The sequence below is a fragment of the Pararhizobium polonicum genome, assembly GCF_001687365.1.
Classification (GTDB): domain Bacteria; phylum Pseudomonadota; class Alphaproteobacteria; order Rhizobiales; family Rhizobiaceae; genus Pararhizobium; species Pararhizobium polonicum.
Window position 1 is genome coordinate 112,093 of the sequence record NZ_LGLV01000019.1, and the last position, 57,671, is coordinate 169,763.

53 protein-coding genes and 1 pseudogene (2 of these 54 only partly in view) are annotated in these 57,671 nt (G+C 61.1%); 8 read left to right on the forward strand and 46 right to left on the reverse strand.

The window, feature by feature from the left end:
* Positions 1-468: the 5' portion of a Crp/Fnr family transcriptional regulator gene (locus tag ADU59_RS26325; RefSeq protein WP_068958209.1), read on the reverse strand. The gene continues 288 nt to the left of window position 1, outside the view; the window shows 468 of its 756 coding nt (coding positions 1-468); it begins with the start codon at positions 466-468; the stop codon falls past the left edge of the window.
* 178 nt (positions 469-646) lie between these two features.
* Here ADU59_RS26325 and ADU59_RS26330 point away from each other — a divergent pair.
* Positions 647-1,483 (forward strand): annotated as a pseudogene (locus ADU59_RS26330) (SDR family NAD(P)-dependent oxidoreductase); the annotation flags it as partial.
* A 146-nt stretch (positions 1,484-1,629) separates the two neighbouring features.
* A complete protein-coding gene (locus tag ADU59_RS26335; RefSeq protein ID WP_068958329.1) occupies positions 1,630-3,186 on the forward strand; it encodes a VOC family protein in 1,557 nt (518 codons plus the stop codon).
* 4 nt (positions 3,187-3,190) lie between these two features.
* Here the strand turns inward: ADU59_RS26335 and ADU59_RS26340 are convergent, their stop codons facing one another.
* The 11 genes from ADU59_RS26340 to speB form a co-directional block, all read right to left on the reverse strand.
* On the reverse strand, positions 3,191-3,748 hold the full coding sequence (locus ADU59_RS26340) for an NADPH-dependent FMN reductase (RefSeq protein WP_068958211.1): 558 nt from the start codon (positions 3,746-3,748) through the stop codon (positions 3,191-3,193).
* Between the two features lie 99 nt (positions 3,749-3,847).
* A complete protein-coding gene (locus ADU59_RS26345; RefSeq protein WP_068958331.1) occupies positions 3,848-4,801 on the reverse strand; it encodes a ring-cleaving dioxygenase in 954 nt (317 codons plus the stop codon).
* A 152-nt stretch (positions 4,802-4,953) separates the two neighbouring features.
* On the reverse strand, positions 4,954-5,736 hold the full coding sequence (locus tag ADU59_RS26350) for a carbon-nitrogen hydrolase family protein (RefSeq protein ID WP_068958213.1): 783 nt from the start codon (positions 5,734-5,736) through the stop codon (positions 4,954-4,956).
* A complete protein-coding gene (locus ADU59_RS26355) occupies positions 5,733-6,533 on the reverse strand; it encodes an ABC transporter permease (RefSeq protein ID WP_068958215.1) in 801 nt (266 codons plus the stop codon). The genes ADU59_RS26350 and ADU59_RS26355 overlap by 4 nt, the downstream gene beginning before the upstream one ends.
* On the reverse strand, positions 6,530-7,384 hold the full coding sequence (locus ADU59_RS26360) for an ABC transporter permease (RefSeq protein ID WP_068958217.1): 855 nt from the start codon (positions 7,382-7,384) through the stop codon (positions 6,530-6,532). Before ADU59_RS26360 ends, ADU59_RS26355 begins: the two co-directional genes overlap by 4 nt.
* On the reverse strand, positions 7,381-8,418 hold the full coding sequence (locus ADU59_RS26365) for an ABC transporter ATP-binding protein (protein WP_068958219.1): 1,038 nt from the start codon (positions 8,416-8,418) through the stop codon (positions 7,381-7,383). The genes ADU59_RS26360 and ADU59_RS26365 overlap by 4 nt, the downstream gene beginning before the upstream one ends.
* A 208-nt stretch (positions 8,419-8,626) precedes the next feature.
* On the reverse strand, positions 8,627-9,715 hold the full coding sequence (locus ADU59_RS26370; RefSeq protein WP_068958221.1) for an ABC transporter substrate-binding protein: 1,089 nt from the start codon (positions 9,713-9,715) through the stop codon (positions 8,627-8,629).
* Positions 9,716-9,806: 91 nt separating this feature from the next.
* Positions 9,807-10,454, reverse strand: a complete 648-nt coding sequence (locus ADU59_RS26375) for an amino acid ABC transporter permease (RefSeq protein ID WP_068958223.1) — start codon at positions 10,452-10,454, stop codon at positions 9,807-9,809.
* Entirely contained in the window at positions 10,451-11,119 is a 669-nt protein-coding gene (locus ADU59_RS26380) for an amino acid ABC transporter permease (RefSeq protein WP_068958225.1), read from the reverse strand. The genes ADU59_RS26375 and ADU59_RS26380 overlap by 4 nt, the downstream gene beginning before the upstream one ends.
* 4 nt (positions 11,120-11,123) lie before the next feature.
* Positions 11,124-11,930 (reverse strand): transporter substrate-binding domain-containing protein, encoded by an 807-nt coding sequence (locus ADU59_RS26385; protein WP_068958227.1) that lies wholly within the window; start codon positions 11,928-11,930, stop codon positions 11,124-11,126.
* 171 nt (positions 11,931-12,101) lie between these two features.
* Complete coding sequence (speB, locus tag ADU59_RS26390; protein WP_068958229.1) at positions 12,102-13,163, reverse strand: agmatinase; 1,062 nt, start codon at positions 13,161-13,163, stop codon at positions 12,102-12,104.
* Positions 13,164-13,417: 254 nt separating this feature from the next.
* Between speB and ADU59_RS26395 the strand changes: the two genes are divergently transcribed.
* Together ADU59_RS26395 and ADU59_RS26400 are read left to right on the forward strand one after the other, a co-directional pair.
* Positions 13,418-14,464 carry a LysR substrate-binding domain-containing protein gene (locus ADU59_RS26395; protein ID WP_068958231.1) on the forward strand — a complete coding sequence of 349 codons (1,047 nt, stop codon included), beginning with the start codon at positions 13,418-13,420 and terminating at the stop codon, positions 14,462-14,464.
* A 17-nt stretch (positions 14,465-14,481) separates the two neighbouring features.
* A complete protein-coding gene (locus tag ADU59_RS26400; RefSeq protein ID WP_068958233.1) occupies positions 14,482-15,660 on the forward strand; it encodes an aminotransferase in 1,179 nt (392 codons plus the stop codon).
* Here ADU59_RS26400 and ADU59_RS26405 read toward each other — a convergent pair whose 3' ends face one another.
* The 7 genes from ADU59_RS26405 to ADU59_RS26435 all read right to left on the reverse strand — a co-directional run bounded on the left by ADU59_RS26405 (position 15,661) and on the right by ADU59_RS26435 (position 22,927).
* On the reverse strand, positions 15,661-16,569 hold the full coding sequence (locus tag ADU59_RS26405; protein ID WP_068958234.1) for a DMT family transporter: 909 nt from the start codon (positions 16,567-16,569) through the stop codon (positions 15,661-15,663). It lies immediately after the preceding gene.
* Positions 16,570-16,746: 177 nt separating this feature from the next.
* Positions 16,747-18,180: an aldehyde dehydrogenase family protein gene (locus tag ADU59_RS26410; RefSeq protein WP_068958237.1), complete on the reverse strand. Its 1,434-nt coding sequence runs from the start codon at positions 18,178-18,180 to the stop codon at positions 16,747-16,749.
* 17 nt (positions 18,181-18,197) lie between these two features.
* Positions 18,198-18,932, reverse strand: a complete 735-nt coding sequence (locus ADU59_RS26415; protein WP_068958239.1) for an MBL fold metallo-hydrolase — start codon at positions 18,930-18,932, stop codon at positions 18,198-18,200.
* Positions 18,933-18,934: 2 nt separating this feature from the next.
* Positions 18,935-20,029: an ABC transporter ATP-binding protein gene (locus ADU59_RS31495; RefSeq protein ID WP_068958241.1), complete on the reverse strand. Its 1,095-nt coding sequence runs from the start codon at positions 20,027-20,029 to the stop codon at positions 18,935-18,937.
* Positions 20,026-20,814, reverse strand: a complete 789-nt coding sequence (locus ADU59_RS26425; protein ID WP_068958243.1) for an ABC transporter permease — start codon at positions 20,812-20,814, stop codon at positions 20,026-20,028. Before ADU59_RS26425 ends, ADU59_RS31495 begins: the two co-directional genes overlap by 4 nt.
* Before the next feature lies 1 nt (position 20,815).
* Positions 20,816-21,679 (reverse strand): ABC transporter permease, encoded by an 864-nt coding sequence (locus tag ADU59_RS26430; protein ID WP_068958245.1) that lies wholly within the window; start codon positions 21,677-21,679, stop codon positions 20,816-20,818.
* Positions 21,680-21,832: 153 nt separating this feature from the next.
* On the reverse strand, positions 21,833-22,927 hold the full coding sequence (locus ADU59_RS26435) for an ABC transporter substrate-binding protein (protein WP_068958247.1): 1,095 nt from the start codon (positions 22,925-22,927) through the stop codon (positions 21,833-21,835).
* A gap of 115 nt (positions 22,928-23,042) precedes the next feature.
* Here ADU59_RS26435 and ADU59_RS26440 point away from each other — a divergent pair, with 115 nt between their 5' ends.
* Positions 23,043-23,669, forward strand: a complete 627-nt coding sequence (locus tag ADU59_RS26440; protein ID WP_068958250.1) for a TetR/AcrR family transcriptional regulator — start codon at positions 23,043-23,045, stop codon at positions 23,667-23,669.
* A gap of 17 nt (positions 23,670-23,686) precedes the next feature.
* Entirely contained in the window at positions 23,687-24,079 is a 393-nt protein-coding gene (locus ADU59_RS26445) for a YybH family protein (protein WP_068958252.1), read from the forward strand.
* A gap of 80 nt (positions 24,080-24,159) precedes the next feature.
* Here ADU59_RS26445 and ADU59_RS30445 read toward each other — a convergent pair whose 3' ends face one another.
* The 17 genes from ADU59_RS30445 to ADU59_RS26525 all read right to left on the reverse strand — a co-directional run bounded on the left by ADU59_RS30445 (position 24,160) and on the right by ADU59_RS26525 (position 42,645).
* Positions 24,160-24,441: a hypothetical protein gene (locus ADU59_RS30445; protein WP_139093228.1), complete on the reverse strand. Its 282-nt coding sequence runs from the start codon at positions 24,439-24,441 to the stop codon at positions 24,160-24,162.
* Between the two features lie 36 nt (positions 24,442-24,477).
* A complete protein-coding gene (locus ADU59_RS26450; RefSeq protein WP_068958254.1) occupies positions 24,478-25,395 on the reverse strand; it encodes a transglutaminase-like domain-containing protein in 918 nt (305 codons plus the stop codon).
* Positions 25,396-25,738: 343 nt separating this feature from the next.
* Entirely contained in the window at positions 25,739-26,449 is a 711-nt protein-coding gene (locus ADU59_RS26455) for a GntR family transcriptional regulator (RefSeq protein WP_068958256.1), read from the reverse strand.
* 185 nt (positions 26,450-26,634) lie between these two features.
* Positions 26,635-27,969, reverse strand: coding sequence for an extracellular solute-binding protein (locus ADU59_RS26460; RefSeq protein WP_068958259.1), 1,335 nt, complete (start codon positions 27,967-27,969; stop codon positions 26,635-26,637).
* A 122-nt stretch (positions 27,970-28,091) separates the two neighbouring features.
* On the reverse strand, positions 28,092-28,943 hold the full coding sequence (locus ADU59_RS26465; RefSeq protein ID WP_068958261.1) for a carbohydrate ABC transporter permease: 852 nt from the start codon (positions 28,941-28,943) through the stop codon (positions 28,092-28,094).
* Complete coding sequence (locus ADU59_RS26470) at positions 28,943-29,884, reverse strand: carbohydrate ABC transporter permease (protein ID WP_068958263.1); 942 nt, start codon at positions 29,882-29,884, stop codon at positions 28,943-28,945. The genes ADU59_RS26465 and ADU59_RS26470 overlap by 1 nt, the downstream gene beginning before the upstream one ends.
* The gene (locus tag ADU59_RS26475; protein WP_068958333.1) at positions 29,877-30,980 is read right to left on the reverse strand and encodes an ABC transporter ATP-binding protein; all 1,104 of its coding nucleotides are present in this window, start codon (positions 30,978-30,980) and stop codon (positions 29,877-29,879) included. Before ADU59_RS26475 ends, ADU59_RS26470 begins: the two co-directional genes overlap by 8 nt.
* Before the next feature lie 213 nt (positions 30,981-31,193).
* Positions 31,194-32,705 (reverse strand): arabinosylfuranosidase ArfA, encoded by a 1,512-nt coding sequence (gene arfA / locus ADU59_RS26480; protein ID WP_068958264.1) that lies wholly within the window; start codon positions 32,703-32,705, stop codon positions 31,194-31,196.
* Between the two features lie 115 nt (positions 32,706-32,820).
* On the reverse strand, positions 32,821-33,747 hold the full coding sequence (locus tag ADU59_RS26485; RefSeq protein WP_068958266.1) for an ArsR/SmtB family transcription factor: 927 nt from the start codon (positions 33,745-33,747) through the stop codon (positions 32,821-32,823).
* A 211-nt stretch (positions 33,748-33,958) separates the two neighbouring features.
* Positions 33,959-34,273, reverse strand: a complete 315-nt coding sequence (locus ADU59_RS26490; protein WP_068958268.1) for a Dabb family protein — start codon at positions 34,271-34,273, stop codon at positions 33,959-33,961.
* Between the two features lie 10 nt (positions 34,274-34,283).
* The gene (locus ADU59_RS26495) at positions 34,284-35,939 is read right to left on the reverse strand and encodes a GMC family oxidoreductase (protein WP_068958270.1); all 1,656 of its coding nucleotides are present in this window, start codon (positions 35,937-35,939) and stop codon (positions 34,284-34,286) included.
* A 174-nt stretch (positions 35,940-36,113) separates the two neighbouring features.
* Positions 36,114-36,887 (reverse strand): 3-ketoacyl-ACP reductase, encoded by a 774-nt coding sequence (locus tag ADU59_RS26500; protein WP_068958272.1) that lies wholly within the window; start codon positions 36,885-36,887, stop codon positions 36,114-36,116.
* Positions 36,884-38,380: a GMC oxidoreductase gene (locus ADU59_RS26505; protein WP_068958335.1), complete on the reverse strand. Its 1,497-nt coding sequence runs from the start codon at positions 38,378-38,380 to the stop codon at positions 36,884-36,886. Before ADU59_RS26505 ends, ADU59_RS26500 begins: the two co-directional genes overlap by 4 nt.
* Before the next feature lie 11 nt (positions 38,381-38,391).
* Positions 38,392-39,504: an ABC transporter ATP-binding protein gene (locus ADU59_RS26510; protein ID WP_068958274.1), complete on the reverse strand. Its 1,113-nt coding sequence runs from the start codon at positions 39,502-39,504 to the stop codon at positions 38,392-38,394.
* A 4-nt stretch (positions 39,505-39,508) separates the two neighbouring features.
* Positions 39,509-40,390: a carbohydrate ABC transporter permease gene (locus ADU59_RS26515; RefSeq protein ID WP_068958276.1), complete on the reverse strand. Its 882-nt coding sequence runs from the start codon at positions 40,388-40,390 to the stop codon at positions 39,509-39,511.
* On the reverse strand, positions 40,387-41,268 hold the full coding sequence (locus ADU59_RS26520; RefSeq protein WP_068958337.1) for a carbohydrate ABC transporter permease: 882 nt from the start codon (positions 41,266-41,268) through the stop codon (positions 40,387-40,389). Before ADU59_RS26520 ends, ADU59_RS26515 begins: the two co-directional genes overlap by 4 nt.
* A gap of 120 nt (positions 41,269-41,388) precedes the next feature.
* Complete coding sequence (locus ADU59_RS26525; RefSeq protein WP_068958278.1) at positions 41,389-42,645, reverse strand: ABC transporter substrate-binding protein; 1,257 nt, start codon at positions 42,643-42,645, stop codon at positions 41,389-41,391.
* A gap of 367 nt (positions 42,646-43,012) precedes the next feature.
* Here ADU59_RS26525 and ADU59_RS26530 point away from each other — a divergent pair, with 367 nt between their 5' ends.
* Positions 43,013-44,017 carry a LacI family transcriptional regulator gene (locus ADU59_RS26530; protein ID WP_068958339.1) on the forward strand — a complete coding sequence of 335 codons (1,005 nt, stop codon included), beginning with the start codon at positions 43,013-43,015 and terminating at the stop codon, positions 44,015-44,017.
* Between the two features lie 286 nt (positions 44,018-44,303).
* On the opposite strand, the gene ADU59_RS26535 is transcribed toward ADU59_RS26530, so the two are convergent.
* From ADU59_RS26535 to ADU59_RS26555, 5 genes are read right to left on the reverse strand one after another with little or no spacing between them, the layout of a single operon-like run.
* Positions 44,304-45,815 carry an aldehyde dehydrogenase family protein gene (locus ADU59_RS26535; protein ID WP_068958280.1) on the reverse strand — a complete coding sequence of 504 codons (1,512 nt, stop codon included), beginning with the start codon at positions 45,813-45,815 and terminating at the stop codon, positions 44,304-44,306.
* A complete protein-coding gene (locus tag ADU59_RS26540) occupies positions 45,815-46,594 on the reverse strand; it encodes an enoyl-CoA hydratase/isomerase family protein (protein ID WP_068958282.1) in 780 nt (259 codons plus the stop codon). Before ADU59_RS26540 ends, ADU59_RS26535 begins: the two co-directional genes overlap by 1 nt.
* A complete protein-coding gene (locus ADU59_RS26545) occupies positions 46,587-48,200 on the reverse strand; it encodes an acyl CoA:acetate/3-ketoacid CoA transferase (RefSeq protein WP_068958283.1) in 1,614 nt (537 codons plus the stop codon). The genes ADU59_RS26540 and ADU59_RS26545 overlap by 8 nt, the downstream gene beginning before the upstream one ends.
* A gap of 10 nt (positions 48,201-48,210) precedes the next feature.
* Positions 48,211-49,212 (reverse strand): Gfo/Idh/MocA family protein, encoded by a 1,002-nt coding sequence (locus ADU59_RS26550; RefSeq protein WP_068958285.1) that lies wholly within the window; start codon positions 49,210-49,212, stop codon positions 48,211-48,213.
* Positions 49,209-50,258 (reverse strand): LacI family DNA-binding transcriptional regulator, encoded by a 1,050-nt coding sequence (locus ADU59_RS26555; protein WP_068958287.1) that lies wholly within the window; start codon positions 50,256-50,258, stop codon positions 49,209-49,211. Before ADU59_RS26555 ends, ADU59_RS26550 begins: the two co-directional genes overlap by 4 nt.
* Before the next feature lie 332 nt (positions 50,259-50,590).
* Here ADU59_RS26555 and ADU59_RS26560 point away from each other — a divergent pair, with 332 nt between their 5' ends.
* Complete coding sequence (locus ADU59_RS26560; RefSeq protein WP_068958289.1) at positions 50,591-51,754, forward strand: dihydrodipicolinate synthase family protein; 1,164 nt, start codon at positions 50,591-50,593, stop codon at positions 51,752-51,754.
* Here the strand turns inward: ADU59_RS26560 and ADU59_RS26565 are convergent.
* The 5 genes from ADU59_RS26565 to ADU59_RS26585 all read right to left on the reverse strand — a co-directional run.
* On the reverse strand, positions 51,751-52,845 hold the full coding sequence (locus tag ADU59_RS26565) for a protein-glutamate methylesterase/protein-glutamine glutaminase (protein WP_068958290.1): 1,095 nt from the start codon (positions 52,843-52,845) through the stop codon (positions 51,751-51,753). The two genes, ADU59_RS26560 and ADU59_RS26565, sit on opposite strands and share 4 nt — an antisense overlap.
* A 52-nt stretch (positions 52,846-52,897) precedes the next feature.
* Entirely contained in the window at positions 52,898-53,758 is an 861-nt protein-coding gene (locus tag ADU59_RS26570) for a CheR family methyltransferase (RefSeq protein WP_425332060.1), read from the reverse strand.
* Positions 53,759-53,762: 4 nt separating this feature from the next.
* Entirely contained in the window at positions 53,763-54,263 is a 501-nt protein-coding gene (locus ADU59_RS26575; protein WP_193427105.1) for a chemotaxis protein CheW, read from the reverse strand.
* Positions 54,260-56,074: a methyl-accepting chemotaxis protein gene (locus ADU59_RS26580; protein WP_068958291.1), complete on the reverse strand. Its 1,815-nt coding sequence runs from the start codon at positions 56,072-56,074 to the stop codon at positions 54,260-54,262. Before ADU59_RS26580 ends, ADU59_RS26575 begins: the two co-directional genes overlap by 4 nt.
* Positions 56,075-56,280: 206 nt before the next feature.
* Positions 56,281-57,671, reverse strand: partial view of a HAMP domain-containing methyl-accepting chemotaxis protein gene (locus tag ADU59_RS26585; RefSeq protein WP_068958292.1) — the 3' portion only. The gene runs 532 nt beyond the window's last position; the window shows 1,391 of its 1,923 coding nt (coding positions 533-1,923); the start codon falls outside the window, past its right edge; it ends in the stop codon at positions 56,281-56,283.

Consider the following 57,671-nt stretch of genomic DNA (forward strand, 5'->3'; position numbering starts at 1 on the left):
TCCGATGCTCAGGAGGTTTTCATCGAGGATGCGCTCTTCCTGCGCGGCGATCCAGGTGAGGTCGTAGGCAAGGTCGGGATAGTTACGATAGAGCACGCCGAGTTTGTCGCGCTCGAAGACGCACAGCGTTATGGGCGAAAGCGCCTCGACCGAATGCTGCATCTCGCCCATGAGGCTGCCCTGCAGCCCGATAAGGTCCCCTGGCATCATGTAATTGAGGATCTGGCGGCGGCCATCGTCCAGCATCTTGTAGCGAAAGCCCCAGCCCGAAAGAACCGTGAAGAGGTGCGCGCTATTCGACCCTTCCACCAGGATCGTGGTTCCCGCATCGACCGCCAGTTCGCCCGTCTTGAAATTTGAAACGAACTCCAGTTCATCCGGCTTGAACTCGCGGAAATGCGGCAGCGCCCGCAGGGGACATTGTTCGCACGGCGTCTGTCGGTTGTTCCGGGTTTTTGGCGCGGCCATTTGGTACCTTTGTCGGATGAGAGTTTTGGGCGGGAAATCAGGACTTTGATTTCCCTTGAAAATTAGGGCCTCATGTTCTTCCGGCAAGGGGGCTTGGCAAAGCACCGGTGGACTTCTCCCGGCTAGGCGCCTAGTTTTCCGTTGAAGATCATGCCCTTGAGAACGAGACGGAACAGCGATGAATCACCCAGCCTTTGCCAGCAACCATGTCGCGGTCGTAACCGGAGCAGCGTCCGGGATAGGACTTGCCGCCGCCAAACGGTTCGCGGGCCTCGGCATGAACGTCGTGCTCGCCGATCTGCCGGGTGAGCAGCTGGACAAGGCCGCGCGCGAGACGGCGGCCGTCTCCCCGCACGGCCCCGGCAGCGTTGTTGCCGTGCCTACGGATGTTGCCAGCACCGATGCCCTCAAGGCACTGGAAAAAGCCGCGGTCGATCGTTTCGGCCGGGTGCACGTGCTGATGAACAATGCCGGCATCCAGCCCGGAAGCTCTATATTCGGCGCGCAGGATGCCTGGGAAAAGGTATTCGCGGTCAATCTTTGGGGCGTCATCAACGGATCGCGCATCTTTGCACCCGCCATGATCGCCCACGGTCAGACCGGTCTCATCATCAACACCGGCTCCAAGCAGGGCATCACCACGCCGCCGGGCGATCCCGCCTACAATGTCACGAAAACCGGCGTCAAAGCCTTTACCGAAGCGCTGCAGCACGAACTGCGCAATACGCCCGGCTGCGCCATATCCGCCCATCTGCTGATTCCCGGCTTCGTCTATACCGGGCTGACCGCGAACGGCCGCACGGAAAAGCCGGAAAGCGCATGGACGCCGCAGGAGACGGTCGATTTCATGATGCTGAGCCTTGAAGGCGGCGACTTCTACATTCTCTGCCCCGACAATGACGTCGAGCGCGCCACCGACGAGAAGCGCATTCTCTGGGCCGCCGGCGACATCATCGAAAACCGCCCGCCGCTGTCGCGCTGGCATCCCGATTACGCCGATGCCTTCAAGCTTTTCTGGCAAAGCAACGCCCGGAGATCGGCTGAACGCGGTAGCAAGTGCCCCTTCGCGCGTTCATGCGGTGGACGATGTGTTCACACAGAAGCGCTGGCGTAGCGCTCTGTTTGCTGCTTCTCTGCATTCCAATCAACGGGTTTCATGACATGACCAGCGGCATCCACCACATCACCCTGATCACCCGCAAGGTGCAGCCCAATGTCGATTTTTACACCGGCTTCCTCGGCCTGCGCCTCGTCAAGCGCACGGCCGGTTTCGAGGACGCCGCGCAGCTTCATCTGCTCTACGGTGACGAGACCGGATCGCCGGGATCGCTGGTGACTTTTCTCGTCTGGCAGGACGGTGCGCCCGGCCGCGTCGGCCATGGTCAGCCGAGCGAAATCGCCTTTGCCATCGCACCGGAAAGCATCGGCTTCTGGCTCACACGCGCCCTGCGCTACAGTGTAACGGCAACCGGCCCCACACATGAATTCGGCGAGCCCGTCATCCGGTTGAAGGATCCGGATGGCGTCATCGTCAAGCTTGTCGGCACGGAAGCCGTGGCCGGCCCTGCCGTTCATGTCACGTCCGATATCCCGCAGGCAGACGCAATCCGCAGGCTACGCGGCGCAACGATCCTGACGGCCACGCCAGACGGCACCGCGGCCTTCGTGACCCGGCATTTCGGCTATACGGAAACGGAGAGGACGGAGGCGATCCGCCGGCTGACCTCGGCCTCCGGCGACGTCATCGACGTGCGCGATGCCGCCGGATTCTGGACGGCGGCCCCAGGCACCGGGACGATCGACCACATCGCGTTTCGCGCAACCGATATGTCAGCGGTAAACAATGCCCGAATGCAGCTGGAGGCGGAAGACGCCGGCGAGATTTCCGCCCATGACCGGAAATATTTCTACTCCCTCTATGTCCGCGAACCGGGCGGCACGCTGTTTGAGCTGGCCACCGATGCGCCGGGCATGACGGTGGACGAAAGCCAGGAGACGCTCGGAACGAAACTCTTCGTCCCCGAGCATTTCGGCGGCGATCTGGAAGCCAACCTCGTCATGTTGCCGCAATTTGCGCTTCCCGGCGAGGAGCGTTTTACCGAGCGCGACCTGCCCTTCATTCACCGCCTGCATCAGCCGGAACACCCGGATGGCCGCACCATCGTCCTCTTGCACGGCAGCGGCGCCAACGAAACCAGCCTTTTGCCACTCGGCCGCCAGATCGCCCCGCATTCGCTGCTCCTCAGCCTTCGCGGCCGCAGCACCGAGGAAGGGTTCCCGCGCTTCTTCCGCCGGATCACCCCGTTTACCTTCGACCAGAAGGATATCGCCTCCGAAGCCGAAGCCTTCGTCGCGATGATCGAAGGCGCCATTTCCGCCTATGGCATCGACCGCGAAAAGATGGTTTTCGTCGGCTATTCGAACGGCGCCAATATGCTGGTCGCCACCATGCTGCTGCACCCGGGGCTGATCAAGAATGCCGCGCTGCTACGCATGATGAACCCATTGGACACCGTCCCGCAAACCGATCTGACCGGCACCAATGTGCTGATGGTGACGGGCAAGACGGACCCCTATGCCCACTATGCACCGCCGCTCGAAACCCTTTTCCGCAAGGCGGGGGCGACGCTCGATACCGTCACATTGAAAGCCGGGCACGAGATCGGCGCCATGGATGCTCAGGCCGTCCGGGAATGGCTGAAGGCGAAGACGCCCTGAAACGCTAAGCCGTTTTCGCGGCAACGTAAGCCGCAAAAGTCTCGACGAAGACCTTCAGCCGCGCTTTGGCGTCCTCGTCGATCAGGGTTCCGTCCTTGTCGAACAGCGAGCCCGCCTTCGGCAGCATCAGCCGCTTGCCCGACCAGAGGTCGGCGCCGAGCGTGCGAAACACCGAAAGCCAGGCGTCCTGGCTGAGCAATGTCCCGAATGGCCCCGGCGACGTGCCGGCAAGCGCAAAGGAGCGCCCGGCAAAGACATTCGGTGCGCCGGTCATCGACGAACTCACCCAATCGATGGCATTCTTGAAAACGCCCGGCATGGAATTGTTGTATTCCGGCGTGAACAGGATGACGCCATCGGCAGCGGCGATCTGGTCTTTCAGCACCTGCACCGCCTCCGGCACGCCTTCCCTTTCGACATCAGCATTGTAAAGCGGAATGCCTTCGATGGTTCCGATCGTAAAGCTCACGCCCTGCGGCGCCATCGGGAGCGCCGCGTGCAGCAGGGCCTTGTTGAACGACGCCTTTCTCAGGCTTCCGGAAATGCCGATCAGTTTTGTCATACGGGCGGTCCTTTCTTGCATGACCGGGAGCATCCTGTGAAATATGAAAAAGTACAGACAAAAAAGCCGGAAGTCCTGCTCCCGGCTTTTCGTTTCAGGTCAGACCAGCGGCTTCAGCCGTGCCTCGATCTGAACGCGCTTGTGCTCGAGGAACGGCGGCAGCGACAGCCCTTCGCCGAGTGTTTCCAGTGGCTCGTCGACGGCAAAGCCGGGACCATCGGTGGCGATCTCGAACAGGATGCCGTTCGGTTCGCGGAAATAGAGCGAACGGAAATAAAATCGCTCGACCTCGCCGCTCGACGGCAGCCGGAAGCTCTGCAGACGCTCGGTCCATGCGTGCAACGCTGCCTCGTCCGGCGCGCGGAACGCGACATGATGCACGGCACCGGCCCCCTGGCGGGCGGCAGGAAGGCCGGGCTGGACCGCGACGTGCAACTCAGCCGCAGGACCGCCCTCGCCCATCGAGAACACATGCACCTCGCCATTGCCATCCGGCGACGGATATTGGCGCTGCCGGGTCATGTTCATCACCTGCTCCAGCACCAGCTGCGTATTGGTGATGTCAGGCACGCTCATGGTGATCGGACCGAGGCCCTTGATCTGGTGTTCGGCCGGAACCGGGCTGCGATCCCACGGATGCGACGGCGCAAGCCCGCCATCATCGATCAAGCGAAAGCGCTGGCCCTCGCCGTCCTCGAAATCAAGCGACAGACGGCCGTCGATCTCGACGACATCGCCGGCGGTGACGTTCAGTTCGCCAAACCGGGCCCTCCACCATGCAATGCTTTCCGGGCTGCCGACACGAAGGCCGGTGCGCGAGACGCTGTGCGTGCCGCGTGTCTCCCGGTTGACGGGCCAGTCGAAGAAGGTGAGATCCGTGCCCGGCGTCGCTTCGCCATCGGCATAGAACAGATGATAGGCAGTGGTATCGTCCTGGTTCACCGTCTTCTTGACCAGGCGCATGCCAAGCGTCTGCGTGTAGAAGCGCAGGTTTTCCGGTGCATTGGCGGTAATCGCTGTGAGGTGGTGAATTCCTGTCAGTTGCAAGCTCATGGCTGCCTCCATTGGTGATATGAGGCGAATATCGGCTTCCCGGCCCGTTTAATAAAGAGGCCCGACGCGGACAGAATGTTCACTATCTGTGAACGACAATTCGACCGATGGCGCTTGCAATCGAATCCGGCCGCTTCGAACCGTGGCCGCGCTCAGGCGCGGCGCGTCAGGTCGGTCAGATAGGTATTTTCGCTTTTCGAAACATCAAAATTGACGGGATCAAGCACCGCGACCATCAACGCCTCGCCGTGGGGGGCAGCACTTGCCAGAAGGCTGCCATCAGGTGCTGCGATACGCGACGATCCGGCGAAGGTGAAGCGCTCGTCCGCACCGCAATGATTGATATAGGCAACGAAGACCTGATTCTCGAATGCCCGCGTCTGGATCATGTGATCGGCAATGAAGGTGCCGGAATAGCCGGCCGGCAGCGCCGTCGGCACCAGCACGGCATCTACGCCCGCCAAGGCCAGCCGCCGGACGTTTTCCGGGAACTCGACATCGTAGCAGATCAGCATGCCGCATGTGACGCCGCGATGGTCAAACAGCACGGTGCCGGGCGCTGCGGGCGTGAACAGCGCCCGCTCGTACTCGCCGTAGAGATTGGACTTGCGGTAAACGGCCGGGACCGCAGTTCCATCGACATAGACAGCGCTGTTGAAGACGGTGCCCTCCGCCTTCTCGGCAAAGCCGGCAATGATCGCAACGCCGGTCTCCGCCGAAATCGCCTGCAGCCGCTTGACCAGCGGACCGTCGGCAGGCTCCGCCAGATCACGGATGATATCGCCGGCGCCATAGCCGGTCAGGCCGAGTTCCGGCGTGATCAGCAGGCTGGCCCCTGCGGCTGCCGCGTCCTTCGCCGCTTGCGCGATACGCGCGAGATTGGCCGCGACGTCGCCGCTTTCCGATTTCATCTGCAGGGCAGCAAGCGTAATCATGTGTCGTCCGATGACATGGCGCCGAGCAGCTTCGGCAGATCGCCGAACCGCGCGACAAGGGAAAAGATGATGGCCGCCGTCGCCACGAACAGGATCGTCACCGAGGCCATGGTTGGCGTGTAGCCGTAGCGCAGCGCGTTGAAGATCTTGATCGGCAGCGTTTCCATGGTGAAGCCGACGGTCATGTAGGCAACGATATACTCGTTGAGCGACAGCACGAAGGCAAACGCATAGCCGGAGACGAGATAGGGCAGGATCAGCGGCAGAATGACGGTCCGGAAGATCGTGCGGTCATCGGCCCCCATCGTCGCCGCGGCCTCGACCAGCGAACGGTCGATCGCCGTAAAGCCGAGCGAGAGCGTCACCAGCGGCAATGTCACGAAGAAGATCGCGTGACTGACGACGGCCGTCCATGGCTGACCGTAAAAGCCGGTCGCCGCCCAGAACGTCAGAAGTCCGAGCGCGGTGATCACCGGCGGCAGCGTGAACGGCGCAATGCCGAGAAGTTGGAAGATATTGGCCCAGGGGGCGACCCGCCGCCACAGGAACCAGGCGAGCGGCAGCGCGATCGCCACCGCCAGGGCAGCCGACAGGAGAGCCAGCGTCAGCGAGGCGAGCAGCGCATTGCGCCATTCCGGATTGAGGAAGATTTCGCCGTACCAGGACAGCGAAAAACCCTTGGGTGGGAAAGCCAGCGTCTGCTTGGCATTCACCGACACACCCAGAACGACGATCATCGGCAGCGCCAGAAACAGACCGATCAGGGAGAAATAGATTTTGCTGAGCGCACCGGTCATGCGGCTTCTCCCTTGCGTCCGGCAAGAATGGTCAGCGCCACGAGCCCAAGCGTCACCAGCACCAGGAACACCGCCATGGCCGCGGCAAACGGCATGTTGGACTGATAGATCGCCTGATCGGTGATCAGCACCGACAGCGTCCAGTGCTGCGGCCGGCCCAGAAGCTGCGGCAGCAGGTAGCAGCCGAGCGCGAAGATGAACACCATGATCAGCGTCGCGGTAATGGTGTTGCGCAAGGCAGGGACGACAACGGTGAAGAAGGCCTTGATCGGAGATGCGCCGAGCGTGCGGGCTGCTTCCGTCAGTGTCGGATCGAGCCGCACCAGTGCCGGATAGAGTACCAGCACCGTATAGGGAAACGCCTGATAGACCATGCCCGTCAGGACCGCGCCGAAACTCGGCAACAGCGCCTTCGCCTCACTCATGATGCCGGCCATGACCAGAAGATTGGTGATCCCGGCCGTGCGCGAAAACAGCGTCGACCAGGCAAAGCCGATGATGACCTCCGACAGCGACAGCACCGATAGCAGTGCCACCAGCCAGACGACCTGCACTTTGCGGCTCATGCGGGTCAGCAGGTAGGTGAAGGGAACGGCAAGGAGAACGCAGCAGATCGCCACCGTGACCGCCAGCATCAGCGAGAAGCCGAGCACATTGGCGAAGAACAGGCTGAGGAAACGCTGATAGTTCGACAGCTCGAAGGCCGGAACATAGAAACCGCCCTGCTGACGCTGGAAGAACGAGACGGCGATCATCGTCGCAAACGGCACGACGAAGAAGACGACGAGCATCGTTGCCGGAAAGAACAGCGGGCCGTAGTCACCGATTTTTTGCGGGGCTTCGCGTCTCATTTGGCCAGCACCACGCAAACGTCAGGCAGCAGTACCACGCCAACCGGCTGCCCGACCGTCACTTCGGGCCGCGCGCGCGGCGTCGAGACCGCGACAATCTGGCGCCCGGCAATATCGACGAAGGTTTCGATCGTGCCGCCGAGATCACGCACGAAGGTCACCGTACCAGACAGCGCGCCGTCGCCCGGTGCCGTCAGATGCACGTCTTCCGGCCGGATTGACAGCGTCGCCTTGCGCATATCGGCCCCGAGCGAGACACCGGAAACCGGCTGACCGAGCACGGTGACACGGCCGGTGCTGTCGGCTTCGGCTTCCAACAGATTGGTCGAGCCGATGAAATCGGCAACGAACGTATCGGCCGGCCGGCGATAGATCTCGATCGGCGATGCGGCCTGACGGATTTCTCCGCCCTTCATGACGACGACCGTATCGGCCATGGTCATCGCCTCGCGCTGATCGTGCGTGACGACGATGGTGGTGATGCCGAGCTGCTGCTGCAACTGGCGCAACTCCACCTGCATCGCCTCGCGCAGCTTGGCGTCGAGTGCCGACAACGGCTCGTCGAGCAGAAAAAGTTTCGGCGAGATCGCCAGCGCCCGGGCAATCGCCACGCGCTGGCGCTGGCCGCCGGAAAGCTTGGATACCGGCCGGTCGGCATAGCCGCCGAGATGGATCATCGACAGAAGCTCATCCACCCGCTTCTTCTGGTCTTCCTTTGCAACGCCGCGAATGCGCAGAGGATAGGCGATATTCTCGCCGACCGTCAGATGCGGAAACAACGCCAGCGACTGGAACACCATGCCGAGATTGCGCTTGTGCGTGGGAACACGGGTGATGTCCTCGCCATCAAGATTGATCGCGCCATTGGTCGGCAGATCGAGACCGGCGATCATGCGCAACAACGTGGTCTTGCCGCAGCCGGAGGGGCCGAGCATGCAGACGAAGCTCCCGTTCGGCACCGTCAGCTCGACATTGTTGACCGCGGTGAAGGTCCCGAATTCCTTCGTGACGTTGTTGAGGACGAGGCCTGACATTGTGTTCCTGTCTTTTCGCATCATGCGTAAAATAATTTAGTCTATTTACCGCTTCCAAACACATAGGAGGTCGAAGCGGCCTTTACCTCCCCCTTGAGGGGGGAGGTCGCAGCGTAGCTGCGGGTGGGGGTGATCTATTGTTTGGCGCAAGAGGTCACCCCACCCCGGCACTGCGTGCCGACCCTCCCCCTCAAGGGGAGGGTATAAATCAGCCGACGATCAGTTCAGTCCATTTCTGGTTCAGCCAATCCGACTTTGTCTGGTAGAGATCGTAGCGCGGAATGATCGGCTCGATGTCGGACGAAACGGCAGCGAATTCCGCATCCGTCAGGTCGGTCAGCTCGCGCTTGACCGTCGGCGAGGTGCCGACCTTGCGCGACAGGATCGCCTGGATCGACGGCTGGCTCATATAGTCGATGAACACATGTGCCTCCTCGACCTTGGTCGAGGCGCGCGACAGGGCCCAGCAGCCGCTATCCTGAATGCCGCCCTCTTTCGGGAAGGTCGAACGGACAGGATTGCCGTCGGCAGCGGCAAGACCGGTGACGTCATGGTAATACTGGCCCATCGGGATTTCGCCCGACTTCAGCGCCTGCTCGAACTGCGCTTCGTCGCGATACCAGAGACGGACGTTCGGCTTGACTTCGGCAAGCTTGTCGAACGCCTTCTGGATGCCCTCTTCCGTATCCAGCGCATTGGTGCCGCCGAAGAAAGTCTTGGCCGTCACTTCGAGCAGGAAGGAGTTGGACACCAGCGCCAGCAGACCGAGCTTGTCGGCATTTGCCGAATCCCAGAATGCTTCCCAGGAGGTCGGTGCTTCCTTGTACACATCGGTGTTGGTCACCAGCGTGATGTACCAGGAGACCGCGCCGATACCGGCAACACGGCCGTCCGGATACTTGTTGACGAAACGGTCGATGAGGTTCGCCCCGTTCGGAATCTTCGCCATGTCGAGCGGCGCCCAGAGATCGGTCGCCTGCCCCTTCAGCATCGCCACCTGCGACATCATCGAGACGTCGGCGGGGGCCTGACCTGCCTTGGCGGCCTGGTCGAGCTGCACCAGCCAGGCTTCGCCGGTCGGCTCGGCGATCGCTTCGACGGCGATACCCGTCGTCTTGGTAAACTCGGGGAAAATGTTCTTGTCGAAGGAATCCTTGAAGTAGCCGCCATAGACGCCGACCTTCAGCGACTTGTCCTGCGCCCGGAGGATCGACGGCATGGCCAGCATCGACACACCGGCAAGACCGGCACCCAAAACGGCGCGGCGGCCGACGGTCTGTTTCAGAAATTCAGTCATCATGGTTCTCCTGTTTTACCGGTGCCACGTTTTCGGCTCCCGGTCTGTTCCCAATTTTTGTCCCGGACTGCAAGTCCGGACTGCATTTTGATCAGTGTTTTAAAGCCCGAAGCTCCAGTATCTTTGCGTATCGCGTCAACGGGAAACACAGGGCGAAATAGATGAGCGCAACGAACCCGTAGACCTTGAACGGCTCGAAGGTTGCATTGTTGATCGCATTCGATGTCCTGACCAGTTCCTCAAATCCGATGATCGATGTCAAGGCCGTGCTCTTGATCAGCTGCACCAGAAAGCCGACCGTCGGCGCCCGTGTCATCGCAAAGGCCTGCGGCAGGATGATCAGCCGCAACTGCTTGAGATAATGCAGGCCCAGGCTGCTTCCCGCATCCCATTGTCCAACCGGCACGGCCTGCACGCCGCCGCGCCAGATTTCCGCCAGAAAGGCACTCGCGCATAGCGTCAGCCCAAGCACGGCAGCCGTCCAGGGTTCGATGCGCAAGCCCAGCAGCGGCAGGCCGAAGAACAGCAGGAACAGCTGCATCAAAAGCGGCGTCCCCTGAAACAGGCCGATATAATATTCGGCAAACCGCCGCACCCAATCACGCTTGGAAATGCGCATGAACAGGATGAGCAGGCCGACGATGGTGCCGCCGGCAAAGGCGACCGCCGACAGAAGGATGGTCCAGCGCGCCGCCAGAAGCAGGTTTCGGACGATATCCCAAAGGGTAAACTCGATCATGACACGCCTCCGGCCAGAAAGCGGTTGCCACCGGCCACCAGCAGCCGGCGCAGGCCGATGCTCATGGCGAGATAGACCAGCGTCACGATGAAATAGGTCTCGAAGGCGCGGAACGTGCGGGCCTGCAGGAGGTCGGCCTCATAGGTCAGTTCGCGCACGGCGATCTGCGAAACGACGGCCGATTCCAGCATCATGATGACGATCTGGCTGGTCAGCGCCGGATAGATCACCTTCAACGCCTGCGGCAGCACGATCTTGACGAACACCTGGCGCGGCCGCAGTCCAAGGGCAAGCGCTGCCTCCTTCTGCCCTTTTGGCACGGCATCCAGACCGGCGCCGACGATTTCGGTCGTATAGGCCGTCATGTTCAGCGTCATGGCCAGAATGGCGGCGACGACCGGATCGAGACGGATGCCGAGGCTGGGCAGGCCGAAATAGATGAAGAACAGCTGCACCAGAAACGGCGTGTTGCGGATGAGCTCGACATAGCCGGCAATCGCCCGGCGCAGCAAGGCATGACGGCTGCGCCGTCCGGCAGCCCCCAGAATGCTGAGAACGGTGCCGGCAACAGCCGACACCGCGATCAGGAACATCGTCATGGCTGCGCCATTGGCGATCAGGAGGAACGCATCGTCCAGCCAGCCGAAGTCGAGCGCATAGCCCAAAGGATCAATCCTTCAGGTTTTCAGGGTTGAGCGGCACCTTCAGCCATGCTTCCGAGCTGGCATTGAGCTTGCCATCGGCGAGCATCTTGGCAACGGCATCGTTGATCGCCGCTTTCAACCGGTCCTCGCCCTTGTTGAGCGCCAGATGCGACGGCGAGGTCAGGAGCTGGAACTTCTGCTCCGGCTTCAGCGCTTCCTGACGGGCCAGAACCTGGGCACCGACATCATTGCCGACAACCATCAGATCGGTCTGGCCGGAGATGAAGGCCTGGATGACGGAATTGTAGTTGTCGAAACGCTTGATGTCGGCATCCTTGGGGGCTGCTTCCGTCAGCGACGTGTCTTCGAGCGTGCCGCGGTTGACGGCGATGCTCTTGCCGGCAAGATCTTCCTTGCCTTTCACGTCCGTTGCCGCCGGGCCGATCACGGCAATGTAGTAAGGCGCATAGGCGGCTGCGAAATCGATGACTTCGGCGCGTTCCTTGCTGTAACCGACACTGACCAGTACGTCGACGCGCTTTTCTGTGAGGTACGGGATACGGTTCTGGCCGGTGACCGGCACCGGAACCAGCTTCACCTTCAGGCTGTCGGCGATGGCCTGCGCGACGTCGATGTCATAGCCCTTCAGGCTCATATCGGCGCTGGCCGAGGAGAAGGGCGGAAAATCGGCGAAGACGCCGACATTCAAGACGCCCGCCTTGGTGATGTCGTCGATGGCATCGGCATTGGCAGCGGATGCAAAGCCGAGAACGGCGCCGCTCAGCATGAGAGCGGCGGTAAGACCGGATTTAAAGGTTGAGAGTTTGGCCATTGTATTCCCCTTTGTGATTTTTGTTTGCGATAGGCACGGCTGAGTATGTGGCTTTTGCCCCTCACCCCAACCCTCTCCCCGTAAACGGGGAGAGGGAGGAGACAGAGTTTGCGGCATATCCCTTCTTCTTGAAAAAGGGGGCCGGATGAGGGGCCGTCGGCGTAAAGAAAGTTAGTCCCGCTTGCCGTTGACGAACGGGCTGAACACCATAAGGCTGAGGATCTCGAACAGAACCTGCGAACCGACATGGGCGGTATTGGTGGTCGAATCGTACTGCGGCGCAACCTCGACGACGTCGCCGCCGACCAGGTTCAGCCCCTTCAGGCCGCGGATCAGCTCGAGCACTTCGCGGGTGGTGAGACCGCCGATCTCCGGCGTTCCGGTGCCCGGCGCAAAGCTCGGATCGACGCTGTCGATATCGAAGGACAGATAGGTCGGGCCGTCGCCGACGATCGCCTTGGCCTTCTCGATGATTGCCGGCATGCCCATGCCGGTGACGTCCTCGGCATGGATGACGGTCATGCCGGATTCGTAGGAGAACTCCCACAGATATTCGGACGAGCCGCGAATGCCGATCTGGATGGTGCGGGTCGGGTCCAGCACGCCGTCGAGCACGGCGTTGCGGAAAGGACCGCCGTGATGGAACTTGGTCAGATCGAAGGCGCCGCCGGTATCACAATGGGCATCGATATGGATCATGCCCACCGGGCGGTTCTTGCCGACAGCCTTCAGGATCGGATGGCTGATCGAATGATCGCCACCGACAGACAGCGGAACCACGCCGGCATCGACGATCTGGTTGATGCGCTTTTCGATATCGTCATGGCTGAGTTCCAGCCGGTAGCGGCTCTGGAACGGCACGTCGCCGATATCGGCCACGCGCAGGTCATGCACCGGGGCGCAACCGAGAACGTGGTTATAGGGACCGATGCGCTCGATCGTGCGCATGGCGCGTGGCCCGAAGCGGGAGCCGGGACGGTTGGTGACGCCAAGATCCATCGGCACGCCGACGATCGCGACCTGCAGATTGCCGAAATCAGGCTCGTTGGCATCGACCGGCATGTAGGGCGCCGTCAGAAAGGTCGGGATGCCGGCATAGGGGGCAAGCCGCGTGCCGTTTTTCGAGAAGATCTTGTCGGCGACCTTGCGGAATGTCGGGTCGAACATCTCGCCACCATGGCTCGCGCCATATTTCGCCTTCAGATCGCCGAGTTTCTTGTCATCCCACGTCATGTCCGCTTGACCTCATGTTGAGCCGGGAGGACCTGCACTTCAGCCGGCTTGCGAGCGTAAAATTGACACTCTTCTGCCGCTAAACCTGCCCCCTCGCATACGTTTGGCGAAGATGGTCTCAGGTGCATGTTCCCCAGGCTTTTGCCTTTGTTGCCCACATTAGGAAACAAATTGATTGGAAAATCAATTGACATTGTTATAGCGTTTGATGTGAGAAAAACTAACATCGTTTTGCACGTTGCGGAGCCCGCTTCTTGTCCAGCCGCCTGCCCCCGTTGAACCCCCTGCGCGCCTTCGAGGCGACGGCCCGGCGTGGGTCCGTGTCGGCGGCGGCGCGCGAGCTCAATGTCACGCATGGCGCGATCAGCCATCAGATCCGGGCGCTGGAACTGTCCTTCAACGCCGCCTTGTTCGAGCGGGGCGGCAAGCGCCTGAAGCTGACATCGCAGGGCGCGCTGCTGCTGCCGGCCGTCACCCATGCCTTCGAAGGCATTGCCGCCGCCACCGCCGCCATGACCCGGCCGACCACCAGCGGCGAGTTGCGCATCGTCTGCGTGCCGGCACTTCTGTCCTTCTGGATGATCCCGCGCCTGCACCAGTTCACCGAACAGTTCCCCGATGTGCAGCTGACCCTGATCGCCTCCAACGACGCGGCCAAGCTGTTTTCCGGCGATGTCGATATCTGCCTGCTCTATGGCGACGGCAACTGGCCGGATTGCTGGGCGCGGCTGTGGAGCCGGCTGGAGCTGTTTCCGGTGGTCAGCCCCACGCTTCTCAACATGCGGCCACTGCGTTCGCTGCGCGACCTGCGCGATCATGTCATCCTGCATGGCGACGACGGGCGCGAGTGGAACACCTGGCTGGCCGCCGCCGACGGCATCGACATTCCGCGCGGCCGCCAGCATTTCATGAGCGACGCCCGGCTTTCGACCGAGGCCGCCCTGCACAATCAGGGCGTGGCGCTCGGCGACACCATCACCGCCGGCAGCCTGATCGCCAAGGGCGAACTGATCGCGCCCTTCGACCTGACAGTGCCGGCCAACGACGCCTTCTATGTCGCCTGCCGCAACGAGGTCCGTGCCGCTCCGATCGTCAAGGTCTTCATCGACTGGCTGTTTTCGGCGCTTGAAAGCGACCCCATGCCGGAGCTACAGACCTCGGCACGCACGATCATCCGCGCCCGTATCCCCAAGATCAGCGCGCCGGAACGCCTGCCCGCCAAGGATGGCTTCCAGCCCGTCTCTTCCCCCGCCCGCACCCGGCGTCCCGAAAGAACGCCGAAGCGCCGGGCAAAATCGTGAACCACAGGACAATTGCAATGCCGCATTTCAATCCGCTGATCGCCAAGCTCTCGCCGCCGCCTGTGCCGTCCGTCCTTGCCTGGGCAAAGGCCTATGACGGCGCACGTGGCCCGCTAATCGATCTCAGCCAGGCCGTGCCCGGCTACCCCGCGCATCCGGACATGCTGAAATGGCTGAGCAAAACCGCCGCCTCACCGGCATTCACGGGCTATGGCGCGATCGAAGGCGAACTGAGCCTGCGCACCGCCTATGCGGCCCATGTGTCCGGCCTCTACAAGGCGTCCATCGGCGTCAAAAACATTCACATCACCTCCGGCTGCAATCAGGCCTTCATCTGCGCGGCGATGGCTGTCGCCGGAGCGGGCGATACGGTCCTGATGACCAATCCCTTCTATTTCAACCAGCAGACAACCCTTGCCATGCTTGGCATCGGCGTCGAACTGATCCCTTGTGATGCCGGCACCGGCTTTCTACCGGATATCGACGCCATCGCCTCGGCGCTGAAACCGGGCGTGCGCGCCCTGGCGCTGGTCACACCGAACAATCCGACCGGCTCGGTCTATCCGCCCGCTCTGCTGCGCCGGATCTTCGATCTCTGCCGCGCCAACGGCACCTGGCTGATCCTCGACGAAACCTACCGCGACTTTCTGACCGAGGGCAGCGGTGCCCCGCATGAACTGATGTCGGTCAAGGGCTGGCAGAATAGCCTTATCTGCCTCTACAGCTTCTCCAAGTCCTTCTGCATCCCGGGCCATCGCCTTGGCGCCATCACCGCCGGGCCGGCCGTCGTCGAGCAGGTTGCCAAGATCATGGACAACCTGCAGATTTGCGCGCCCCGATCAGCCCAGGCAGCCGTTGCCAAGGCGTTGCCGGCGCTGGATGACTGGCGGGCGGGCAACCGCGCCGAGATCGCCACGCGCGCCGAGGCGCTGAAACAGGTGATGAGCAAGCTGAAAGGCTGGAAGCTGCAGGCCATCGGCGCCTATTTCGCCTATATCCGCCACCCCTATCCGGATATCCGCTCGGAATTCGTCGCGGAAAAGCTGGCAAAGCTGGCCGGCATCGTCTGCCTGCCCGGCGATTATTTCGGCGAAGGCCAGGAAGGCTATCTCCGCTTCGCCTTCGCCAATGCCGACGCGCCGACGATCCTGCAGCTGGAAGAGCGGCTTTCGAACTTCAACCTGCCGGGGCTCTGATCAGCCGCGGCGGGCGATCAGGATGCCGGTAAGCACGATCGTGCCGCCGACCGCCTGCATCAGCCCGACAGGTTCGCTCAGCAAAAGCCAGGCGAGCAATGCCGCCACCACCGGCTGCAACAGCAGCGTCAGCGACGAAAAAGCCGGCGGCAGATAGGCCAGCGCATAGATGACCAGGGCCTGGCCGCCGGCATGGCTGATGAAGGCGAGACCGAACAATATGCCCCAGCCGAACAGGGCTGTGGGCATGAAGCTGGGCTCGAGGAAGAAGGCGACCGGCAACATGCACACGGCCGACGAAGCCGTGCTCCAGATCATGATGCGGTTGGTGGAAAAGCGGCTGCGCAACCGGCCGATCGACAGCATGTACCCGGCGTAAAAAACCGCTGCCACCGCCGCTGTCACGTCGCCGGACAGATCGCCATTCCCCAGCGCACCCGGCCCTCCCTTCAGGACCACCATACCCGCCAGCGCCGTTGCCAGGCCGGCAATGAACAGCCTGCTGACATGGGCGCGGAACACCAGCCATGAACCGAGCGTCACGAAGATCGGTGCCAGATTGGCAAACAACGTGGCGTTGGCGACCGACGTCATATGCAGCGCCAAGTGCCAGGCGGCGAGATCGGCTGCGAGAAAGATGCCGGGCAACACCAGCAGGGCGTAATCCGAAAAGCCGGCAGGACGGGAATCCGTGACCGTCTTTTCCGTCGCTTTCGACCAGATCAGCACCGGCACCAAGGCCAGCGCCACCCGCCAGAACGCCGTCGCCATCGGCCCGACTTCCGACAGGCGCACGAAAATCGGCGACCCGCCCATCGCCACGCCACCAATCAACAGCGCCACGAGCGCAAGACGCTTGGCGGACGATAACGAACGCGGTGGGGAGGATGAAAGGGCGCTGTCTGACACGGGATACTGTCCGATAGATCTGCGCCGCACATTGCCGCCGCGCGATAACGTATCGCAGCTATCAGAAGACCCCGCGGCAAAACAGCGACTTCTCCTTATGGGATGATGAGAATTGGTGAACGAATGCCCGCAGACATCTTGCCTGCGGGCATAACTTTCAAATCGAGCGAAACAATCTCAGGCCGCATCCGGTCGGTGAACCGTCTTCACCTCAAGGAAATCCTCAAGCCCGAACATGCCGCCTTCGCGGCCGTTGCCGGATTGCTTGTAGCCGCCGAACGGGCTGCCGTAGCGATGCGGTCCGCCGTTGATGTGAACCATCCCCGCCCGCAGACGGGAAGCGACACGTTCGGCCCGCTTCGGATCGCCGGTCTGGACGTAAGCTGCAAGGCCGTAATTGGTATCGTTGGCGATCTCGATCGCGTCCTCTTCCGTTTCGAACGGCATGATGGCGAGGACCGGGCCGAACACCTCTTCACGGGCAATGCGCATGGTATTGTTGACATCGGCAAAGATCGTCGGCTTGACGAAATAGCCGGTCTCGAAGCCTTCCGGCTTGCCGGCACCGCCGACCAGCACGCGCGCGCCTTCGGCAATACCAGCCTCGATCAGCGCCTGCACCCGGCCGAACTGGACGTCGCTGACCAGCGGCCCGATATGGCTGCCCTCTTCCGCCGGGTTGCCGACCCTGGCCTCCTTGCCCACGCGCGTGGCGATTTCGACAGCCTTGTCATAGACCGACTTCTGCACCAGAAGACGGGTCGGCGCATCGCAGGACTGGCCGGAATTGTTGAAGCAATCCAGCACGCTGCCGGTGACGCGGTCTTCGAGATCGGCATCTTCGAAGACGATGTTCGGCGACTTGCCGCCAAGCTCCAGCGTCACACGCTTGACCGTTTCGGCAGCATCCTTGCTGACGGCGATACCGGCGCGGGTCGAGCCGGTGAAGGACATCATGTCGACGTCCCTGTGCCTGGATAGGGCTGCGCCGACATTCAGGCCATCGCCATTGACGAGATTGAACGTGCCGGCCGGGAATCCGGCTTCATGCACCATTTCGGCGTAAAGCAGCGCATTGAGCGGTGTGAATTCGGAGGGTTTCAGGACGCAGGTCGATCCCGTCGCCAGTGCCGGAACGACCTTCAGCGCGATCTGGTTGATCGGCCAGTTCCACGGCGTGATGAGGCCGCAGACGCCGATCGGCTCACGCAGCATAACGTCGCCGTTCGGCAGGACTTCGCGCGTATGCAGGCGCTTCAAGGCATCGATGAAGCCCTGAAGATGGCCGACGCCGACATCCGCCTGCTGCTCGCGGCTCATGGTCAGCGGTGCGCCAAGCTCGAGCGTGATGGTCTGGGCCATCTCCTCGTAGCGGCGCTTGTAAACCGCCAGCAGCTTTTCCAGAAGCGCCAGACGCTCCACGGTGCTGGTGCGGCTATAGGTGACGAAAGCCTTTTTGGCGGCGGCAACGGCGCGGTCGATATCGGCTGCAGTGCCCATGGAGATCACCGCGACCGGCTTTTCCGTTGCCGGGTTCAGCACGTCGAGATCGTTGGCCACCAGCGGAGAAACCCATTCGCCGTTGATATAGAATTTGCGTTTGTCGAGCATGCTTCTTGTCCTTCCCGTCAGATCGTCTTCTGTTTTTCATTCAGCCAGCCGGTGATCAACTGGCGGTAACGCTCACCGCTGAAGCTTGGAAAATGACCGCCATGCACGATGCGGGCGGGAATTTTCAACAGGCGCTCCATGGAAGAGCGGTAATCATCGGCGTTGGAATGATAGGTATCCCCGATCAGCGGACCGTCATAGAGGATATCGCCGGAGAACAGAATTTCGGTCGCCTTTTCATAAAGCGCAATCCCCCCGGGGGAGTGGCCGGGCGTATGGATGACCTCGAACACCCGATCGCCGAGATCGATCACGTCGCCATCCTCGAGAATGCGCGTCGCCGGCGCCTTTTTCACCGCATAACATTTCGAGCAATAGGGTTCCGGCGGCAACGCATCGAAGATATCGTCGGTGACATAGGGATCGGCGAGCGTATTTTGCCGCGTCGGATTGGCCAGCAGATCGGCCTCGGCGGAATGAACGGCGCGGCATTCGAACTCATGATGGCAGCCGATATGATCGAAATGCGTGTGGCTGGCGACAGCAATCAGGTCCCGCCCGGTCACCAGCGGCACGTATTCCCTGAGTGAAACCACGCCCATGCCGCTGTCCACCAGCATGTCGCGGTCCCGCCCGCGCACATGCCAGATGTTGCAGCGGTAGAATTCCTGGATGAACGGCTCGGAAATGGCGGTGACATCGTCATCGAGACGCCGCACCTGATACCACTTGTCCGCGCTGATGCGTTGCATCCCTATCTCCCGCCGCTCGGCAAGGCTACGATATCGGCGAGAGTAACGGCAAGGGGCATGATCTGGCCGTCCGCCACATCAGCGGATTGCGGCATATGTGCCACGATCGACATGTCCGCTGCCCCTGCCGGTTTCAGGTGGCAGCGATAATGGGTGCCGAAGAAGGCACTGCCGGTCACTTCGGCCTGCCCGAGCGAAACGGTGGGGCCTTCGGCGTCCCCTGCCCGGCGGAAATGTTCCGGGCGAATGCAGAGCGTGACGGCGTGCCCGGCAGCGGGCGCCGAAACGGTGAAGCTTGCAATCGGAAGGCCGACAGTGCCAAACGGAATTTCGACAATGGCCGCGACCTGATCCACCGCCTTGACCGTGCCCGGAATGAAATTCACTTCACCCATAAAGCCTGCGGAGAACAGCGACCGAGGCCGCATGTAAATATCGGCCGGAGGACCGAAATCCTCGATCCGGCCCCGGTTCATCACCACGATCCGGTCGGCGATCGCCATGGCCTCTTCCTGATCGTGGGTCACATGCACGAAGGTGGTGCCGACCCGCTTCTGGATCGCCTTCAGCTCATCCTGCATCTGGCGGCGCAGTTTGAGATCGAGCGCACCGAGCGGCTCGTCGAGCAACAGCACATCGGGATCGACGGCGAGTGCCCGAGCCAAGGCGACGCGCTGGCGTTGACCGCCGGAGAGTTCGTGCGGCTTCCTGTCGGCCGATGCCTTCAAGCCGACGAGATCGAGGAAGCCGAGCGCCTTTTCGTCGCGCTCGGTCTTTCCCATGCCGCGCATGCGCAGGCCGAAGCCGACATTGTCCCGGAGCTTCATATGCGGAAACAGCGCGTAATCCTGAAACATCGTCGTCGTCGGGCGCTTGGCCGGCGCGACGTTGGTCATCTCCTTGCCACCGATCGTCACCTTCCCCCTGGTCGGCGACAGAAACCCGCCGAGAATGGAGAGCAGCGTGGTCTTGCCGCAGCCGGACGGCCCAAGCAGCACGATGAATTCGCCGGCCTTGATATCGAGCGAGACATCATCGAGCGCGGTGAAAGAGCCGAAAGTCTTGGTGGCGTTATGAACCGAAACCGGAGCGGTCATGATTTTTTCGTCCTTCCGAACAGGGTCAGTTCCAGCACCGCCAAGACGGCGACGGAAACCAGGAAGACCAGCGAGCCGATGGCATTGGTTTTCGGATTGAGGCCGGAGCGCAGCAGGCTCCAGATTTCGACCGGCAGCGTCACGTCGAAGCGCGACAAAAGGAATGCGATGATGAACTCGTCCCAGCTGAAGGTCACCGACAGGAAGAAAGCGGCCAGCAGCGACGGCATCAGCATTGGCGCGGTGATCAGCGCCATCACCTTGACATCACTGGCACCGAGATCGCGCGCCGCCCGCTCGATATTGATGTGATGATCGCCCATCGAGGAATAGATGATGGCAAAGCAGAGCGGCAGGTTGATCACCACATGGCCGATGCCGACGGTCCAGAGCGACAGCTTGATGCCGAAGGTGTTGAGTACAGTCAAAAGCCCAAGCGCGATGATCAGATAGCTCACCGTCATCGGTGCAATCAGCAGGCCGCGCTGCAGCACTGATCCCGGCAGCTTGTAGCGGGCCAACGCATAGGCCGCGAGGAAGCCGAGCAGGCAGGCAATGAGCGAGGAGATGATCGCGACCACGAAGGAATTGAACAGCGCCGCCATCAATTTGCGGTCGGCAAAGACGGCCTCGTACCACTGCAACGAAAAGCCGTTGAACGGCGGCACCGGCAGGCGGCCGTCCTGAAACGAGAACAGCACCAGCACCGCGACCGGCAGGAAGATAAAACCATAGATCAGGCCGGCATAGGCGAAGGAGGCAATCCTGGTCAGGGTACCGCGCATCTCATGCCCTCTCGATCTTCAGCCAGCGGGCGCAGAGTACGTAGGCAAGGGTCACCGCCAGCATCAGGATAATCGACAACGCCGCCGCCATCGGAAAATCCGCCCGCCGTCCAAGCTGCAGCATGATGATCTGCGGCAGCACCAGTTCGTTGTTGCCACCGAGAATCTGCGGCGTCACATAATCACCGATGCAGAGAACGAAGGTCAGAAAGGCGCCAGTCATGATGCCCGGCAGCGTCAGGGGCAGGATGACATGCCAGAAGGTCTGCAAGGCATTGGCGCCGAGATCGGCCGCCGCCCGGCGATAGTTCGGCGACAGCTGGATCAGGTTGGCGTAGATCGTCAGCGTCAGCAGCATGACGAAGAAATGTACGAAGCCGATAACGGTGGCCGTCCGGTTGCTGGCGATCTCCAGCGGTTCGCTGACAACACCCAGCGTCATCAGCGTCTGGTTGATCACACCGTTGCGCGACAGCACCAGCAGCCAGGAATAGGAGCGTACCACATAGGACGTCCAGAACGGCAGCACGGCCATGATCAGCGCCAGCCGCTGGAATCGCTTCGGCACGCGCTCGGCAATGATCCAGGCCAGCGGATAGGCCAGAAGCACCGACAGCACCGTGACGATCAGGGTGATTTCAAGCGAGTTCACCAGCCCCTTGAACAAAGAATCCTTGGCAAAGAAGGCAATGTAATTGTCGAGATTCCAAACCTTGACGATCTGGCCGCTCTGCCGCGACCACAGGCTCATCGCCGCCATGAACAGGAATGGCACGACGAAGAAGGCAACCGTCCACAGCAGCGCCGGAGCGACAAAACCCCAGGCCTTGCGGCGTTCGGTATCTTCGAGGGTCATGGTGGACATGGGTGATGCTCCGGTTTTGGAATAGCCCCCTCATCCGCCCTATCGGGCACCTTCTCCCCGTAAACGGGGAGAAGGGACAAGCGGCAATCTCCGTCGTCCCCTCTCCCCGCTTGCGGGGAGAGGGCTAGGATGAGGGGCAGACCTCAGTAAACTTTACTGCTGCATCATATCCGTCCAGGCATCCTGCATCTTCTGGTCCAGTTCGACACTCGGGATCGGATAAAGCTGGGTCTTTTTCAGGTATTCCGCCTGATCGTTCCAGCGCAGCGCAGCTTTTTGCGCATCCGTCAGGTGTTCGCCAGCCTTCATGTTGGCCGGCATCGCCCAGTAGCAGGAGGATGTGGCAAGCCGCGCCTGCCCCTCGGGGCTGACGATGTACTGGACGAATTTCAGCGCCAGATCCTGCTTCTTCGACGCCTTCATCACACCGATCGACTGCGCCCAACGGACCGCACCCTGATCGGGAACCGTCCAGTCCAGATTGGGCTTTTCGCCCGAAAGTGCCGCCGTGATCCATTCGCCGCCGCCGACCAGAATATCGACCTCGCCGGTCGCCAGTGCGGTCTGCGAGGAAACGACATCGCTCACCTGCTTTGAGACCGTCTTCATCTCGGAGAGCTTTTCGGTGATCGCCGGCATATCGGCGTCGGAAAGCTCGGCCGTCTTCTTGCCGAGGCCGAGCGCCACAAGGCCGATCATCGGCAGGTAATAGTCGTAGAGCGCAATACGGCCCTTGTACTTGTCGGACCAGATGATCGACAGGTCCTTCATGTCGGCCGGATCGACCTTGGTCTTGTCGTAGGAAATCGTGTTGTAGCCGAATTTTTCGGTGACGGCATAGGTTTTGCCGTCCTTCATGTTGTTGGCTTCCATCCGCACTTCCGGAAAGATATCGGCGGTCGGCAGTTTGTCGGCTGGAATTTCCGCCAGCAGATCGAGCCCGACGGCGCGCTGCACGTCGACGCCGTCAATCACAAGCACATCCCAATCGCCCGGCTGCGACTGTTCGAGGATCGAGAGTGCCGCACCGGTTCCCTCGTAATCCTTGAGGTTGACCTTGACGTCATTGGCCTTTTCGAACGGCTCGACCAGCGCCGGATCGGTATGATCGCACCAGACCAGCGCGTTCAGTTCTTCCGTCGCAAAGGCGGGCGCCGGCGCGCTGACGGTGGAGACGGCGGCGAGCGAAATCGCCGCCACGGAAGAGAAAAATCGACGCGCGAAAGCGCCATTCACGGAAGTGATCATCGCATTGCCCTCTGGTAGCAGCGCTCATTGCGGCGCCTTCACAAAAAGATTGAATGAGTTCATTTTTTAAGTCAATATCAATTTTGAGGACATTCATAAAAAGGAAAACGCCGGAATGACGGGGCTTCGCGCACGACAGAAAGCCGACAGGAACCGGCGCATCCTGGAAGCGGCCACCACCCTTTTTCGCGAGGTCGGCTATGACAGCGCCCGCATCGAAGACATCGCCGAGCGGGCCGAAGTCTCGGTCGGGACATTCTACAATTACTACGAAAACAAGGGGGATATCCTGGTTGCCGCCGTCTCGATGGAAGTCGAGGAAGTGCTGGCCGCCGGCAAGTCCATTGTCGAAACGCCGCCGGCAACGGTCGGCGACGCCCTGAAGGCGCTGATCGAGCAATATTACAACCATTCCCTCGTCTATCTCAGCAAGGAAATGTGGCGCACCGCCATGGCGATCTCGATCCAGCAGCCGGAAACGCCATTCAGCAAACGTTACACCGAACTCGATAGCCGCCTCTGCGATCAGGTCTCGACGCTGATTGCCAAGCTGCAACTGCGCGGCGCCATCATGCCGGGTATCGACGCGGTCGCCGCCGGGCAGATGTTCTTCAACAATCTCAACATGATGTTCATCGAATTCGTCAAGGACGAGGCGATGACGCTCGATACGCTGAAGGAGATCGTCGCCCGGCAGAACCGGCCGCTGGCAACGCTGATGAGCAGCCCAAAAATCCAATAGAAGCAGGACATTCCGGGATGGAACACACGACGAATGCGGTCCTTGCGGCCGCCGATAGCCTGATCGACGCCTTTTCGCGCCATGACCGGGAAAAATATTTCGCGGCTTTCTCGAAGGACGCCACCTTCATCTTCCACAATCTCGATCGCCCTTTGAAAAACCGCGCGGCCTATGAAGCGGAATGGGCACTCTGGGAGACACGCGACGGCTTCAGGGTGCTCTCCTGCCGTTCCAGTGATCGCAACCTGCAACTGCTCGGCAATGTCTCGATCTTCAGCCACAGCGTCGAAACGCAGGCCGAATTCGGCGGCGAGGCTGTCACCAGCCGGGAACGGGAAACGATCGTCTTCGAAAAGCAGCCGGATGGCGCATGGCTGGCGGTTCACGAACATCTGTCGCAGGCATCGTGAAAAGACGAAGCCCTTGAATCGATCTCGATTCAAGGGCTTCGAAGACTGCTCGAACGGCGACATGCCGCCGTCAGCAAGACCTAGATTGCGCCGAAAACCAGCGCGGAAACGAAAATGAAGGCCGCGGCCAAGGCGGCGGCTTGCGCGGCCATATTCCAGGAAAAATGCGTTCCGGACTGCGCGCCAAAGGCGGCTGGGCGATTCTGCATGACTGGTTTCGAACCTTGCATCCTGTCCTCCACTGAAGTTGTTGCAGATATGCTGCTTGCCGTATCGTCTCCTGAATTTCTCCTATATTTTCCATCAAGTTTATAGAGATTATTTTCTTCATTTTGCGCCCGAAGAGAAAAAACCGTCCTCAACGCATAACCGCCATGAAAAGAACCTCAGCAGGAGCCTCAATGGTCCTGCCCGTGCTCTCTTTCGCGCACATGCCGGGACCATCGCTCGCTGAACCAGGGGCTGAGCAGCGAAACATCCGGCTGGCTGTGCGGATGGGTGAGCGCGGCATTGTCTTCCGCATGAGTCCAGACCTTGAAGGTCGTGAGTTCATGCTTGCCGAAGGTCTGGATCAACGGAATATCGGCGGCATCGCAGCCGCGCGCAACGACGATACGGCCGATACGCGGAATATTGTGGCGGGCATCGAACGTGTACCACCGGTCCTGCAGATAGACTTCGAACCAGGCATTGAAGTCCATCGGAGCCGGGTCTCCTGCAATGCCGATATCACCCATATAGCCGTTGACGTAGCGGGCCGGCATGTTCATGCAGCGGCAGAGCGTAACGGCAAGATGGGCATAGTCGCGGCAGACCCCTGCCCTCTCTTCATGCGCTTCCATGGCAGTCCGCAAGGTGGAAGAGTAGCCATAGCTGAAGGTCAGCCGTTCATGCACATAGTCGCAGATTGCCTGAACGCGGGCCCAGCCGGGCTCGATTTCGCCGAACTGACGCCAGGCAAGCGCGCCGAAACGGTCGGTTTCGCAATAGCGGCTGGCGGAAAGGTAAGGCAGGCACTGGGCCGGCAGCTTTTCGACGGGAACAGCACCGGCGGCAAGATTGACCGGATCCGGACGGCCGCTGTCCCTGATGACGGCATCGTAGCTCAGATGCATCCCCCCTTCGGGCACGACCATGCGCATGCAGGCATTGCCGAATGGATCGATGATTTCCGCCATCCGAACGGCCGGATCGGAGATCGGTCCGCGCTCGCTGACAACATCCGAACGCCGGGCGCGATCGACCGAAAGATAGGTCATCATCGGCGTTGGCTGAGCGCAACTGATGCCGATCTCGTATCCGAACCGTATGAACATGTTCTACCTCCACCACCCGGCAGGAACGGACGTCCCGCATATTTGTTCCGGTTTCAGGACTGGAAAAGCGGGGCCAAACATGCCCCTGACACAGGGACGCAGACTGTGGGGCCGGCGCGCAAAAGCGCGGCAGTCCCGGCCATCGGGCCGAACATTCATCACATCTGGGCTGATCACATTCCGATGCCTCGACGATAACGAGACTCCGGTGCATCCGGAGCGCTTGCCAGACAGGAGGCGGACAGACGGGATCGCAACAGGCCCCGATCCTAGGCCGAATTACGACATCTGGCAACGTGGCTCGACAGTTCAGGAGCTGCAATTGCCGCCCGTACGAGGTCATTCACAGAGACGTTGCGTCGCCCGATTTCCGCTCGTCCGCACCCGCACCGGATGCAAAAACAGCGCTCGCGCCGCTGACGATCGAGACATGCGCATAGGCCGCCTGCCCGGCGCCAACGCCGTCAGCCCGCAGGATCGCCGTCACGATGACGCCGTGCTCCTCATGGGATTTCGCCAGCCGTCCCGGGATGCGGAACTGCGCCCGCCGGAAGGGCGCAAGGCGCGCGCGGGTCTGGCTGGCAAGGTCGGTAAGATGATCGCTATGGGCGCCGCGATAAAGGCGCGTATGGAAATCGGTGTTGTGTGCCTCGTATTCGTCCTCGGCACCGCGATGCACCAGCCGTGCCGACGCTGTGTGGGCGGCTTCCAGCATGCGCCGTTCGTCCGCCGTCATGCGTTCGGCCGACAGCCGCGCGCAAATCGCCTCAAGCTCTGCCATTGCCTCGAACATCGAGGCGAGATGCTGCTGCGTCACATTGGTGACGATAGCACTCTTGTTGGGCTCCCGCCCGACCAGACCGATTGCGCAAAGCTGGCCGAGAGCCTCGCGAACCGGCGTGCGGGAAACTTCGAAACGGTTTGCCAGCGAAATCTCGTCCAGCCGCTCGCCGGGACGCAAGGCACCGGTGATGATCAGATCGGCGATCGCGCGAACCATCTGCTCGACGGTTGTTCCAGACCGGATGACTTCTCTTTTTCTGGCGAGTTTCACGGTTCAAATCTGCTTGAAATTGACACTGCATACAGATGCGATGCAGCACCAGCATTGTCAATGACCGGCCTAATAAGCTGACTTCATTATGTATTTCTTGAAGGAACGTCCTCTTCTGCAAAAAAAACGAAAGAGCCCGCCGCGTGTCGTGCGGCGGGCTCCCAGAGCAATGGCGTTAGCAATGCCTACAGGTTGGCCAGCAACTCGTTGATGCGGTTTTCGGCATCCGTCAGAGCAGCCTCGACCTCCTTCTGGCCGGACACTGCGGCACCCATTTCTTCACCGATAATGTCCTGAATGGCGAACTGGCGCTGGACCGAGGATGGCAGCGGCGTGCCGAGCGTGGCAATCGGCGCGATCGTGTCGCGATGCGGCAGCGCCTTGAAGGCGTCGGACTCGAGCACGGCCTTGAACGCCGGCAGATGGCCGGTGCGCGACCATTCGAAATCGTTGTCGGCGAAGAACTTCAGGAACTTGCCGATGGCGGCGAGCTGTTCCGGCGTCCGGTCTTCCTTGTTCGACACGGCCCAGGTGTGGCCGTCGGCATATTGCGCCTTCTTGCCGCCGAAGAGCTGCGGATAGGGATAGACCGCATAGCCGCCCTTGTTGAGCGCCGTGCCCGCGGTTGCCGCGGATGCATTGTAGTCGCCGATGACCCAGGTGCCGTTCAGCTGCACGCCACCCTTGCCGGCGAGGAATGCCTGGATCGCGGCACCATAGTCCATGTCCTTGGTGGTATAACCATTGTCGAAGATCTTCTTGTACATCTCGACGGCGGCTTTGCCTTCCGGCGTGTTCAGCTTGATCTTCGTCGGATCGGCGAAAAAGTCCGAATCCTGCTGGAAGAGCGAGGTGTAGAGATTGCGGGTATAGAGCGCGACTTCGTTGGCAAGGTTCTGGACGAAATAGGGCTTGCCCGTCTTCTGCTTGAACTGTTCGGCCTGCGCCATGAGTTCGTCGACGCTGGTCGGCAGCTTCGGCGTGCCATCCGCGTTGAGCAGATCCGCCTGTTTGAACAGATCGAGATTGATATGGTAGAGCATCGTCCAGCTGTCGATCGGCAGGGCGTAGATCTTGTCTTCCTTGGTCACGCCGCCACGGCCGGCATCCGTGAAGCTGTCAGGCGAAATGCCGACGGTTGCCAGCAACTCGTCGAGCGGCAGCAGCAGACCCTTGGACTGGTAGTCCGACAGGGCGGATTCATGCACGGTGACGATATCCGGCGGGTCGCCGGCGGCGAACTGCGCCGTCAGCTGGTCGTAGCCCGGCCATTCGACCGTGGTCACCGTTGCCTTGATGTCCGGATTGTCGGCGTTGAACTTGTTGATCAGCGAGGTGATGATGCCGCATTCGCCGACAGCCTTGCTGACATCGGTATTGGTGGCGAAATCGGCGTCGCAGGCGCCGAAGAAACGCTGCACCGAAATCTCGGTAACATCCTGCGCAAAGGCGGGCGAAGCGCTCACCAGCGCCGCGACGGACGCCGCCGCCATCATCCATGATCTGAAATGCCGTGTCATGCTTGTCTCCTCCGTTGGTTTCGTTCCGTTGGTGCGGTCAAACCCTCTCCCAAGGGCCTGTCTTTCAAAGCCGGCGCAGCACCACTGCCGCCTCCGACCGATTGGCAAAAGCGCTGGTGGCGCTAGCGCACGGCGGCGCCCGAGACGGCCGTGACGATGTATTTCTGGAAGAACAGGTAGAGGATGAGGATCGGCGCACCGGCAAAAACGGCCTGCGCCATCAGGAAACCCAATCCTTCCGACTGCGCAAAATTGGTCTGCGTCGAGGCCATGCCAACGGTCAGCGTGAACATTTCCTTCTTCGTGCCGGAGATCAGCGGCCAGAAGTAATCGTTCCACGACCAGAGAAAGGTGAAGATGCCGAGCGTTGCCTGGGCAGGAACGGTCAGCGGCAAAAGCACCTTCCAGAAGATCTTGAAGCGGCTGGCATTGTCGAGCAGTGCCGCCTCATCGAGTTCCTTTGGAATGGCGCGGAAATACTGGGTCATCAGGAAGACGCCAAAGGGAGCCGAAAGCCCCGGCAGGATCAGCCCCTGATAGGTATTGTGCAGCTTCAGCATGCCGAAGATCTGATGGCGGGCGATCAGCACCGCCTGCTCCGGCACGGCGAGACCGAGAAGCACGATGACAAAGAGGATATCGCGGCCGGGGAAATTCAGCCGCGCAAAGCCGTAGCCGGCAAGCGAGCAAAGAACCAGCGTCCCGATCGTCAGGCCGGTCGAGACGATGAGGCTGTTCAGAACCCAGCGGAACACCGACGAGTTCGCGAGGATATTGAGATAGTTCAGCAGCGTATAAGGCGCGCGGAAAACCGAGTTCATATCGGCCATCAGCTCGGCATTGGCCTTCAGCGACAGGCCGATCACCCAGAGAACCGGGGTCAGCATGATCAGCGCGAAGGCGACGACGAGGGCAAACATGAGGCGGTCGCCGAACTCGCGGCCCATGATACTGGTGGAGCGGACATTGCTCATCAGTTTTCTCCCCGTTTGCGCGTCAGCAGGTATTGCGCCATCGCGGCGATCAGGATCAGCACGAACAGTACCTCCGATGCGGCAGCACCCATGCCAAGATCCCAGCGCTTGAAGGCAATGTCGTAAATGTACATGACGATCGGCTTGGACGTGTTGTTCGGCCCGCCCTGCGTCATCAGCCGCGCCTGCCCGAACAGCTGGAACTGCATGACCACCTGGATGAGCACGACGAGAATGAACGTCCGCTTGATCGATGGCAGCGTGATCGACCGGAAGGTCTGCCAGCGATTGGCGTTGTCGAGCGCCGCCGCCTCGTAGATCTCGCCCGGAATTTGCTGCAGGGCGGAGAGGTACAGCATCATCGGCAGGCCGATGCACCACCAGATCGTCGCGATCGCAATGGCGATCATCGACAGGTCGGGGCTGGAAAGAAACGCCGGCGCCGGGGTGCCGAACCAGCCATAGACCGTTGCCAGCAGGCCGAAATCAGGAATGAACACGATCCGCCAGATCAACGTGACGATGGTGACGGACAGGACGGAGGACGAGAAGAAGGCGGTGCGCAGGAAGGCGGCGCTGCGCGTCTGCCGATTGAGCGCCAAAGCCAGAAACAGGCCCAGCAGTGCCAGCACCGGCACCGTCAGAAGCACGAAATAGAAGGTATTGCCGACGGATTGCAGGAAGATCTTGTCGCCGAACAGCCGCACATAATTGGCAATGCCGACAAACTTTCCGACGCCGAACGTATCGGCCTTGTGGAAGCTCAGCCAGATGCCCCAGATGAGCGGAAAGACCAGCATGGTGGCAAAGAAGAAAAGGTAAGGTGCGATGAACAGCGCGTTGCGCCACTGCGATGCGTTGATATTGGCCGGCGGCGCCTTTTTCGCCGCCAATGCGGGTGAAGACAGACCAACCTGCGAAGAGACCACCGCCTCAGCCATTGATCCCCTCCTCGCAATGCCAGGCACGATCGGACGCGTCGAACAGATGCACCCGCGATCCGTCGATCGACAGCGAAACCGTATCATTGACGGCGACACGGCTGTAGCCGATGTCTTCGGCGACAATGACACTGCCATCCTTGAGTTTCGTGTAAACCAGCGTGCGTTCGCCAAGCCGCTCCAGAACATCGACAGTTCCGGTGGTTACGCCCTGCCCGTCCGCGACGACCCGAACCGCCTCGGCGCGGATACCCAGCGTGAAATTGCCCGACTCCAGCTTCATCGCCGGAATGGCTGTCTTTACCTGCGTGCCGTCGCCCAGCGTCACGGTCGCACCGCCGGTCTCCCCTCCTGCGACGCGCACCGGTACGAAGTTCATTGTCGGCGAACCGACGAACGTCGCAACGAAGCGCGTCGCTGGCCGGGAGTAGATCTCCATCGGCGTGCCGATCTGCTCGATCTTGCGGTTGTTCATGACGACGATGCGGTCGGCCAGCGTCATCGCCTCGATCTGGTCGTGGGTGACGAAGATCATCGTCGATTTCACCCGGTGGCGCAGCTGGGCAAGCTCGACGCGGGTACGCACCCGCAGCGCCGCATCAAGATTTGACAAGGGTTCGTCGAACAGGAAGGCCTTCGGCTCCTTGACGATGGCGCGGCCGATGGCGACACGCTGGCGCTGGCCGCCGGACAGCTGACCCGGCTTGCGCTCCAGCAGATGGCCAATCTCCAGCATGCGGCCGGCCTCGGCAACACGGGCCGAAATGACATCAGCGGCGACACCGATGTTGCGCAGCCCGAAGGCCATGTTGTCGGCAACCGTCATATGCGGATAGAGCGCATAGCTCTGGAACACCATGGCGATATCGCGCTGGCCGGGCGGCAGGTTGTCGATGCGCTGGCCGTTGATGGAAATCGTGCCTTCGTCGACGCTTTCGAGACCTGCGATCATCCGTAGCAGCGTCGATTTTCCGCAGCCGGATGGCCCGAGAAACACCATGAATTCATTGGGATCGATGGAGAGCGACAGATGGTCGATGACCGTCGCAGCGCCAAAACGCTTGACCACGTCCTTGATCTCGATATGGGCCGTCACGTCAACCTCCCTTGCCGTGATGGAACAGTCGCGAACCGGCGCAGCGGCGAAAACGCCTGCCACGGCCAACCCGGCCATTCCTCGGATTTGCAATCCCCGACCCTGGTTCTCCTCCCCGGCCCCGGCGCCTTCTCCGTGGCGCCGAGTATCCTCGAAACAGAACTCAAGTCAAGGTTTTATTGATATATATCATGTATTATGATATATAAACTTTCAGACCTTCACGCGGATGATCTGGTAAGACAGCGGCGGCAGAACCACCGACACCACACCGCCCTTGACGGACGCGCCGGTTCCCTTGCGGGGAACGACATTGTCGGGCTTTTCTGCCGTGTTGACCGCACGCAGATCCGTATGCGTCATCACCTGATGATCGAAGATTTCCGCCCGCTCGAAGCCGGCGAGACTGAATTCCGTCTCGATGCTATCAGTCAGATGACGGTTGACCGCGAAGAAGGTGACCGTCTTGCCGTCGGTATCGTGGACACCGGCGACATCGACAAAGGGCACCTTGTCGGCGACCGGAGCATCATAGGTCGGCGAGTTGACGGCCAGGTTAAGCGCCGTGCCGCGGCCGAAGACCGAGGCGAAGTAGTAGGGATAGAAGATCGACTGGCGCCAGGCATCGCCGTTCGGTGCGGTCATGATCGGCGCGATGACATTGACCAGCTGCGCGATGCAGGCGATGCGCACCACGTCGGAGCGACGGATGAAAGTGTTGAGGATCAACCCGACCTGCAGCACATCCTCGAAATTGTAGATGTCTTCGAGAAGTGCCGGCGCATGCGGCCAGCCCTGGTTGCCTTCCAGCAGCGCCTTGTCCTGCTCCTTGGAATGATACCAGACGTTCCATTCGTCGAAGGAAATATAGACCTGCTTCTTCGAGCGCTTCTTCGCCTTCACATAATCGATGACGCCCGAAACCGTGGCGATGTAATTGTCGAGTTCGACACTCTGGGCCAGATAGTTCGCCGTGTCGCCGGCCCGGTTTTCGAAATACATGTGCAGTGAGATATAATCGACCTCGTTGTACGTGTGCTCGAGAACGGTCGCCTCCCATTCCGGATAGGTCGGCATGTGGGCATTCGACGAGCCGCAGACGATCAATTCGAGCGAACTGTCGAAGGCGCGCATGGCTTTTGCGGTTTCATGGGCAAGCCGGCCATATTCGTCAGCCGTCTTGTGGCCGATCTGCCAGGGGCCGTCCATCTCGTTGCCGAGGCACCAGAGCTTTGTGTTGAACGGCTCGGTGCGGCCATTGGCGATGCGCATGTCGCTCCACTTGCTGCCGCCGGGATGGTTGACATATTCGAGAAAGTTGCGGGCTTCATCGAGACCGCGCGAGCCAAGATTGACGGCCAGCATCATCTCGGTGCCGACACTGTCGCACCAGTCGGCGAATTCGTGGATACCAACCTGGTTGCTGTCGGACGTATGCCAGGCAAGATCGAGCCGCGTCGGACGGTCTTCCTTCGGGCCGATACCGTCTTCCCAGTTATAGGCCGAGACGAAGTTGCCGCCGGGATAGCGAACGACCGGAACCTTCAGCTCCTTGACAAGATCGATGACATCCTTGCGCATGCCGTTTTCATCGGCGGTCGCGTGGCCCGGCTCGTAGATGCCGGTATAAATGGCGCGGCCCAGATGCTCGAGAAACGAACCATAGAGCCGATCGTCGATCTGCGAAATCACATAGTCCCGGTGTGCGACAACGGAAGCCTTCACGGCATACCCTCCCTGAATTATCGTCTTTTGTGATATCAATCACTTTTCTCGATAATAAAACGGAACCGGCCGTCATCGTCAAGCGATATAATTCATAAAATCGGGTTTATATCCATTATTTCGTTTTCAATCGCATGACGATGTCCTGGTCGTAATTGCCGAAGCCACGGCCGAAGATGTTGATTCCGCCGGGATGCTTGGCATTGTCCCGCACACCGATGCGCAAACGGATCGAGTGGTGCTCGGACAGGCGCAGATCGCTCAAGGCGATGTCGGAAATCTTCAGGCCATCGATATAGGTGCCGTCGCCGGCGATCCGCCAATTCTTCAGCTTGCCGTATTGCGAGCCCTTGAGTTTCCACCAGTCAGGCGTGAAGACACCGCGCTTGTCGCCATAATCGCCCGGAGAGGTCCAGGTGGCGGTATCGACACCGTTGACGGAAATCGTGATATCGGATGGCCAGTCGGCGCTGGTGCCTGGCACTTCCGAGCTCAATTCCATTGCAAATTCAATCTCTTCGATCTGCGTCCCGGTCAACCGCGCATTGTTTGGAAACTGGTATTCGACATAGCCGCGGGTAAACCAGATCAGCCCGGCCTTCATGCGGTCCGGATCGAGAAAGGTATCGGGCACATCGAGAAGACCAATGATACCATCGACGGAACAGAGGCCGCAGGGACCGGTGACTTCGCAGCTCGTATAGAGCCCAAGCGGCATAGCAACCTCGATACCGCTCGATTTCAGCGCCTTGATATCATCCTTGAAGACGACCAGAACCTCATCGAAATTCGAATAGCAGATCTTCTGGTTGCCCTTGCGCGCCTTCTGCGATTCCGTGCGGATCAATCCGGCCTCTTCGAGAATGGCGACGTTGGTCGACACCGTGGACTGCGGAAGCCCAAGGATTTCAGAGATTTCGTTGACGTTTTGCGGGCCTTTGACATGCAGGAGCTTGAGCATCGCGATCCGGGACGTCGAGGCAAGGCCTTTCAGGACCGCCATTCCCTCTTCCGGATCGATGACTAGAAAATTTCGGCTCATTAGTTCTTCCCGCGCTCCATCACCGCTGCTCCACCAGCAAACCCAATTAATATCAAAAAAAATGATATGGTCAACGCACTCCATAAGCCGCGACTTTCAAACCACGGACTTGAGAAACGGACGACAGGATCGGCAATGGCGTGGATCGGCGCCTGCGGCAGCTGTTTCAAACAGGCGTGTCAGGACGTAAGCGGTTCAAGCGTTACGGCCATCAGCCCGCGACGTCGAAGTCATAGACGAAAACGCCATCGACGCCGCCTTCGGTGGCAGCCACGATCCGGCCACCGGCCTTCTGGTGATCGGGATGAACGAGATAGGCATCACGCGCTGCGGCATCCTTGAAATCGATGATGAAGCCGTCAGTAAAGCCCTTGCCCAGCCCCTCCGGACTGACATTGCCGCCGATATGGACGCTGAGAAATCCCGCAACGAGCGGCTGCAGCGCCGCGATATCCGCAAGGATCGATTCCCGCTCGGCATCCGAAACACCCGTCTTGAAGCGGATGAAGACACAATGGCGGATCATGGCTGAACTCCTATCGGATATCGGCGCGTGCCCGCGCCCGCTGGTCGTTGCGTTCGTGGGAGAAGATCGCGGCCGGTAGCGGCTGATGGTTGCGGATGATGTCCGATCCCTTTTCGCCCATCATGATTGTCGGCCCGTTGGTATTGCAAGAGGGAACGCGCGGCATGACGGAACTGTCGCAGACGCGCAAGCCTTCAAGCCCGTGGACCCGCAATTCCAGATCGACCACGGCATCAGCGCCCGTACCCATCTTGCAGGTCCCGACCGGATGGTGATCCGTCTTGGCATTGGCGCAGCCATAGTCGAACAGCTCGTCATCGGTCATCACCTTCGGCCCCGGCAGCCGCTCGGCCATGATGAACGGTTTCAGCGCCTCCTGCTGGAAGATTTCGCGGGCGATCTTCAGCCCCTCCAGCGACATCTTCCGGTCATGCGGATCGCTCCAGTAGTTCGGATCGATCAGCGGAGCCGCCGCCGGATCGGACGACGAAAGCCGCACCGTGCCGCGCGAGCGCGGATGCAGATAGGCGGAATTGAGCGTCACACCGGCATTCTTCAGCTTCTCGACGCCCGCCTCGATGCCGGAACCGAGCCCCAGATGGAACTGGATATCCGGTGAACGGGCACCCGGATCGGCATACCAGAAGCCGCCGGTCTCAAACAGCGACGAGGCGACCGGGCCTGAGCGGAACAGCACATATTGGAGGCCGGCCCAGAGCGTGCGATGCAGCTTGGCGACGCCGTCATAGGTATGGTCGCCGGTACACTCGGAGATAACGAAGAGATCGAGATGATCCTGCAGGTTGGAGCCGACGCCGGCCAGGTCATGCTTCACCGCGACACCCACCGAGCGCAGGTGATCGGCCGGGCCGATGCCCGACTGCTGCAACAGTTTCGGCGAACCGATGGCACCGGAGGAGACCAGCACTTCCCGCTCTGCCCGGATGATTTCCAAGCCTTTCGCAGTGGCGACCTCGACCCCGACAGCCCGCGTCCCTTCCAGAACGATCCGCGTCACCCGTGCCCCCAGCCGAACCGTCAGGTTCTTGCGGTCGCGGATCGGATTGAGATAGGCAAGCGACGCGGAGGAGCGGCGGCGGTTGCGCTGGGTCAGCTGATAGAAACCGACGCCTGCCTGCTGCCTGCCGTTGAAATCGTGATTGTAGGGAATGCCGAGTTCCTGCCCCGCCCGGATATAGGCATCGCAGATCGGCAGGCTGGACACCGGCATGGAAACCCCAAGCGGCCCGCCATAGCCATGATAGTCGTCGGCAAAACGCTGGTTGTCTTCGGCCCGTTTGTAATAGGGCAGCACACTGCGATAGTCCCAGCCGGTGCAACCGTCTTCGCTGGCCCAGAGATCGTAATCGGCCGCGTTGCCGCGCGTATAGAGCTGCGCATTGATCGAGGAGCCGCCACCGATCACCTTGGCCTGCGTATAGCGCAGCACCCGATTTTTCATGTGCCTCTGCGGGACGGTTTCCCAGCCCCAGCTGGCCACACCCTTGGTCATCTTGGCAAAGCCGGCCGGCATGTGGAACAGCGGATTCCAGTCGCTACCACCCGCTTCGAGCAGCAGCACCGTGACATCGGCGTCCTCGGTCAGCCGGTTGGCAAGCACGCAACCGGCAGGTCCTGCTCCGGTGATGATGTAGTCGTAGGTCATGTCGTCGTCCTTAAAAGTCAATTCTCAAGGGGATGCCTGCCCCTCACCCTAGCCCTCTCCCCGCAAGCGGGGAGAGGGGACGACGGAGTTTGCCGCTTGTTCCTTCTCCCCGTTCACGGGGAGAAGGTGGCCGACAGGCCGGATGAGGGGCCGAGCCACAAATCCACCTGTTCCCTACAACCGCCCGATCGACAGCCCACCGTCGGCGTTGATCACCGAGCCCGTGGCAAAACCGAAGCTGCCACTGGCCAGAGCCGCCACCATCCGGCCGATATCCTCCGCCTCGCCCCAGCGCTTCATCGGCACCAGCCCGTCGGCAATCAGGACGTCGTATCTTCCGGAAACACCAGCCGTCATGTCGGAGCGGATAATGCCCGGCCGCAATTCGAAGACGGAGATGCCGGTATCGGCGAGACGCAGCGCAAGTCCTTGGGAGAAGGCGGCAAGCCCCGCCTTGCTCATGCAGTAATCCAGCCGCTCCGGCGAACTCATGGTGGCCGAGACCGAGGTGATGTTGATCACCGATCGATGGTTGCCGGAACCATTTGCCAGCATCGCCTTGACGACAGCCTGCGTGAAAAACACCGTGCCGCGCAGGTTGGTGGAGACGATCGTGTCGAAGTTTTCCGGCAACAGATCGAGGAAATCTCCACGCACGACGGAGGCCATACCGGCATTGTTGACGAGGCATGCGATCGATCCGAACTGTGCGAGGATGGCGTCGACCGTTGCTTGATGGCCGGAAAGATCAGCGAGATCCGCTTTCAGGAAAATTGCCTTCGCACCGAGAGCCGCAAGCTCGCCCAGCACGGAGCCGACCTGATCGGCTTCGCCGATGCCGGTGATGGCGATATCGAAGCCATCTTTCGCCAGAGCCCTGGCAATGCCGAGACCGATACCGCGGCGGCCGCCGGTGACGATGGCAACAGGGCGCTTGTGACCGGTCATGCCGCCAGTTCCTTCGAAACGATATGATCGGCAACACGCAACGCCTGTGCGGCGATGGTCAAAGCCGGATTGACGGCGGCAGAGGTTGGCAGGCAGCCGCCATCGACGACGAACAGGTTCTGGTGATCGAAGGCTCGGCAGAGCGGGTCGAGCGGCGCGGAGGCTGGGTCGTTCCCCATCCGCACCGTGCCGCACTGGTGCGACGGGGTGCGTTTGTCAAAGGGGCGGGACAGGACGATCGGATAGCCGGCCGCCTTGAAATGCGCGCGCATCTTCGCTTCCAGACCGGACAGTGACTCCATGTTCGAGCGCCGCCACTGCATGATGATGCCTTTGCCATCGACCATGATGCGGCTTTCGGGATGTGGCAAATCCTCCGTCATCATGTACCAGTCGACGGCGTGGCCGGCCATGAAGTCGAGCGCGAAGCGCGGCGCGTACCACGGCGCATTGGCCTTGAGGATGTCTCCGTTGATCTTGCCGAGCAGTTGGACGTTGCCAAGCGGCAGGCCGCATCGGCCACCGGTCAGGTAATAATCATTCAGCATCAGCGTCTTCTGATAGACGCTGTCGTTGCGCCGGAACGGGTTGATCGCCAGCATGGCGCTGGAATTGTGGTTCATGAAGTTGCGGCCGACCTGATCCGAGCGGTTGGCAATGCCCTTGCCGTCGCCGGAGCGCAGCAGGATGGCGGCGGAATTGATCGCGCCCGCCGACAGGATCACCAGCTTCGGGGACAGCTGTTTCCTCTCACCCTTGTGGGTGTAATGAACCGCCTCGATGCGGCCGCCGCGCCCGGCCTCCAGCGTCTCGACATGAGCGGAGGTGACAAGCTCGATATTCGGGTCCTTCAGCGCAACGGCGAGCGGCGCGCTCTCGGCATCCCTCTTGCCCTTGCCGGTGTTGGGAAAGCCATCCCACGGCGTGCGGCCGCCGGCCAGCCAGGCGTCGATGTCAACGCCAAGCGGCAATGTCGCCGGATGCAACCCCTGAGCCTTCAGTTCCGCGCGTGCCCGGGCGATGGCCGGTTCGTCCGGCACGGGTCCGTGAGAATAGGGCGTCGAATGGGCCGGCTCGGTCGGGTCCTGCCCAAGCTCGCCGCGCACCTCGAACAGCCGCTCCGCCTTGCCGTACCATGGCTCCAGCTCCTGGTAGGGAAAGGGCCACGCCGGCGAGACGCCACCAAGATGCTGCATCTCGGTAAAATCCTCGGCGCGATAGCGCAGCAAGACCGCGCCAAAGAGCTTGGAATTGCCGCCGACGAAATAGAAATTCCCCGGATTGAACGCCGTACCGTCCGGTTCGCGCCACATCTCCCTTGGCCGGAAGTGGCCGTCGACGAAGATGGAACGATAGCTGCGTGTTTCCGGCGTGTCCGCAAGGCGCTCGCCGCGCTCGAGGATCACGATGCGTGCGCCGGACCCGGCAAGCGCGGAGGCGACCGTCGCGCCGCCGATGCCGGAGCCGATAATGACGATGTCGGGCTGCTTCATCATACTGGGCCTCAACCGATGCGCTGCTGGCTTTGCGGATCGAAATACACAGCCTTGTCCAGGTTGAAGGCAAGCCGGGTATTCTGACCGGGCGCGATGCGGGCATCGGCGCGCAGGCGCGCCACCACCTCCTTGCCGCCGAGCTTGGTGACCGCGAACGTATCGGAACCGGCCGGCTCCACCACCTCGATCAGGCAATCGCCTTCGACCAGCAGGCGGGCATTGCGATCGGCACCGTCGGGATCGGTCAGCGCCTCCGGCCGAATGCCGAAGACGATCTGCTTGCCGGCATAGGCCGCTAGACCGCCGACCTGCGCGACCGGCAGATGCAGCGGTTCGGCATCGGGACGAACCAGCGAAACGCGCAGATCGTTGCCACCACCTTCGACGGTGGCGGTCAGAAGATTCATCGCTGGCGAGCCCATGAAATCGGCCACAAACAGGTTGGCGGGATTGTTGTAGATGTCGGCCGGCGTGCCGAACTGCTGCAGAATGCCGTCCTTCAAGACAGCGATCTTGGTGGCCAGCGTCATCGCCTCGATCTGATCATGTGTGACATAGACGATGGTCGTCTTCATGCGCTGATGCAGGCGCTTGATTTCGGTGCGCATGTCGACGCGCAGCTTGGCATCGAGATTGGATAGCGGCTCATCGAACAGGAAGACCTGCGGGTTGCGCACCAAGGCGCGGCCCATGGCGACGCGCTGGCGCTGGCCGCCGGAGAGCTGTGACGGCTTGCGATCGAGCAGATGGCCGATCTGCAGCATATCGGCGACCTGCTTGATCGCCTTGTCGCGCTCGTCCTTCGGCACGCCGCGGATTTCCATGCCGAAGGCGATGTTTCCGGCCACGGTCATGTTTGGATAGAGCGCGTAGGACTGGAAGACCATGGCAATGTCGCGCTTAGAGGGATGCAGGCCCGCCACCGACTTGCCGTTGATCGCGATCTCGCCGGAGGTGATCGGTTCGAGCCCGGCGATGGTATTGAGCAGCGTCGATTTTCCGCAGCCGGACGGGCCGACCAACACGAGGAAACCGCCTTCGTCGATTTCCAGATTGATATCCTTGAGGATTTCCAGCGAGCCATAGGACTTGCGAAGGTTTGTGATTTTCAGAAAGGACATGGCTTTAACCCTTCACGGCGCCGGACATCAGGCCACGGACGAAGTAGCGGCCGGAAACGATGTAGACGACAAGCGTTGGCAGGGCGGCGAGGATCGCGCCTGCAAAATGGACGTTGTATTCCTTCACCCCGGTGGAGGAGGAAACGAGATTGTTGAGCGCCACCGTCATCGGCGTCGAGTTGGCGCCGGAGAACGAAGCCCCGAACAGGAAGTCGTTCCAGATATTGGTGAACTGCCAGATGACAGAGACGACGATGATCGGCCCCGACGACGGCAAGAGGATGCGCCGGAAGATCTGGAAGAAACTGGCGCCGTCGATCTGCGCGGCCCGCACAAGCTCGGTCGGAAACGCCTCGTAGTAATTGCGGAAATAGAGCGTGGTGAAGCCGAGACCATAGACGACATGGACGAAGACGAGACCGCTCGTCGTCCCGGCAAGACCGAAGATGCCGAGCATACGCGCCATCGGGATGAGCACGATCTGGAACGGAATGAAGCAGGACAGAAGCAGCATGCCGAAAAAGACGCCGGATCCCGGAAACCGCCACTTGGTCAGGACGTAACCGTTGAGTGCGCCGATGATCGTCGAGATGGCCACCGCCGGAACAACCATCAGGATCGAGTTGATGAAGAACGGTCTGAGGCCCGTCGGCTGAACGCCGATCTGCGCCGTCGACCAGGCGGACCGCCAGGGCTCCAGCGTCCAGGTCTGCGGCATGTTCAGCATGCCGCCCTGGCGGATTTCATCCAGCGGCTTGAAGGAATTGACGACCATCACATAGAGCGGCAGCAGCGAATAGACCGCAAACAGGATCAGCACGGCGTAGATCAGCGCCCGCGTCAGCCGGCCGCTGGAAATGGCGTTGTCAGGGCTCTGGACGCTCATGTGCGCTTCTCCCCTTTAATTTCGGAATAGAGGTAGGGGATGATGATCGAGAAGATCATCGCCAGCATGATGATCGCCGACGAGGCGCCGATGCCCATCGAATTGCGGGTGAACGTGTAGGAATACATGAAGGTCGCCGGCAGCTCGGTCGCCTGCCCCGGCCCGCCGCCAGTCAAGGCGACAACAAGATCGTAGGCCTTGATGGCGAGATGGGCGAGCACGACGAAGGCCGAGAGAAAGACCGGCCGCATCAAGGGAATGATGATCCGACGGTAAATCGTGGTGGACGAGGCGCCGTCGATCTGCGCCGCCTTGATGATTTCGTTGTCGACGCCGCGAAGACCGGCAAGAAACATCGCCATGATGAAGCCGGTGGACTGCCAGACGGCGGCGATCACCACGCAGTAGATGGCGTAGTTGCGGTCCTTGATCCAGGCGAAATGGAAGCTTTCCCATCCCCAGAGATGCATGGTGTTTTCAAGACCGATGCCCGGATCGAGAAACCATTTCCAGGCCGTGCCGGTAACGATGAAGGACAGCGCCATCGGATAGAGATAGATCGGCCGGAGCAGACCTTCGGCCCGGATCTTCTGGTCAAGCAGGATGGCGAGACCGAGACCCAGTACCGAGCAGATGACGATATAGAGCGTCGCAAAGATCGCCAGATTGGAGATCGCCCGCCACCAATGCGGCAGGGCCCAGAGCTTGGAGTAATTGCTGAGGCCGACGAAATTGTAGGACGGCAGCATCTTGCTGTCGGTCACCGACAGATAGCCGGTATAGGCAATGAAGCCATAGACAAAGACGAGGACGATAAGGAAGCTTGGGGCAAGCACCAGTTTTGGCACAATATCCTGCAGCCGGCTGCGGCTATCCATGGCGAATACCACCGTTGTATGTGAATTGAATAAAGCGAGATGCCCCTCACCCTAGCCCTCGCCCCGCAAGCGGGGAGAGGGTATCCGAAGGGCGGATGAGAGGCACTTTTCGCAGAACGTTTACTGTGCGGCTGCGACAGCAGCCGGCAATTCCTTGACGGCTTCGTCAGCGGTGAGTTCACCGTTGAATTCGCGCGTCACGACGTCATAGATCGCGTTCTTGACAGCAGCCGGATTGGCATGGCCGTGGGCCATGGAACCGAACAGCTTGCCGTTCTTGTCGGCATCGGCGAGATCGGCGATTGCCTTCTTGCCGCAAGCGTCAAACGCTTCGTTCGACACGTCGGTGCGGGCAGGCGCCGAGCCCTTGACCACGTTGAAGGCCGACTGGAAGGTCGGGCTTTCGATCGCGGCGGCCATCTGCATTTGCGCCGGCACCTTGTCGGCGGCAACCTTGAACATCGCAAACTGGTCGGAGTTGAAGGTCACGGAGCCCTGGGTTTCCGGATAGCGCATGCAGACGAAGTCGGTGCCGGGCACCTTCTTGGCCTTGACGAACTCGCCCTTTGCCCAATCGCCCATGAACTGCACACCGGCCTTGCCTTCGATGACCATGGCGGATGCCAGGTTCCAGTCACGGCCGGAGAAGTTGTCGTCCACATAGGAACGCAGCTTGGTCATGCGCTCGAACGCGGTCTTCATCTTGTCGCCGCCGAGCGCTGCCGGATCGAGATCGATGAAGGCTGCCTTGTAGAAGTCGGTGCCGAGCGAGAGAACGACGGCATCAAACAGGGTTGCATCCTGCCACGGCTGGCCACCGGCCGCGATCGGCGTGATGCCCTGTGCCTTGAAGTTGTCGAGCAGGGCGACCAGTTCGTCCCAGTTCTGCGGCTCCTTGCCGCCGGCCTTGTCGAGCGCTGCCTTGTTGATCCACATCCAGTTGGTGGAGTGGACGTTGACCGGGGCCGCGATCCAGTGGCCGTCATACTTGGAGAATTTCTGCAGGGCCGCCGGAATGACCTTGTCCCAGCCTTCCTTGCCAGCGATCTCGTCGAGATTGCCGAGCGAGCCTTCCTTGGCCCAATCGAGAATGTCGAAGCCGAGCATCTGCACCGCCGTCGGAGCATTCCCCGAGGTAACGCGGGCGCGCAGCACGGTCATGGCTTCTGTACCGCCACCACCGGCAACCGGCATGTCGGTCCAGGAAATGCCCTTGCTTTCCAGATCCTTCTTCAGAACGTCCAGAGCGGCGGCTTCACCGCCGGATGTCCACCAATGCAGAACCTCGACGCTTTCCGCCGCACGGACGGCAGAACCGCCCGCCAAGCTGCCGATCATGATCGCTGCCACTGCTGTCGTCGTCAAAAACTTGCGCATCGTATTCCTCCCGTTTGCAAGTCACATGGCGGAAAGCTCCTCCCCGCCGTTGAATGCCATCCCGTTTCAAAACGGGAAGCAATTGGTTTGCGGCCTCCACCGCCGGTCATTTAAAACGTTATAAATCCCGTCAAGTCAAGCATCGCGCAAAACCTCATGTTCTGTGGATTTAACCTACTGAATCTGAGTGTTTATAGTCTGATGCACGGATTCCGCACCGCAGCAAAATTCTCGCGATAAGTATGATTTAAAACGTTTTCATAAACACATTGCACCTGCGTTCGTCTGACGTTACAAAAGCGCCTTGTCGCGATCTCATGGGAGCACTTCATTGACCGATACTCCCAAGCCCCTGGCCTCTGACACCATGCTCAAAAGCAGCAAGCCAACCCTGCGTACGATCGCCGACCTGACAGGATTTGCCGTGACCACGGTGTCGCGTGCGCTCGGCAATGCGCCGCAGATTTCGGCCGAGACCCGTAGGCGCGTCCACGCCGTCGCCGCCGAGATCGGTTACCTGCCGGACCGCGCCGCCCAGCGGTTGAAGACCGGCCGCACCAACGTCATCTGCGTCCTGCTCGATCCGCACGAGGAAATCCTCGGCTACGGCATCTCGCTGATGCATGGACTTGCCAAGGCGCTCCAGGATACGTCCTATCACCTGATCGTCATGCCGAATTTCATCGGCGGCGCCAATATCGACGCTGTCCGTCATATTGTGCGCAACGGTATGGCCGACGGCCTGATCTTTTCGCGCACCGAGCCTTTCGATCCGCGCGTCCGCCTGCTGCTCGAAAACGGCTTCCCGTTCGTCACCCATGGCAGAACCGAATTCACCACGCCGCACCCTTACGTCGACTACGACAATTTCAGTTTCGCCTACGAGGCCACCAAGCGGCTGATCGCTCGCGGCCGCCGCAAACCGATGATCATCCTGCCACCCAAGCGCATGACCTTCTCGCAGCACCTGCTGCACGGTTTCATGACGGCGGTGCGCGAAGCGGGTGTCGCCTACGAAATCCCCGGCGAGATCGATCTCGACTGTCCGGTCGAGCAGATCCGCGATTATATGAGCCGGCGTGCCGGCGAGCCCGACGCTCCCGACGGCTTTGCCTGCGGCGGCGAGGTCTCGGCGCTTGCAACCATCACCGGCATGAGCGACCACGGCCTGACGCTCGGGCTGGAATACGACATCGTCGCCAAGCGGACGTCGAAACTCTTGAGCCAGATCCAGCCGAAGGTCGAGACGATCTACGAGGACCTGACCGATACGGGCCAACAGATGGGCCGCGTCCTTCTCGCCCGGATCGCAGGTGATGAGGCAACCGAGATGCAGGTGCTGCTCAAGCCGCAGATTGGTTTTTCGGCGTGAGGTATCTCGGGTATCGCTGGGTGTCCCGATGAGGTTCACCCCCCTCTGTCGGCAACACCGACATCTCCCCCACAAGGCGGGAGATTGGCCGCTGGCGCTGTCAGCACAAAAGAAAAGAACAATCTTCCCCCTTGTGGGGGAGATGCCCAGAAGGGACAGAGGCGGGTAAGCTTCCTCGATCTCCCTCAAAAGCGAAGAGGAAACGGAGACAGCGCCCTGCTCCAGATTTAAATTCAATTCCCGCATCACGCCCTCCTTTCCCTCATCTGCCTGCATCCAATTCGTCTTACGAACGCGGCATCCACCAGCCAGTGCGGCCGCCGATATGCATGTTGAGCGTCTTGGTCTCGGTGTAATCCTCGACCGCATGTCGGCCGAGTTCGCGGCCGAGGCCGGACTGGCGGTAGCCGCCGAAGGGGAGCTCCGAGGCGCCATCCATGAAGGTGTTCATCCAGATCGTGCCCGCCCGCACCTTGCGGCCGATCGTCAGGCACGTGTCGAAATCCCGGCTCCAGACCCCGGCCGACAGGCCGTAATCGATGGAATTGGCAATCCGGATCGCCTCATCCGCCGTCTCGAAGGTGAGCACTGAGAGAACCGGACCGAAGACTTCCTCCCGCGCCACGGCCATATCGGGCGTCACAGCCGAAAGAATGGTCGGCGACATGAACTGGCCGGATCCGAGATCGAGTGCCAAACCGCCATGCGAGACCGTGGCGCCATTGCCGGAGGCGGCTGTGACATAGCCGACGATTTTCTCCAGATGCTGCGGTGTGATGATCGCCCCGACCTGCGTTTCCGGATCGAGCGGATCGCCGACCTTGACCTTGGCCGACATCGCGGCAATGCGGGCGATGACATCCTCAGCGATATCCTTGTGGACGATCAGCCGCGAACCGGCATTGCAGCATTCGCCGGCATTGAAATAGGCGCCGAACACCGCCGCATCGATGAAATCATCGAGATTGGCATCCGGAAAGACGATCTGAGGGTTCTTGCCGCCGAGTTCCAGCGACACCTTCTTCAACGTCTGCGCCGCATTGGTCATGGTCAGCTTGCCGACGCCGGTCGAGCCGGTGAAGGAGACCATGTCGACATCCGGATGCGACGTCATCGTCGTGCCGATATCCGGGCCGGTACCTGTGATGATATTGACGACACCGGCCGGAACGCCGGCGGCCTCGAGGATTTCGCCGAGAACCAGCGTCGAGCCGGAGGTGAGCTCGGACGGCTTGACCACCGTGGTGCAACCGGCGGCCAACGCGAAGGGCAGTTTCTGGCTGACGATCAGGAACGGGAAGTTCCACGGCGTGATGATCGAGACGACGCCGATCGCCTCGCGCAGGACAACGCCGAGCGTGCCGTCGCCAAGCGTATTGTAGCTTTCGCCGTGCAGATCGCGGGCAAGCGCTGCGGCATAGCGCCAGATATCGGCAGCACCGCCGAGTTCGCCCTTGGCCTGGCTGATCGGCTTGCCGGATTCGATGCAATCGAGATAGGCCAGTTCATCGGCGCGCGCCGCGATCATGTCGGCAGCCTTCAGCAGCACGAGCGAACGCTCCGATGCCGTCATGCGCGGCCAAGGGCCATCGTCGAAGGCTTTGCGTGCGGCGGCAATCGCCCGTTCGGCATCGGCTTTCGTCGCGGCCGGATAGCGGCTGACGGTGACACCATGACCGGGCGCCACGCGCTCCAGCGTCCTGCCCTCGGCAGCGTTGCCCCATTTGCCGTCGATCAGCATCTGGAAATCACGCACCTTTGTGTCAGTCAAAGCCTTGGGCTTCACCAGAATCGTCATTACCATTCTCCCTTGAATTCCGCGGGGCGTTTTCCGGAAAAAGCCGCAACGCCCTCTTTCATGTCGCCGGTCTTGGCCGCCAGGATCGAGCCCAGCGCCTCGACGGCTGTGCCGTTGTCCTCACCGTTAGCCGCGGCGATCATCAGCTTGCAGATTTCGAGCGCCGCTGGCCCACGCTTGGCGATACGATGGGCATAATCCATGGCTGCAGCCACAACCGTTCCGGTCTCTGCCACCGCATCGACCAGCCCCAATACTCGTGCCTCTTCCGCCGTAAACATCTCACCGCCGAGCACCATGCGCCGAACCACCTGTGCACCAAAACGCCTGACCAGACGCTGCGTGCCCGACCAGCCCGGCACCATGCCAAGGCTCGTCTCCGGCAGCCCGATCTTGATCTGGGATTCCGCAATCCGGATATCGGCAGCCGCCGCCAGCTCTAGCCCGCCGCCAAGCGCATGACCGTTCATTGCCGCAATCACCGGCATGCGCAAAGTTGCCAGCCGCTCGAACACGCGATGGCCGAAACGCACCCAGGCGTGGCCGAATTCATTCGGGCTCATTGCCCCCCAAGCCTTGATATCGCCGCCGGCAGAAAAGGCCTTACCCTCGCCGGTCAGGATCACAGCCCGCACGCTGGCATCGGCCTCGACGGTATCGCAGGCAGCGGCGAGCGCCTTCAGCATGTCGATATCCAGCGCGTTCAGCTTTTCCGCCCGTGCGACGGTGAGGATGGCAATCCCGCCCTCGATCTCGATCCTGATGCGGGCGTCAGACATGGGACGCTCCTTCCAGGCTGCGCATCGGCTTCTGCGGCAACGTCAGGCCGATCGGCGCTTCATGGAACAGCACCGCATCCATGACCTTCAGCGTGTCGGAAATAATCAGCGGAAATTCCGACTGATCGAGAATATGCGCCTGTAGATCGACGCCCGGCGCGATCTCTGTGAGCATGACGCCCTCGGGCGTCAGCTTCATCACACAGCGCTCGGTGACATAGGTGATGTCCTGTCCCTGTTCGACGGCGCGGCGGCCGGAGAAGGTGACGTGCTCGACCTCGTTGACCAGCTTCTTCAGCTTGCCCTCCTTCTCGATCACCAGCTTGCAATCAGCCATCGAAAGTTTGGCCCCGGCATTGAACATGCCGGAAAAGACGATCTTCTTCGCCCGCGCGGTGATATCGACAAAACCGCCCGCCCCTGCCGTTACATGCGGCCGAAAGGAGAGTTTCGAGACGTTGACCGAGCCGGACCTGTCGATCTCGAGGAAGGACAGCAGCGAGGCATCGAAGCCGGCGCCCTGAAAATAGGTGAACTGATAGGGCGACGGCATGAAGGCGTCGGCATTGGACGCGCAGCCGAAGGCGAAATCGAGCAGCGGCACGCCGCCGACCGCACCCTGCTCGATCACCCAGGTGACCGAGCCATGCAGGCCCTCTTCCAGGAGAATACGCGGCACATTGGCCGAAATGCCGAAGCCAAGATTGACGCAACTGCCGCCCTGAAGCTCCTGCGCGACACGGCGCGCAATCACCTTGTGAATATTGAACTCGGGCACGCGAAAACTGTCGAGCGGCCGGAAGATTTCGCCCGAGATCGCCGGGTCGTAATCCGTCAACGTCGTCTGCTTCTGGTCCGGATCGACAACAACGTAATCCACCAGCATACCGGGAACGCGCACGTCATGCGGCTTCAACGAACCGGACTTGGTGATACGCTTGACCTGCGCGATGACGATGCCGCCATTGTTGCGGGCAGCCAATGCCTGGTCGAGACCACCGAGAGTGGCGCCTTCGTGTTCATAGGTCAGATTGCCGCGCTCGTCTGCGGTCGTCGCCCGGATGATCGCCACCTGCGGCACGATCGCCTTGAAATAGAGCCAGTCCTCCCCTTCGAATTCCATCTTCTTGACGACCGGCTCGGCCGCAGCGGATGCATTCATCGCGCATCCCTGGCGCGACGGGTCAACGAAAGTGTCAAGACCGATCTTGGTCAAAACGCCCGGGCGCTTGGCAGCGGCCTCCCGGTGCATGTCGAACAGCACGCCGGATGGAATATTGTAGGCGGCAACCTCATCATTGCCGATCATCTGCCAGATCAATGGCGGCTCGGATGTCGACGGACCGGAGGGATAGGAGCCGCCGATGATCTTTTTCAGGAGGCCCTTCCTGGCAATGTGGTCGATGCCCTTGATGCCGCTCATGTCGCCGGCCGCGATCGGATGCAGCGTCGTCAGATCGCGCGGATGGCCGGTCGCATCGAAACGCTCGCCGATGGCTTTGAGCATCAGATCCGGGCAGCCAAGTCCGCTCGACGACGACACGGATACGGTCGCGCCATCGGGGATCAGGGAGGCAGCCTCAGCTGGGGTGATATGTTTGCTCATGGAAATGCTCTCAAAGTCCCGTTTCGATCGCGACCGTGCCGCCGGTCTGCGCTGATTTCATCACCGCAAGCCCTGTCGCCAGCGACCAGATGCCATCCTCGCCGCCACAAAGCGGCTTGCCCCTGCCAGCAATGGCATCATCGAAGGCGAGAAGCGTGTTTTCGTAGAGATTGCGATGCTCGAGCGGCAATTCCGTCTCACCGTCGGCGTTGCGCAGCATCACGGTGCCGACCGGTTTCTGGCTCATGCAGTTGCTGGCGATCAACGACCCTTCCGAGCCATGGACCTCAAAGCCGGTCACAGCATATTTGGTCGTGAAACCATCATGGAACTGGGCGATCAGGCCGGATTTGAACCGCAGAACGCCCATGGCCGCATCTTCCAGCCCCGCCTGTGCCATACCGCCATATTGACCGAAGGCAATCGCTTCCACCGGATCGTCGCCCAGCACGAAGCGCAGCGCATCGGTGTCATGCACGGTGATATCGAGAATGACGCCACCACCCGCCTCCGGCCGGTCGAGCCGCCAGCCCTGAAGATGCGCGGGCAGATAACCGGCGTGGCAGACACGGGCCGCCAGCGGCTTGCCGATCCTGCCGGCAGCGATGGCATCGCGCATGGCCCGGTGCGTCGCCGCACCGCGCAGATGATGATTGGTCGCCATGACGACGCCAGCCTCACGCGCTGCCTTGACCATGGCGCGCGCATCCTCCAGCGACATCGCCAGCGGCTTTTCGCAGAGCACATGCTTGCCGGCCTTGACGGCGGCGATCACCTGATCGCGGTGAAGCTCATTGGTGGTGGAAATATAAACCGCCTGCACATCGAGATCGCCGACAAGCTCAGCAACGCTGGTCACCGATTTGGCAATCCCATGATCGCTGGCATATTTGGCGCCACGCTCGGCACTCGTACTCATCACCGAAACGATCTCGCCGCCAACAGCGCGGATCGCGTCGATCACCCATTCATGGGCAATCGTGCTTGCCCCGATCAAACCCCAACGCGTCATAATAAGGACAGCCTTTCCCTCTTGTCGCTCGCCGAGCCGCAGCTCTGGCGCACAACCAGCCGCACGGAGCTGACGATGGCTTCCGCCTCCGCCCGCCCGGCATTGATCTGTTTCAACAGAAGCTGGGCCGCCCGCCGCCCCATACCCTGCGGATCGACCGAAACGGTCGTCAGCGCCGGCACCGCCGTCTGCGCCTCGATCACATCGTCGAAGCCGATGACGGCAAAATCCTCGCCCGGATCGAGCCTGTGGGCACGAAGCCCGTCGCAGACCCCGAAAGCGACCGCATCGTTGAAGCAAACCGCCGCGGTCGGCCTCTCGCGCAGCAGCAAAGCCCGTTCGATGGCCGCAACACCGCCGGCCCGCGACGGCGCGGAACTGACGACCAGCTCGTCATGCACGGCCAGATCCATATCCGAAAGCGCATCGCGATACCCCTGCAGCCTCTCGCTGAAAACAGCCGTATCGGGAAAGCCGCCGAGGAATGCGATGCGATGATGGCCGAGCCCGGCCAGATGCCGCACAGCGGCGCTGACGCCGGCATGATTGTCGGAGACCAGCGACGAAACCTTCGCGCCCGCAACCTGACGAACGACATTGACGACCGGAATACCGCTTGCCACCAGCGATTTCAGGTCGGCCGCTTCCGTGCCGCGCGCCGGCGACAGGATCAGGCCGGAAATACCGTGCTCGCGCATCGAGGCTATCACCTCGCGCTGGCGATCAACGCTTTCGGCGGTGTTGGCGAGGAACTGCACATAACCGGCCGACTGCACGACCATATCGACGCCGACGGCGAGCTCGGCGAAGAAGCTGTTGGTCAGGTCGTTGACGACGATGCCGATGATTTTCGATTTGGAATTGGACTGGCGCAGGTTGGCAGCGCCACGATTGTAGACATAGCCGAGCTCGCGGATGACCGCATTGACCTTGGCACGGGTGACCTCATTGACGAGCGGGCTCGCCTGAAGCACGAGCGACACGGTCGATTTCGACACGCCGGCGGCATGCGCAATATCGATGACTGTCACCCGTTCCTTACCCACATTTTCCTCCCGGCGAGGTCTGATCGCCTCAACGCTTGCTGGAAGATAATTGGAACGTTCCAATTATGTCAAGCAGATTTCGTGAAAAATAAACGACCTTGTTCATCAGTGCCGTCAAACGGAACAGACCGATGCGGTTCGATGGCCATAAATAGCTGATAATTATTATAATTTCTTGAAATAAGCGTTCTGGATCTTTCAATGAAGGTCGCGAATATCGACGATCACGCCTATTTTTGGATGCATCGCAGCATGCTTCATTCAGCAAATTCCCTCTTGAAATTTGGAACGATCTAAATTATTCGACCTTCAACATTCAAGGAGGAGCCCGCATGCCCGCCACCCTGTCGCTGCCGCGCGCCGACGGCACGCTTGAGCCTTACCGATTTATGGGGACGCCGATCGCACGGCCTGCAACGGTCCCGGTCTTCAACCGCATCGCCTATGCGGCGGCGCATGTGGTCTCCGACCCGCTGCGCGATCTCGACCCCTGGGGCCGTCCTGCGATCGACTGGGAAACGACATTGGCATTCCGGCATCATCTCTGGAGCCTGGGCTTCAAGATCGCCGAGGCGATGGACACCGCGCAACGCGGCCTGGGGCTGGATTGGTCCGGCGCACAGGACCTGATCCGCCGCTCGCTGGCCGAGGCGCGCACCGTGCCCGGCGCCGACCTCGCCTGCGGTGCCGGCACCGATCATCTGGCCCCCGCCGACACCCGTTCGCTGGATGACGTCATCCATGCCTATGAAACGCAGGTCGGCTTTGTCGAGCGCGAGGGCGGCCGGTCGATCATGATGGCCAGCCGGGCGCTTGCCCGTATCGCCGCCTCGCCGGACGATTATCGCAAGGTCTACGGCCATATTCTTCGCCAGACGAAGGACAAGGTCGTCCTGCACTGGCTCGGTGACATGTTCGATCCGCAGTTGGGGGGCTATTGGGGCTCTCAGAATTTCGAAACGGCGCTCGATACCGTCCTGTCGATCATCGAGGAGAACAGGGCCAAGGTCGAAGGCATCAAGATCTCGCTGCTCGACAACGCCTGCGAGGTCGCCTTGCGCAACCGTCTGCCCGAAGGGGTGATCTGTTTCACCGGCGACGATTTCAACTATGCGGAACTGATCGAGGGTGACGGGACGAAATACAGCCACGCCCTGCTCGGCATCTTCGATGCCGTCGCACCATCGGCCTCAAAGGCGCTAGCCTCGCTGGCATCAGGCGATGTCGCAACATTCCGCAGCGTCATCGAACCGACCGTGCCCTTGTCGCGGAAAATCTTCGAGGCACCGACGCAATATTACAAGGCCGGCGTCGTCTTCCTCGCCTGGCTCAACGGTCACCAGAACCATTTCACCATGCCGGCCGGCATGCAATCGGCCCGCGGCGTCCTGCACTATGCCGATATCTTCCGCCTGGGCGACAAAGCCAATGTGCTGGATAAGCCGGATTTGGCGGCGGAGCGGATGAAGGCATTTCTGGTGATGCAAGGCTTTTAAAACCGCGCCTGCGCCGCCAAAATCTCGCGGGCGATCTGGTCGAGCGGCACCACTCGGTCAACACCACCACGCGCAATCGCTTCCTTTGGCATGCCGAAGACGATCGACGTCGCCTCGTCCTGCGCAACCGTGAAAGCGCCGGCCTGCTTCATTTCCTCCATGCCGCGTGCACCGTCGTCCCCCATGCCGGTCATGATGACGCCCATGGCGTTGGCGCCGGCAGAGCGCGCCGCCGAGCGGAACAGCACATCGACCGACGGGCGATGGCGCGAGACCAGCGGACCGGTCTTGACCGAAACATGGTAGCGCGCACCCTGCCGCTCCAGAAGCATGTGCTGGTCGCCGGGCGCAATCAGCACATGGCCGCGCAGCACGGGATCGCCGTCAACGGCTTCCTTGACCTCCACCTCGCAGAGGCTGTTCAACCGCTTGGCAAAGGCAGCGGTGAATTTTTCCGGCATGTGCTGGACGATGACGATGCCCGGCGCGTTGGCGGGCAGTGCCTCCAGCATCCCCCGCAGCGCCTCGGTTCCGCCGGTGGACGCGCCGACGCAGACGACCATTTCCGTGGTCTTGGCCATGGCCCGTCCGGTCGGCGGTGGCAGCATGGCGTCAGCTGTCAGCCTCGCATTCGGATTGGCAGCCCCCGCAGCCGGGCGCGCCGCAGTCCGGCGAACGCCGGAAACTCGCGCCTGCGCAGCACTTTTCACCACCTCGCGAATGCGCATGCCGCTTTCCGCCAGATGATCGGCAGCGCCGATCTTCGGCTTGAGAATGATATCGACAGCACCGGCTTCAAGCGCCTGCAGCAAGGTTTCCGACCCGGCTTCCGTCAGCGAGGAACACATGACGACCGGGATCGGGTGCTGCGCCATCAACTTGCGCAGAAAGGTGATGCCGTCCATGCGCGGCATTTCCACATCCAGCGTGATGACATCGGGAATGTCTTCCTGGATCTTGCGCGCCGCCATGAACGGATCGGAGGCGGCCCCCATCACCTCGATATCGGGATCCTGCTGCAGCACCGCCGTCAGGGTCTGGCGGACGCTGGCGCTGTCGTCGATGATCAGAACGCGGATTTTCTTTCCCATATTGGCCTGTCTTTTCACCGCATGACCGGTAGGGCGATGCGCGATTTCAAGTTTAAGTGCGTTGAAAAACCGTGTTCGAAACCTGTTTCAGCGGCAAATCGATGCCGGTGATGGATTCCGAATGCCCGATGAACATATAGCCGCCGGGCAAGAGGCAATCGCACAGCCGCGTCAACACGTCCGATTGCGTCGGCTTGTCGAAATAAATCAGCACGTTGCGGCAGAAGATGATGTGCATGGGACTGCCGACCGGATATTTGGCATCCATCAGGTTCATGCGGCTGAACCCGACCCGCGAGCGCAATTTCGATGCAATGCGAACCTCCCGCCGCCCCGGCTGCTTGGCCGTCATCACATATTTCTTGCGCAAGGCCGGTGGTACCGGTGCAACGATGTCATCGGCATAGATGCCTTGCCGGGCAACCTGGAGAACCTCCGTGCTGAGGTCGGTGGCAAGGATCGAATAATCGACATCCGATCTCCCCTCGGCAAATTCCGCCATCACCATGGCCATGGTATAGGGTTCGGCGCCGGTCGAGCAGGCCGAACTCCAGAGTCTGAGATTATGATGTCCTTTGCCGACAAGCGCCGGCAGGGAGACATCGCGCATGAAATCGAAATGCTTGGCCTCGCGGAAAAAGTCGGTCTTGTTGGTCGTCACGGCATCGATCAGGTAGACGGCCTCCTGCTCGAACCCGTCCTCGTTGAACAGGAAATCGCAATAGTCGTCGAAACTGCCGATATTGGTTGCCCGAAGGCGCCGGCGAAGGCGTCCTTCGAGCATGGTCAGCTTGGTATGCGGCATCTTGATGCCGCTATAGTCGTAGATGAACCGCGCGAGGCGATCGAAATTGCGTTTGCTGATGTGGTCGGAAAGCGACTGTGTCTGGCGGACGGCGACATTCATGCTGATGACCTCAGGCAGCATGCCCTGCCGCACCGGGCAGGGTCAGCAAAGCAGTTTCTTCTCTCGAAAGCAGGCTGGCGAGATCGATGATCACCACAAACCCGCCGTCCCGGCGCACCACGCCGGCGATGTAGCCGGAGCGCCAGCGAACGCCGATATCGGGCGCCGCCTCGATCTGGTCACGCCGGAACGGCGTCACCTCGAACACCCGGTCGGCGACGAGACCGAGCGACAGAGTCCGGTTTTCGAGCGGGATATCCATGACCAGCACCCGCGTATGCGGCGTCGGTACGGTCTTCGACAGGCCGAGCTTCAGCCTGAGATCGATCGTCGGAACACCCTGCCCGCGCACGTCGCGCAGGCCGAGCAGATAATCGGGACCATTCGGGATCTTGAAGGCTTCCTCGTAGTCGAGGATTTCCCGGACCACCTCGACGGGGACGGCGAAGACCTCCTCGCCGAGGCTGAACGTGACGAATTGGGATTCAAGGGACGATGTTGCCATGATCATGCACTTTCCCGAAAATCGGCGTCCGCGGCATCCGGTCCGCCCATCGAAAGATCGAGAGCAAAACCCTTGGCGCGCGCCTGTTGCGCTGAAACGCTGTTGTGTGAGACCGGTCCCTTGCGGACGGCGGCGGTATTGCCGGCCGCGCGGTTCGCAAGCTTCGGCGCCGGCTTCTTGGCGGCGACCCGAACGCCGGCTCCGTCTACCTTGAAGAAGGCGATCGAGGCCTGCAGTTCCTCTGCCTGGGCGGCCAGTTCTTCCGAGGTCGCCGACATCTGTTCGGATGCACCGGCATTCTGCTGGGTCACCTTGTCGAGCTGCTGGATCGCCTCGTTGATCTGGCTGGCACCGATATCCTGCTCGCGGCAGGCAGCGGAGATTTCGGAGACCAGTTCGGCGGTTTTGCGGATATCCGGCACCAGGCGGTTGAGCATATCGCCGGCTTCTGCCGCAGCCTTGACCGTATCGCCCGACATCTGGCCGATTTCGGCCGCTGCCGACTGGCTGCGTTCAGCGAGCTTACGCACCTCGGAAGCAACGACGGCAAAGCCCTTGCCATGTTCGCCCGCACGGGCCGCTTCCACGGCAGCGTTGAGAGCAAGCAGATCCGTCTGGCGGGCGATTTCCTGGACGATGCCGATCTTCTCGGCGATGGTCCGCATGGCGCTGACGGCACGGGCGACCGCTTCGCCGCTGACTTCGGCATCCTTGGCGGACTGGCGGGCGATCTTCTCGGTCTGGGCCGCGTTGTCGGCATTCTGCTTGATGTTGGCAGCCATCTCTTCCATCGAAGCGGAGGCTTCCTCAGCCGAGGCTGCCTGTTCCGTCGCCCCTTGAGAAATCTGCTCCGAGCTTGCGGACAGTTCCTGGCTGCCGCCGGAAACGTTGTCGGAGGCGGACAGTGCATCGGCGACGACGCCGCGAAGACGCTCGACCATGCGCTGCAGGGCAAGACCCAGCGTATCCTTGTCGGACAGCGGCGCCGGCTCGACTGTCAGATCGCCGTCGGCCACCTTGTCGGCAAGGTTTGCGGTGTTGCGCAGGTTTGCGGTCATGACCTGCATCGAATTGACCAGATCCTTGATCTCGTCATTGCTCTTGTGGGCGATCTCGTAGTTCAGGTCACCGATGCTGACGGCATCCGCCAGATTGACCGCACGCTTCAGGCCGCGCGAGATGTTCAGCGAAATCCAGACTGCAGTCGCGAGAGAAAACAGCGTCAAGGCGACGGTCGCGCAGATCAGCAGGAATTCCGACTGCGCATACTGTATGTTGGTCGCCTCGTCGGTCTCGTGGACATTGCCGGTCACGATACCGCTGATGTCGCTGATCGCCTTCAGCGCCTGGTTCATCAGGTCGCGGCTTTCCCCCATTGTCAGGGTTGCCGCCTGATCGTTCGATTCCGTCGTGTTTTGCGTGGCAAGCTGGACAATCCGCAGCTGAACCGGCGCATATCGGTCATAGATCGCGCGAATTTCGCTGGCTTTCTCCTGAATTTCCGGATCTGCCGACTTCGAAATCGTCGTGATCAAGCCGTCCAGTTCGTCCTGGCTGTCCTTCATGGATTTTTCGAATTCGGCAATCTGTGCCGGATTCGTGCTGAGGATCGCATTCTTTTCCGAGCGGACCGCTCCGTTGAAAGCGGCGCTGAGGTCTGCGACAGTCTTGGTGTCGGCGATCGGGCCGCTGACCATCCGGGAAATCGCCGAATTGAGCGAGGCAAGATTGATAATGGCGAGGGTCGCCATGGCCCCGGTCAATAGAATGATGACCGTGAACACAAGTGCAAGCTTCAGTTTGATCGTCATACGCACCGTGAAAATCCTTCACATTGGGGTCGGAAACACATGAGCATCCCGGATGGGAGCTCCGTTGGGAGGGTGTCCGAGCCAGCAGGGCGGTGCGGTGACTGATTCACGTCCGCGAAACCGGTAGTATCGGAGGGTCTTGTCCCGCGCCTACACACGCAGGACCGAACGACGGCCCGGAACCGGGCCGCCGGATTGTCATCGAAAGCCGGTTACGCGCTTTCGCGGAAGTCGGCATCCTCGGCGTCGGGCCCGCCCATCGAAAGATCGAGAGCAAAACCCTTGGCGCGCGCCTGTTGCACCGAAACACTGCTCTGCGAGGCCGGCACCTTGCGGACAGCGGCGGTATTGCCGGCCGCGCGGTTCGCAAGCTTCGGTGCCGGCTTCTTCGCTGCGACCCGAACGCCGACGCCGTCCACCTTGAAGAAGGCGATCGAGGCCTGCAGCTCTTCCGCCTGGGCGGCCAGCTCTTCCGAAGTCGCCGACATCTGTTCGGAGGCGCCGGCATTCTGCTGCGTCACCTTGTCGAGCCGCTGGATCGCCTCGTTGATCTGGCCGGCACCGATATCCTGCTCGCGGCAGGCGGCGGAGATTTCGGACACCAGTTCGGCGGTCTTGCGGATATCCGGCACCAGACGGTTGAGCATATCACCGGCCTCGGCCGCAGCCTTCACCGTATCGCCCGACATCTGGCCGATTTCGGCAGCCGCCGACTGGCTACGTTCGGCAAGTTTACGCACCTCCGAGGCGACAACGGCAAAGCCCTTGCCGTGTTCGCCCGCGCGGGCCGCTTCTACAGCAGCGTTGAGAGCGAGCAGATCCGTCTGGCGGGCAATTTCCTGTACGATGGAAATCTTCTCGGCGATGGTGCGCATGGCACCGACGGCCCGGGTCACGGCTTCGCCGCTCATTTCCGCATCCTTGGCCGACTGGCGGGCGATCTTCTCGGTCTGGGCGGCATTGTCGGCGTTCTGTTTGATATTGGCGGCCATTTCCTCCATCGAGGCCGAGGCCTCTTCGGCGGATGCCGCCTGCTCGGTGGCGCCCTGGCTGACCTGCTCGGAGCTGGCGGACAGTTCCTGGCTGCCGGCCGAAACATTGTCGGAGGCGGACAGCGCATCGGCGACGACGCCGCGCAGGCGCTCGATCATGCGCTGAAGCGCCAGCCCCAGCGTATCCTTACCGGACATCGGCGTCGGCTCGACCGTGAGATCACCATCGGCAATACGATCCGCAGTGGCAGCCGTATTGCGCAGATTGTAGGTCATTCTTTGCAAGGCAAGGCCGAGCGTATCCTTGTCGGACAACAACTTCGGCTCACCGGAGAGATCACCATTGGCGATCTGATCTGCGAGCGCCACCGTTTCCTTCAGATTCGATGTCATCGCCTGCATCGCAGTGACGAGATCCTTGATCTCATCGTTACCCTTGTGCTGGATATGATAATCGAGATCGCCAAGGGCGACCGCGCTGGACAGATCGATGGCACGGCGCAGACCGCCGCTGATCGTCATCGAAATCCAGAATGCCGTGCCAATTGCGAGAATGAGTGCTCCTGCTGCGATCGCCAGAAGCAGGGTGGATGTCCAGCTATAGGCAGTGT

Excerpts from the sequence above, each read along its gene's own strand:
- ADU59_RS26355 (WP_068958215.1), bottom strand. The coding sequence starts at position 6,533 with ATGACCGGTGCGCTCAGCAAAATCTATTTCTCCCTGATCGGTCTGTTT.
- ADU59_RS26415 (WP_068958239.1), bottom strand. The coding sequence starts at position 18,932 with ATGCAACGCATCAGCGCGGACAAGTGGTATCAGGTGCGGCGTCTCGAT.
- ADU59_RS26435 (WP_068958247.1), bottom strand. The coding sequence starts at position 22,927 with ATGATCACTTCCGTGAATGGCGCTTTCGCGCGTCGATTTTTCTCTTCC.
- ADU59_RS26410 (WP_068958237.1), bottom strand. The coding sequence starts at position 18,180 with ATGCTCGACAAACGCAAATTCTATATCAACGGCGAATGGGTTTCTCCG.
- ADU59_RS26515 (WP_068958276.1), bottom strand. The coding sequence starts at position 40,390 with ATGAGCGTCCAGAGCCCTGACAACGCCATTTCCAGCGGCCGGCTGACG.
- ADU59_RS26510 (WP_068958274.1), bottom strand. The coding sequence starts at position 39,504 with ATGTCCTTTCTGAAAATCACAAACCTTCGCAAGTCCTATGGCTCGCTG.
- ADU59_RS26430 (WP_068958245.1), bottom strand. The coding sequence starts at position 21,679 with ATGTCCACCATGACCCTCGAAGATACCGAACGCCGCAAGGCCTGGGGT.
- ADU59_RS26460 (WP_068958259.1), bottom strand. The coding sequence starts at position 27,969 with ATGACACGGCATTTCAGATCATGGATGATGGCGGCGGCGTCCGTCGCG.
- ADU59_RS26485 (WP_068958266.1), bottom strand. The coding sequence starts at position 33,747 with ATGAGCCGAAATTTTCTAGTCATCGATCCGGAAGAGGGAATGGCGGTC.
- ADU59_RS26545 (WP_068958283.1), bottom strand. The coding sequence starts at position 48,200 with ATGAGCAAACATATCACCCCAGCTGAGGCTGCCTCCCTGATCCCCGAT.
- ADU59_RS26565 (WP_068958290.1), bottom strand. The coding sequence starts at position 52,845 with ATGGGAAAGAAAATCCGCGTTCTGATCATCGACGACAGCGCCAGCGTC.
- speB (WP_068958229.1), bottom strand. The coding sequence starts at position 13,163 with ATGACGTGGGATGACAAGAAACTCGGCGATCTGAAGGCGAAATATGGC.
- ADU59_RS26495 (WP_068958270.1), bottom strand. The coding sequence starts at position 35,939 with ATGACCTACGACTACATCATCACCGGAGCAGGACCTGCCGGTTGCGTG.
- ADU59_RS26470 (WP_068958263.1), bottom strand. The coding sequence starts at position 29,884 with ATGGCTGAGGCGGTGGTCTCTTCGCAGGTTGGTCTGTCTTCACCCGCA.
- ADU59_RS26385 (WP_068958227.1), bottom strand. The coding sequence starts at position 11,930 with ATGGCCAAACTCTCAACCTTTAAATCCGGTCTTACCGCCGCTCTCATG.
- ADU59_RS26365 (WP_068958219.1), bottom strand. The coding sequence starts at position 8,418 with ATGTCAGGCCTCGTCCTCAACAACGTCACGAAGGAATTCGGGACCTTC.
- ADU59_RS26535 (WP_068958280.1), bottom strand. The coding sequence starts at position 45,815 with ATGACGATTCTGGTGAAGCCCAAGGCTTTGACTGACACAAAGGTGCGT.
- ADU59_RS26550 (WP_068958285.1), bottom strand. The coding sequence starts at position 49,212 with ATGACGCGTTGGGGTTTGATCGGGGCAAGCACGATTGCCCATGAATGG.
- ADU59_RS26500 (WP_068958272.1), bottom strand. The coding sequence starts at position 36,887 with ATGACCGGTCACAAGCGCCCTGTTGCCATCGTCACCGGCGGCCGCCGC.
- ADU59_RS26540 (WP_068958282.1), bottom strand. The coding sequence starts at position 46,594 with ATGTCTGACGCCCGCATCAGGATCGAGATCGAGGGCGGGATTGCCATC.
- ADU59_RS26370 (WP_068958221.1), bottom strand. The coding sequence starts at position 9,715 with ATGACTGAATTTCTGAAACAGACCGTCGGCCGCCGCGCCGTTTTGGGT.
- ADU59_RS26505 (WP_068958335.1), bottom strand. The coding sequence starts at position 38,380 with ATGAAGCAGCCCGACATCGTCATTATCGGCTCCGGCATCGGCGGCGCG.
- ADU59_RS26560 (WP_068958289.1), top strand. The coding sequence starts at position 50,591 with ATGCCCGCCACCCTGTCGCTGCCGCGCGCCGACGGCACGCTTGAGCCT.
- ADU59_RS26425 (WP_068958243.1), bottom strand. The coding sequence starts at position 20,814 with ATGCGCGGTACCCTGACCAGGATTGCCTCCTTCGCCTATGCCGGCCTG.
- ADU59_RS31495 (WP_068958241.1), bottom strand. The coding sequence starts at position 20,029 with ATGACCGCTCCGGTTTCGGTTCATAACGCCACCAAGACTTTCGGCTCT.
- ADU59_RS26445 (WP_068958252.1), top strand. The coding sequence starts at position 23,687 with ATGGAACACACGACGAATGCGGTCCTTGCGGCCGCCGATAGCCTGATC.
- ADU59_RS26520 (WP_068958337.1), bottom strand. The coding sequence starts at position 41,268 with ATGGATAGCCGCAGCCGGCTGCAGGATATTGTGCCAAAACTGGTGCTT.
- ADU59_RS26400 (WP_068958233.1), top strand. The coding sequence starts at position 14,482 with ATGCCGCATTTCAATCCGCTGATCGCCAAGCTCTCGCCGCCGCCTGTG.
- ADU59_RS26530 (WP_068958339.1), top strand. The coding sequence starts at position 43,013 with ATGCTCAAAAGCAGCAAGCCAACCCTGCGTACGATCGCCGACCTGACA.
- ADU59_RS26525 (WP_068958278.1), bottom strand. The coding sequence starts at position 42,645 with ATGCGCAAGTTTTTGACGACGACAGCAGTGGCAGCGATCATGATCGGC.
- ADU59_RS26375 (WP_068958223.1), bottom strand. The coding sequence starts at position 10,454 with ATGATCGAGTTTACCCTTTGGGATATCGTCCGAAACCTGCTTCTGGCG.
- ADU59_RS26360 (WP_068958217.1), bottom strand. The coding sequence starts at position 7,384 with ATGAGACGCGAAGCCCCGCAAAAAATCGGTGACTACGGCCCGCTGTTC.
- ADU59_RS26440 (WP_068958250.1), top strand. The coding sequence starts at position 23,043 with ATGACGGGGCTTCGCGCACGACAGAAAGCCGACAGGAACCGGCGCATC.
- ADU59_RS26575 (WP_193427105.1), bottom strand. The coding sequence starts at position 54,263 with ATGATCATGGCAACATCGTCCCTTGAATCCCAATTCGTCACGTTCAGC.
- ADU59_RS26340 (WP_068958211.1), bottom strand. The coding sequence starts at position 3,748 with ATGACAAAACTGATCGGCATTTCCGGAAGCCTGAGAAAGGCGTCGTTC.
- ADU59_RS26335 (WP_068958329.1), top strand. The coding sequence starts at position 1,630 with ATGACCAGCGGCATCCACCACATCACCCTGATCACCCGCAAGGTGCAG.
- ADU59_RS26490 (WP_068958268.1), bottom strand. The coding sequence starts at position 34,273 with ATGATCCGCCATTGTGTCTTCATCCGCTTCAAGACGGGTGTTTCGGAT.
- ADU59_RS26465 (WP_068958261.1), bottom strand. The coding sequence starts at position 28,943 with ATGAGCAATGTCCGCTCCACCAGTATCATGGGCCGCGAGTTCGGCGAC.
- ADU59_RS26350 (WP_068958213.1), bottom strand. The coding sequence starts at position 5,736 with ATGATTACGCTTGCTGCCCTGCAGATGAAATCGGAAAGCGGCGACGTC.
- ADU59_RS26450 (WP_068958254.1), bottom strand. The coding sequence starts at position 25,395 with ATGTTCATACGGTTCGGATACGAGATCGGCATCAGTTGCGCTCAGCCA.
- ADU59_RS26345 (WP_068958331.1), bottom strand. The coding sequence starts at position 4,801 with ATGAGCTTGCAACTGACAGGAATTCACCACCTCACAGCGATTACCGCC.